The sequence below is a fragment of the Aquabacterium sp. genome, assembly GCF_030652515.1.
In the GTDB taxonomy this organism is placed as follows: domain Bacteria; phylum Pseudomonadota; class Gammaproteobacteria; order Burkholderiales; family Burkholderiaceae_C; genus Aquabacterium.
The window spans coordinates 1-55,177 of record NZ_JAUSAR010000123.1 but is presented as its reverse complement, the minus strand read 5'-3'; the positions used below and the strand labels follow the sequence as shown (position 1 = coordinate 55,177).

53 protein-coding genes and 1 tRNA gene are annotated in these 55,177 nt (G+C 62.4%); 16 read left to right on the top strand and 38 right to left on the bottom strand.

Annotation, left to right across the window (positions count from 1 at the left end; translation table 11 throughout):
• Positions 1-112 precede the first annotated feature (112 nt).
• Both Q7V20_RS15120 and Q7V20_RS15115 read left to right on the top strand, forming a co-directional pair.
• Positions 113-2,422, top strand: coding sequence for a hypothetical protein (locus Q7V20_RS15120; RefSeq protein WP_304792800.1), 2,310 nt, complete (start codon positions 113-115; stop codon positions 2,420-2,422).
• A 181-nt stretch (positions 2,423-2,603) separates the two neighbouring features.
• Positions 2,604-4,394, top strand: a complete 1,791-nt coding sequence (locus tag Q7V20_RS15115; protein ID WP_304792797.1) for an ATP-dependent endonuclease — start codon at positions 2,604-2,606, stop codon at positions 4,392-4,394.
• Positions 4,395-4,505: 111 nt separating this feature from the next.
• On the opposite strand, the gene Q7V20_RS15110 is transcribed toward Q7V20_RS15115, so the two are convergent.
• The 5 genes from Q7V20_RS15110 to urtC form a co-directional block, all read right to left on the bottom strand.
• Complete coding sequence (locus Q7V20_RS15110) at positions 4,506-4,862, bottom strand: zinc ribbon domain-containing protein (protein ID WP_304792794.1); 357 nt, start codon at positions 4,860-4,862, stop codon at positions 4,506-4,508.
• Between the two features lie 2 nt (positions 4,863-4,864).
• Positions 4,865-6,094 carry a formamidase gene (gene fmdA, locus Q7V20_RS15105; protein WP_304792791.1) on the bottom strand — a complete coding sequence of 410 codons (1,230 nt, stop codon included), beginning with the start codon at positions 6,092-6,094 and terminating at the stop codon, positions 4,865-4,867.
• Positions 6,095-6,205: 111 nt separating this feature from the next.
• Positions 6,206-6,895 carry an urea ABC transporter ATP-binding subunit UrtE gene (urtE, locus tag Q7V20_RS15100; RefSeq protein WP_304792788.1) on the bottom strand — a complete coding sequence of 230 codons (690 nt, stop codon included), beginning with the start codon at positions 6,893-6,895 and terminating at the stop codon, positions 6,206-6,208.
• A 31-nt stretch (positions 6,896-6,926) separates the two neighbouring features.
• Positions 6,927-7,670, bottom strand: coding sequence for an urea ABC transporter ATP-binding protein UrtD (gene urtD, locus Q7V20_RS15095; RefSeq protein ID WP_304792785.1), 744 nt, complete (start codon positions 7,668-7,670; stop codon positions 6,927-6,929).
• A gap of 23 nt (positions 7,671-7,693) precedes the next feature.
• Positions 7,694-8,905 carry an urea ABC transporter permease subunit UrtC gene (gene urtC, locus Q7V20_RS15090; RefSeq protein WP_304792783.1) on the bottom strand — a complete coding sequence of 404 codons (1,212 nt, stop codon included), beginning with the start codon at positions 8,903-8,905 and terminating at the stop codon, positions 7,694-7,696.
• 222 nt (positions 8,906-9,127) lie between these two features.
• On the opposite strand from urtC, the gene Q7V20_RS15085 reads away from it, so the two are divergent.
• Positions 9,128-9,787 carry a hypothetical protein gene (locus Q7V20_RS15085; protein ID WP_304792780.1) on the top strand — a complete coding sequence of 220 codons (660 nt, stop codon included), beginning with the start codon at positions 9,128-9,130 and terminating at the stop codon, positions 9,785-9,787.
• Here the strand turns inward: Q7V20_RS15085 and urtB are convergent.
• Together urtB and urtA are read right to left on the bottom strand one after the other, a co-directional pair.
• Entirely contained in the window at positions 9,714-10,628 is a 915-nt protein-coding gene (gene urtB, locus Q7V20_RS15080; protein WP_304792778.1) for an urea ABC transporter permease subunit UrtB, read from the bottom strand. The genes Q7V20_RS15085 and urtB overlap by 74 nt on opposite strands.
• Positions 10,629-10,744: 116 nt before the next feature.
• Positions 10,745-12,001, bottom strand: coding sequence for an urea ABC transporter substrate-binding protein (gene urtA / locus Q7V20_RS15075; protein WP_304792775.1), 1,257 nt, complete (start codon positions 11,999-12,001; stop codon positions 10,745-10,747).
• A gap of 200 nt (positions 12,002-12,201) precedes the next feature.
• Here urtA and Q7V20_RS15070 point away from each other — a divergent pair, with 200 nt between their 5' ends.
• From Q7V20_RS15070 to Q7V20_RS15060, 3 genes are all read left to right on the top strand, one after another.
• Positions 12,202-15,669, top strand: a complete 3,468-nt coding sequence (locus Q7V20_RS15070; protein ID WP_304792772.1) for an ATP-binding protein — start codon at positions 12,202-12,204, stop codon at positions 15,667-15,669.
• A complete protein-coding gene (locus Q7V20_RS15065; protein WP_304792768.1) occupies positions 15,653-16,261 on the top strand; it encodes a DNA-binding response regulator in 609 nt (202 codons plus the stop codon). Before Q7V20_RS15070 ends, Q7V20_RS15065 begins: the two co-directional genes overlap by 17 nt.
• An 84-nt stretch (positions 16,262-16,345) precedes the next feature.
• Complete coding sequence (locus Q7V20_RS15060; protein ID WP_304792766.1) at positions 16,346-16,963, top strand: laminin B domain-containing protein; 618 nt, start codon at positions 16,346-16,348, stop codon at positions 16,961-16,963.
• 11 nt (positions 16,964-16,974) lie between these two features.
• Here the strand turns inward: Q7V20_RS15060 and purN are convergent, their stop codons facing one another.
• Positions 16,975-17,607 (bottom strand): phosphoribosylglycinamide formyltransferase, encoded by a 633-nt coding sequence (purN, locus tag Q7V20_RS15055; RefSeq protein WP_304792848.1) that lies wholly within the window; start codon positions 17,605-17,607, stop codon positions 16,975-16,977.
• 37 nt (positions 17,608-17,644) lie between these two features.
• Between purN and Q7V20_RS15050 the strand changes: the two genes are divergently transcribed.
• From Q7V20_RS15050 to Q7V20_RS15040, 3 genes are all read left to right on the top strand, one after another.
• Complete coding sequence (locus Q7V20_RS15050) at positions 17,645-17,995, top strand: DUF2834 domain-containing protein (protein WP_304792763.1); 351 nt, start codon at positions 17,645-17,647, stop codon at positions 17,993-17,995.
• 76 nt (positions 17,996-18,071) lie between these two features.
• Positions 18,072-19,382, top strand: coding sequence for a tryptophan--tRNA ligase (locus tag Q7V20_RS15045; RefSeq protein ID WP_304792761.1), 1,311 nt, complete (start codon positions 18,072-18,074; stop codon positions 19,380-19,382).
• Between the two features lie 10 nt (positions 19,383-19,392).
• Positions 19,393-19,839, top strand: coding sequence for a DUF3717 domain-containing protein (locus Q7V20_RS15040; protein WP_304792758.1), 447 nt, complete (start codon positions 19,393-19,395; stop codon positions 19,837-19,839).
• Here the strand turns inward: Q7V20_RS15040 and Q7V20_RS15035 are convergent.
• On the bottom strand, positions 19,827-20,600 hold the full coding sequence (locus Q7V20_RS15035) for a hypothetical protein (protein WP_304792755.1): 774 nt from the start codon (positions 20,598-20,600) through the stop codon (positions 19,827-19,829). The genes Q7V20_RS15040 and Q7V20_RS15035 overlap by 13 nt on opposite strands.
• Positions 20,601-20,835: 235 nt before the next feature.
• Between Q7V20_RS15035 and Q7V20_RS15030 the strand changes: the two genes are divergently transcribed.
• From Q7V20_RS15030 to Q7V20_RS15020, 3 genes are read left to right on the top strand one after another with little or no spacing between them, the layout of a single operon-like run.
• Positions 20,836-21,318 (top strand): MarR family winged helix-turn-helix transcriptional regulator, encoded by a 483-nt coding sequence (locus Q7V20_RS15030; protein ID WP_304792752.1) that lies wholly within the window; start codon positions 20,836-20,838, stop codon positions 21,316-21,318.
• Positions 21,319-21,335: 17 nt separating this feature from the next.
• Positions 21,336-23,144 (top strand): glutamine--tRNA ligase/YqeY domain fusion protein, encoded by a 1,809-nt coding sequence (locus tag Q7V20_RS15025; RefSeq protein ID WP_304792749.1) that lies wholly within the window; start codon positions 21,336-21,338, stop codon positions 23,142-23,144.
• Between the two features lie 19 nt (positions 23,145-23,163).
• Positions 23,164-23,811 carry a cold shock and DUF1294 domain-containing protein gene (locus Q7V20_RS15020; RefSeq protein WP_304792746.1) on the top strand — a complete coding sequence of 216 codons (648 nt, stop codon included), beginning with the start codon at positions 23,164-23,166 and terminating at the stop codon, positions 23,809-23,811.
• Between the two features lie 55 nt (positions 23,812-23,866).
• On the opposite strand, the gene Q7V20_RS15015 is transcribed toward Q7V20_RS15020, so the two are convergent.
• The 3 genes from Q7V20_RS15015 to Q7V20_RS15005 form a co-directional block, all read right to left on the bottom strand.
• Positions 23,867-24,421: a fasciclin domain-containing protein gene (locus Q7V20_RS15015; protein ID WP_304792743.1), complete on the bottom strand. Its 555-nt coding sequence runs from the start codon at positions 24,419-24,421 to the stop codon at positions 23,867-23,869.
• 85 nt (positions 24,422-24,506) lie between these two features.
• Positions 24,507-25,502, bottom strand: a complete 996-nt coding sequence (locus tag Q7V20_RS15010; protein ID WP_304792740.1) for an SdiA-regulated domain-containing protein — start codon at positions 25,500-25,502, stop codon at positions 24,507-24,509.
• Between the two features lie 21 nt (positions 25,503-25,523).
• A complete protein-coding gene (locus Q7V20_RS15005) occupies positions 25,524-26,213 on the bottom strand; it encodes a lamin tail domain-containing protein (RefSeq protein WP_304792737.1) in 690 nt (229 codons plus the stop codon).
• Positions 26,214-26,341: 128 nt separating this feature from the next.
• On the opposite strand from Q7V20_RS15005, the gene Q7V20_RS15000 reads away from it, so the two are divergent.
• Positions 26,342-27,832 (top strand): NYN domain-containing protein, encoded by a 1,491-nt coding sequence (locus tag Q7V20_RS15000; protein WP_304792735.1) that lies wholly within the window; start codon positions 26,342-26,344, stop codon positions 27,830-27,832.
• A gap of 25 nt (positions 27,833-27,857) precedes the next feature.
• On the opposite strand, the gene Q7V20_RS14995 is transcribed toward Q7V20_RS15000, so the two are convergent.
• The 8 genes from Q7V20_RS14995 to Q7V20_RS14960 form a co-directional block, all read right to left on the bottom strand.
• The gene (locus Q7V20_RS14995; protein WP_304792732.1) at positions 27,858-28,106 is read right to left on the bottom strand and encodes a DUF3297 family protein; all 249 of its coding nucleotides are present in this window, start codon (positions 28,104-28,106) and stop codon (positions 27,858-27,860) included.
• Between the two features lie 70 nt (positions 28,107-28,176).
• Positions 28,177-28,914: an LrgB family protein gene (locus tag Q7V20_RS14990; protein ID WP_304792729.1), complete on the bottom strand. Its 738-nt coding sequence runs from the start codon at positions 28,912-28,914 to the stop codon at positions 28,177-28,179.
• Positions 28,911-29,273, bottom strand: a complete 363-nt coding sequence (locus tag Q7V20_RS14985; RefSeq protein ID WP_304792726.1) for a CidA/LrgA family protein — start codon at positions 29,271-29,273, stop codon at positions 28,911-28,913. Before Q7V20_RS14985 ends, Q7V20_RS14990 begins: the two co-directional genes overlap by 4 nt.
• A gap of 39 nt (positions 29,274-29,312) precedes the next feature.
• Positions 29,313-29,798, bottom strand: coding sequence for a chemotaxis protein CheD (locus Q7V20_RS14980; RefSeq protein WP_304792723.1), 486 nt, complete (start codon positions 29,796-29,798; stop codon positions 29,313-29,315).
• Positions 29,795-30,607 (bottom strand): protein-glutamate O-methyltransferase CheR, encoded by an 813-nt coding sequence (locus Q7V20_RS14975; RefSeq protein ID WP_304792720.1) that lies wholly within the window; start codon positions 30,605-30,607, stop codon positions 29,795-29,797. Before Q7V20_RS14975 ends, Q7V20_RS14980 begins: the two co-directional genes overlap by 4 nt.
• Positions 30,608-30,621: 14 nt before the next feature.
• Positions 30,622-32,748: a methyl-accepting chemotaxis protein gene (locus Q7V20_RS14970; RefSeq protein WP_304792717.1), complete on the bottom strand. Its 2,127-nt coding sequence runs from the start codon at positions 32,746-32,748 to the stop codon at positions 30,622-30,624.
• A 237-nt stretch (positions 32,749-32,985) separates the two neighbouring features.
• Positions 32,986-34,413 carry an NYN domain-containing protein gene (locus tag Q7V20_RS14965; protein WP_304792714.1) on the bottom strand — a complete coding sequence of 476 codons (1,428 nt, stop codon included), beginning with the start codon at positions 34,411-34,413 and terminating at the stop codon, positions 32,986-32,988.
• A gap of 68 nt (positions 34,414-34,481) precedes the next feature.
• Entirely contained in the window at positions 34,482-35,378 is an 897-nt protein-coding gene (locus Q7V20_RS14960) for a DUF1571 domain-containing protein (RefSeq protein WP_304792711.1), read from the bottom strand.
• A gap of 62 nt (positions 35,379-35,440) precedes the next feature.
• On the opposite strand from Q7V20_RS14960, the gene Q7V20_RS14955 reads away from it, so the two are divergent.
• The gene (locus Q7V20_RS14955) at positions 35,441-36,100 is read left to right on the top strand and encodes a TetR/AcrR family transcriptional regulator (protein ID WP_304792708.1); all 660 of its coding nucleotides are present in this window, start codon (positions 35,441-35,443) and stop codon (positions 36,098-36,100) included.
• A 12-nt stretch (positions 36,101-36,112) separates the two neighbouring features.
• Here Q7V20_RS14955 and Q7V20_RS14950 read toward each other — a convergent pair whose 3' ends face one another.
• The 4 genes from Q7V20_RS14950 to Q7V20_RS14935 form a co-directional block, all read right to left on the bottom strand.
• On the bottom strand, positions 36,113-38,068 hold the full coding sequence (locus tag Q7V20_RS14950) for a 3'-5' exonuclease (RefSeq protein ID WP_304792705.1): 1,956 nt from the start codon (positions 38,066-38,068) through the stop codon (positions 36,113-36,115).
• The gene (gene ylqF / locus Q7V20_RS14945; protein ID WP_304792702.1) at positions 38,065-39,033 is read right to left on the bottom strand and encodes a ribosome biogenesis GTPase YlqF; all 969 of its coding nucleotides are present in this window, start codon (positions 39,031-39,033) and stop codon (positions 38,065-38,067) included. The genes Q7V20_RS14950 and ylqF overlap by 4 nt, the downstream gene beginning before the upstream one ends.
• Before the next feature lie 61 nt (positions 39,034-39,094).
• On the bottom strand, positions 39,095-39,466 hold the full coding sequence (locus tag Q7V20_RS14940; RefSeq protein WP_304792699.1) for an Hsp20/alpha crystallin family protein: 372 nt from the start codon (positions 39,464-39,466) through the stop codon (positions 39,095-39,097).
• Between the two features lie 31 nt (positions 39,467-39,497).
• Positions 39,498-39,950: an Hsp20/alpha crystallin family protein gene (locus Q7V20_RS14935; RefSeq protein ID WP_304792696.1), complete on the bottom strand. Its 453-nt coding sequence runs from the start codon at positions 39,948-39,950 to the stop codon at positions 39,498-39,500.
• A gap of 151 nt (positions 39,951-40,101) precedes the next feature.
• Here Q7V20_RS14935 and Q7V20_RS14930 point away from each other — a divergent pair, with 151 nt between their 5' ends.
• On the top strand, positions 40,102-40,605 hold the full coding sequence (locus Q7V20_RS14930) for a DUF1993 family protein (RefSeq protein ID WP_304792692.1): 504 nt from the start codon (positions 40,102-40,104) through the stop codon (positions 40,603-40,605).
• A gap of 17 nt (positions 40,606-40,622) precedes the next feature.
• On the opposite strand, the gene Q7V20_RS14925 is transcribed toward Q7V20_RS14930, so the two are convergent.
• Both Q7V20_RS14925 and Q7V20_RS14920 read right to left on the bottom strand, forming a co-directional pair.
• Positions 40,623-42,347, bottom strand: coding sequence for a diguanylate cyclase (locus Q7V20_RS14925; protein ID WP_304792690.1), 1,725 nt, complete (start codon positions 42,345-42,347; stop codon positions 40,623-40,625).
• Positions 42,348-42,768: 421 nt separating this feature from the next.
• Positions 42,769-43,677: a hypothetical protein gene (locus Q7V20_RS14920; protein WP_304792687.1), complete on the bottom strand. Its 909-nt coding sequence runs from the start codon at positions 43,675-43,677 to the stop codon at positions 42,769-42,771.
• A 189-nt stretch (positions 43,678-43,866) separates the two neighbouring features.
• Here Q7V20_RS14920 and Q7V20_RS14915 point away from each other — a divergent pair, with 189 nt between their 5' ends.
• On the top strand, positions 43,867-44,013 hold the full coding sequence (locus Q7V20_RS14915) for a hypothetical protein (protein WP_304792685.1): 147 nt from the start codon (positions 43,867-43,869) through the stop codon (positions 44,011-44,013).
• A 90-nt stretch (positions 44,014-44,103) separates the two neighbouring features.
• Here Q7V20_RS14915 and Q7V20_RS14910 read toward each other — a convergent pair.
• From Q7V20_RS14910 to Q7V20_RS14855, 12 genes are all read right to left on the bottom strand, one after another.
• Positions 44,104-44,180: transfer RNA gene (locus tag Q7V20_RS14910), tRNA-Arg, on the bottom strand.
• A gap of 62 nt (positions 44,181-44,242) precedes the next feature.
• Positions 44,243-45,496, bottom strand: a complete 1,254-nt coding sequence (locus tag Q7V20_RS14905; RefSeq protein ID WP_304792682.1) for a heme biosynthesis HemY N-terminal domain-containing protein — start codon at positions 45,494-45,496, stop codon at positions 44,243-44,245.
• Between the two features lie 26 nt (positions 45,497-45,522).
• Positions 45,523-46,650: a uroporphyrinogen-III C-methyltransferase gene (locus Q7V20_RS14900; protein ID WP_304792680.1), complete on the bottom strand. Its 1,128-nt coding sequence runs from the start codon at positions 46,648-46,650 to the stop codon at positions 45,523-45,525.
• Positions 46,647-47,468 carry a uroporphyrinogen-III synthase gene (locus Q7V20_RS14895; RefSeq protein WP_304792677.1) on the bottom strand — a complete coding sequence of 274 codons (822 nt, stop codon included), beginning with the start codon at positions 47,466-47,468 and terminating at the stop codon, positions 46,647-46,649. The genes Q7V20_RS14900 and Q7V20_RS14895 overlap by 4 nt, the downstream gene beginning before the upstream one ends.
• Before the next feature lie 7 nt (positions 47,469-47,475).
• Positions 47,476-48,441, bottom strand: coding sequence for a hydroxymethylbilane synthase (gene hemC / locus Q7V20_RS14890; RefSeq protein ID WP_304792674.1), 966 nt, complete (start codon positions 48,439-48,441; stop codon positions 47,476-47,478).
• Positions 48,442-48,488: 47 nt separating this feature from the next.
• Positions 48,489-49,202 (bottom strand): flagellar brake protein, encoded by a 714-nt coding sequence (locus tag Q7V20_RS14885; protein ID WP_304792671.1) that lies wholly within the window; start codon positions 49,200-49,202, stop codon positions 48,489-48,491.
• A 12-nt stretch (positions 49,203-49,214) separates the two neighbouring features.
• Positions 49,215-49,562, bottom strand: a complete 348-nt coding sequence (locus Q7V20_RS14880; RefSeq protein ID WP_230181834.1) for a flagellar protein FliT — start codon at positions 49,560-49,562, stop codon at positions 49,215-49,217.
• Complete coding sequence (gene fliS, locus Q7V20_RS14875; protein WP_304792666.1) at positions 49,559-50,026, bottom strand: flagellar export chaperone FliS; 468 nt, start codon at positions 50,024-50,026, stop codon at positions 49,559-49,561. Before fliS ends, Q7V20_RS14880 begins: the two co-directional genes overlap by 4 nt.
• A 137-nt stretch (positions 50,027-50,163) precedes the next feature.
• The gene (gene fliD, locus Q7V20_RS14870) at positions 50,164-51,357 is read right to left on the bottom strand and encodes a flagellar filament capping protein FliD (protein WP_304792663.1); all 1,194 of its coding nucleotides are present in this window, start codon (positions 51,355-51,357) and stop codon (positions 50,164-50,166) included.
• Positions 51,358-51,483: 126 nt separating this feature from the next.
• Positions 51,484-52,950: a flagellar filament capping protein FliD gene (gene fliD, locus Q7V20_RS14865; protein ID WP_304792660.1), complete on the bottom strand. Its 1,467-nt coding sequence runs from the start codon at positions 52,948-52,950 to the stop codon at positions 51,484-51,486.
• 107 nt (positions 52,951-53,057) lie between these two features.
• Positions 53,058-53,912: a flagellin gene (locus tag Q7V20_RS14860; RefSeq protein ID WP_304792657.1), complete on the bottom strand. Its 855-nt coding sequence runs from the start codon at positions 53,910-53,912 to the stop codon at positions 53,058-53,060.
• A 226-nt stretch (positions 53,913-54,138) separates the two neighbouring features.
• Positions 54,139-54,987, bottom strand: coding sequence for a flagellin (locus tag Q7V20_RS14855; RefSeq protein WP_304792654.1), 849 nt, complete (start codon positions 54,985-54,987; stop codon positions 54,139-54,141).
• Between the last annotated feature and the right edge of the window lie 190 nt (positions 54,988-55,177).

The window sequence follows — 55,177 nt, the reverse complement described above, 5'->3', positions numbered from 1 at the left end:
ATCAAGAGGGGGCTTGTGAGCGTGGCTTGGTTGATCAACTAGCCGCATAGCAAGTGATTGATCGATCCGGTTGGGACCTTCTGTGCATCGACTGAAGATTAAGATTGTCGCCATGCAAGCAAAAATTGATAACCTGCCAACCAGTCTGGCACCGTCGCAGGCACAGGCCTACCACGTCGATTTCGCATTGCACACGCTTGGGTGGAAGGCGTTCCAAGATCTATGCGAACAGGTGCTCAAGGAGGAGTTGAAGTGCACTGTGGCCGTCTATCGGGAGGCACAGGACGGGGGCCAAGATGCGGTCTTTCAGTTATCTCGCCCGAGCGCCTTTGAAAACGTGGGCACCGCTCAATGCAAGTTCTCCAGCAAGGGCGATCAACGACTGAGAGCTTCAGACATCACAGATGAATTGGCGCACGTTGAGCAGCTGGTCGCCAAGGGGATGGCGTCTGTCTACTACTTCATCACCAGCATGGGCATCGACGCAGATGTCGCTTATCAGATTAGAACCAAGCTGTGTGCTCTCGGTGTTGTAACGCCAGTGATTGTCGGCAAGGAGTGGCTGCTTCTCAAAATCAAGGGGTCTGCTCGTTTGCGAGCCCTGGTGCCACGAGTGTATGGACTTGGCGATCTTTCTACGATCATCGATGAGCGGTGCGCTGCTCAGACGCATGCGCTACTAGGTGATCACCGTAAAGCTTTGAGCGTCTATGTGCCCACGGAGTCCCATCTTGCAGCGGTTGACATCCTTTCAAAGCATAAGATCGTCCTGCTGCTTGGTGCGCCGGCGACAGGTAAGACCACCCTCGCCGCAATCCTCGCCACAATGGCCGTAGACAAGGGCGATTTGCAAGTCTTTAAGTGCGACGGCCCGCTGGAGCTAAGGCAACACTGGAACCCTCACGAGCCCAAACGTCTGTATTGGGTAGACGACGCGTTCGGAGCGAATTTGCTAATGAGCGACTACGTTAACGCATGGATGGAATTCATGCCCAAACTCAAGGTGGCGCTTGAGCAAGGTTGCCACTTCATCTTGACCTCGCGCACGCACATCTGGAACGAGGCTCATCCACGTATTGGCTCCCGGAACCACACACTTTTGGCAACTCGCGCTGCAGTTGTGGATGTTGGAAAATTGAGTTCGTCGGAGCGCGAACAGATCCTCTACAACCACCTCAAGGCTGGAACGCAACCTCCTTTCTGGAAGGCTCTTATTAGCGATCACTTGCCTCTCCTTGCGCAGGAGGAGAGGCTTCTGCCGGAATTGGCCAGACGCCTGGCAGATAAGGACTTCACAGGGCACATTCGGAGGCTTCCAGAGGACTTGCTGCGTTTCGTTGCGCAACCCCAGAAGTTCCTAGTCCAGACGTTCGAGGAACTCAGCGACGAAAAGCGTGCCGCGCTGACCCTGGTGTTTCTGGCGAAGTCGAAACTACCTGTCCACCTCCTGCCTGTGAGCGACGCAGAGTTAGTTGCGGAAAACTACGGTGTTACCAAGGCGGCGATAACTGAAAGCCTTCGTCAGCTTGATGGCTCTTTGGTCGTTCGTAGGAAAGACGGCGACAAGGAGTACTGGGCATTTTGGCACCCAACTTTCGCAGACGCCATCAGCGAGATATTGAGTAAGCGACCTGACCTCGTCGATGTCTATGTTCGAGGTGTGCGCATTGAAACGCTTTTGTCCGAGGTGGTTTGCGAGGGGGCTTCTTACGTCCGAGACGCTGTGATGGTGCCGGTTAACGGAGCCGAAAAACTTGTCGATCGCCTTTTAGAAACGCCTGACGAACCCGAAGCTAATGAGAGGTTGTTTGCTTTCCTGAACCGGCGCGTACCCCAATCTGTACTGAAGTCTGTACTAGAACGCGATGCCAGCATAGCTGGGCGCAAAGGCGACATAGCGTCTTGGCGCCGACTTGGGCGAAGCGAAGAGATCTTGCTTCGCACCTCCGCTCACAAGCTAGCCTTGCTCAGCGAGGATGTGCGCGGGGACACCGTGTACACCTTGGCAAACGCGGCTACCTACTCAAATGATGGATCGTTCCTGATATATGACGACATCCTTGCATTGTTCAAACCATCGGAGTTGATTGATCTCGCAGGAAGACTAGTGGCGGTTCTTCACACCGAATTCTCCAGAAGAATCTCAGAATGTGCGGAGGATGCCGATCCAGACGGCGACATCGACGATCAATTCGACACCCTAAGCCAATTTCTTTCCGACACATGCCTGCTAATGGACCACAGCTTCTTTTGCGACAAACATTTAGAACTCATGGATGAGCTTGAGCGAGCTAAGGAAAGTGTTAAAGCCAGGAAGTCCGTGGAGGATGAGGAAGAGGAAAGCTTCTTCAATAGCATCCCTCGTGCTGCGAAAGTGGAAAGACGTGGAGGCCGCTCAATCTTCAGCGACGTCGCAGAGTAAGCCTCATGGAGGTATTCATCATCACGACGGCATCGCTGGCTTGCCTTGCTAGGCACGACAGGCCGTCAAGCCCAAGCATCTTCATCACAACGGTGTAGCTCGGATCTAACCAGGTTTCTGCTGCTAGCAAATGCCTAACTCTTGTTGTACGCTCCGGCAAAACCAAGTCGGGGAGGCGGAGATGGCAACGGCGAAAAAGACAGCTGCAGGGGCGGCTACTCAAATAATTTCTTTGATACCTGAAGACCCGGCTGTGCCGAGACCACGGCTGCATAAGCTGATCGTCAAGAACTTCAGGGCTATTGGCCACAAGCCTGTGGAAATTGAGCTTGATGAAATCGTGGTCCTTGTCGGGCCTAACAACGCGGGCAAAAGTAGCATCCTACGGGCATACGATGTGGCGATGAAGCAGGGCTCTTCTGAAGGCAAGCTTCAGATCGAAGACTTCCCAAATGGTCAGGTCACCCAAGACGCTCTTCCGGAAATCGAGTTGCAAACCGTAGTCTTTGACAATGCACCGGGTGAGCGGTGGCTTGCACCCACCGCTGCGGGGGAATGGTTGATCCGAGAGCAGTGGCGATGGGCAAGCCCCAACGATCAGCCAAAGCGTCGAGGATTCGACGTAGGCAAAGGGGATTGGGACGACAATGTTCCTTGGGGTGCACCAGCTATCGCTAATTCACGGCGCCCCCGTCCTCATCGCATCGAGGCGTTTTCATCCCCAGACGTGCAAACAAAAGAAATAGTCGAGTTGCTATTGACCGTGTTGAAGGACAAGCTAAAGGCGTATCGCACCAATGGTCCAGAACAACAAAAGTCCGACTATGAGAACTTGATCGACCAAATATCTGAGTTTCAGAAACGGGTCGTTGCATCAGCAGCCGAGGAGATGCAACGTATGGAAACAGAGATCTCTTCGATGCTTGAAAAAGTCTTTCCGAAGCATCGCATCAAGCTTGATGCAAAGCCGGAATCCGATGTGGAGAAGGCTTACACACCCTTCAAAGCATCTCCCGAGGTACTGATGGGGCCCGATGGTGGATACCTTGGGAAAGTTGCGCAGCAGGGAAGTGGCGCACGTCGCACATTGCTATGGGCAGCGCTGAAGTACCTGACGGAGTCAGCTGCAGCCAAAGACGGAAGCGCGCGACCTCATGTATTGCTTCTCGACGAGCCGGAGATATGCCTTCACCCGAATGCGATTCGCGAAGCCAAAGAAGTTCTCTATGCATTGCCAGAAACCAAGAACTGGCAGGTAATGATCACCACTCATTCCCCAATATTTATCGACTTGGCAAAAGACAACACAACGGTAGTCCGAGTAGAACGCGACCAAGACGAGGCCATCCGAAGTGTGACGCTGCATCGTCCGTCCAAGGTGCAGTTAGACGAGAATGATCGACAGAATTTAAAGGCACTGAACGCCTGTGATCCCTACTTGAACGAGTTTTTCTTTGGTGGGGATGTCATAGTTGTCGAGGGGGATACTGAATACACGGCATTCCAACTTCTTAAGTCTCTTAATGCCGCGAAGTATCGGAACATCCACGTGATCCGCGCTCGTGGGAAGGGCGCAATCCTTACTGTCCTCAAGATTCTCAATCAATTCTCGGCAAGGTATGCCGTGCTTCATGATTCCGACGTTCCGCTGACAAAGAAAGGAGGCGCAAGTCCCGCCTGGGGCGCCAATGCCTCCATCCGAGAGGCCATTGAGAAGGGGTCAACCCCAGGGGCAGTCATACATGTTGTTTCGGTCCCGAACTTCGAGGTTGCATTGTTCGGAGAAGAGGCATCAACAGACAAGCCTTACAACACGCTGACTCGCCTCAACGCGTCGGAGGACATGCGCAATCGGGCAGGCTCACTGCTCGATGCGCTTCTAGATGCTGCACAGCCTACGCATGCGCCATTTCGCCGTTGGACAACGTTGCAGGAGCTTGGGGCGGCATTGCCAGTCGCCGCTGGGAATTGATTTCTCTTGCGCAGGGTTTAGGCAGATGGATCACCCCGGCTAAGGCTTGAGGCGGAAACAGCATTACCTGGAAGCGTGGTCCTTTGAGGTACTCAAATTCGTGCTTTCACCTCAATGACTAATCATCCAAGGCCGCTTGCTCGGGAACATCTTGTTCCCATTCGCCCCCGTCACCGTCGCACTGCGAATCCCCTTGCTCCCCGTCGAGCAACACCCGCACCCCGACGGATGGCTCAGCCTGCCATAGCTCCCGTCCTTTGAAGAACGCGGCTCATGCCGCGCCTTCTCATTGCGGTCCATGGCCGTGCGCGTGTCACTGCTGACACACGCCAGGCTCGGCGCCGTGGCGAACACGCGGCCCGAGGCGCTGCCGCATTCTGGGCAGGCGCACGGCTCGTTCCGTTGCGAGATGCTGCGCAGGGCATCGAAGCCCCCGCAGCCGGGGCAGTCGTACTCGTAGGTCGGCATGGTCAGACGTCCTGTGACAAGGGCATGTCGATGCTGCCATCCAGCATCTTGACGGGCCCGCTGGCGTTGGGGTTGATGTCGAACTCGAAGATCTCGGTCGGTAGCCACAAGGTGGCGCAGGCGTTGGGGATGTCGACCACGCCGCTGATGTGGCCCTGCACCGGGGCCGTGCCCAGGATGGAGTAAGCCTGCGCGCCGCTGTAGCCAAACTTCTTCAGGTACTCGATGGCGTTCAGGCAGGCTTGGCGGTAGGCCACGTTCACGTCCAGGTAGTGCTGCTTGCCTTGCTCGTCCACCGAGATGCCTTCAAAGATCAGGTAATCCTTGTAGTTGGGCGTGATGGTGCTGGGCTTGAACACGGGGTTCTTGATGCCGTACTTGGCCATGCCGCCCTTGATGAGGTTGACGCGCATGTGCACCCAGCCGGCCATCTCGATGGCGCCGCAGAAGGTGATCTCGCCATCGCCCTGGCTGAAGTGCAGGTCGCCCACGCTCAGGCCGGCGCCGTCCACATACACCGGGAAGAAAACCTTGGAGCCGCGCGACAAATCCTTGATGTCGCAGTTGCCGCCGTGTTCACGTGGGGGCACGGTGCGGGCGCCTTCGGCGGCGGCTTTGTCACGGGCCGGGCCGGTCAGCTTGCCCATGTGCGCGGTGGGCGCAAAAGGGGCGTTGGCCAAAGGCGGCACGCGGTTCGGATCGGTGGCGATGAAGTCGATCTCGCGCTCGTTCCACATGTCCAGCATCTTCTGGTCGGGCAGGCAGCCGATCAAGCCGGGGTGGATCAGGCCGGCAAACTCAACGCCGGGGATGTGGCGGCTCTTGGTGAACATGCCATTGAAGTCCCAGATGGACTTCTGCGCCAGCGGGAAGTGGTCGGTCAAAAAGCCGCCGCCGTTCTTCTTGCTGAAGAAGCCGTTGAAGCCCCACAGGCTTTCAGGCTTGGCACCGATGTCCAGCAGATCCACCACCAGCAGGTCGCCTGGCTCGGCACCCTTCACGCCCACGGGGCCCGACAGGAAGTGGACGATCGACAGATCGATGTCGCGCACGTCGTCGGCGCTGTTGTCGTTCTTGATGAAGCCGCCGGTCCAGTCGTAGGTTTCCAGCACGAAGTCATCGCCGGGGTTCACCCAGCAGGCCATGGGCACATCGGGGTGCCAGCGGTTGTGGATGTTCTCGTTGGCGTAGGGGGACGAGTTCAGGTCAACTTTGATCAGGGTATCTGGCATGGCGATGCTCCTATGAGTGAAAAGCGAAGAAAGTCCGGCGCAGGGCCGCCCCAAGCCGGACGCGCCCCTCGGGGGCCGCGAAGGCGCGAAGCGACAAGCTGGGGGCTATGCCTACACGGAAAGGTATTGCTTGATGCGCGCAACGTCGGTGTCGGCGCGGTTGGTTTCATGGACCAGGCGACCGCCTTCGATCACGAAGAGGCGGTCGGCCACGTCCAGCGCGAAAGACAGCACTTGCTCGGACACCACGATGGTGATGTCGCGCATCCTTCGGATCTCGTTCAAGGCTTTGGCGATGTCCTTGATGATGGAAGGCTGGATGCCCTCGGTGGGCTCATCCAGCAGCAGCACCTTGGGGTTGGTGACCAGCGCGCGGGCGATGGCCAGTTGCTGTTGCTGCCCGCCCGACAGGTTGCCGCCCTTGCGCGCGCGCATGTCGAACAGCACGGGGAAGAGCGAGTAGATCTCATCAGGGATGCGCTTGTGCTTGGCGTTCTCCAGGCCGGTCTGGATGTTCTCTTCCACCGTCAGGGTGGGGAAGATCATGCGGCCTTGCGGCACGTAGGCGATGCCCTTGGCCACGCGCCGATAGCTCTCGTCCTTGGTCACATCAAGACCACCCACTTCGACCTTGCCCGACTTGGTGGGCAGCACGCCCATCAGGCTCTTGAACAGCGTGGTCTTGCCCATGCCGTTGCGGCCCATGATGGCGATGGTTTCCTTGGATTTGGCCTCGAACGAGATGCCGTGCAGCGCCTCGCTCTGGCCATAGGCAACAAACAGATCGTTGACTGACAACATGGTGTGTGCTTCCTTGCTCAGTGGCTTGGGCTCAATGGCCCAGATAGACGTCAATGACCTTGGGATCGTTCTGGACCTTGTCCATCGACCCTTCCGCCAGGATCTTTCCCTGGTGCATCACGGTGACTTTGTCGGCGATGCGCTTGACGAAGTCCATGTCGTGCTCGATCACGATGAGCGAGCGGTTCTTGGCGATGCGTTGCAGCAGCTCGGCGGTGAGTTCGCGCTCGCGCACGCTCATGCCGGCGATGGGCTCGTCCAGCATCAGCAGTTCCGGGTCTTGCATCAGCAGCATGCCGATCTCCAGCCACTGCTTCTGGCCGTGCGACAGCAAGCCTGACTCGGTGTGCAACTGATCCTTCAGGCCGATCTCTTCCACGACCGACTGGATGCGGGCCTTGACCTCGTCGGTGCAGCTGAAGGACAGGGCGCCGAACACGCTGCGGCCACGGGGAAAGGACACTTCCAGGTTCTTGAAGACGCTGAGGTTTTCGTAGATGGAGGGCGTCTGGAACTTGCGGCCGATGCCAGCGCGCACGATCTTGTGCTCTTGCATCTTGGTCATCTCTTTGTTCTTGAACTTGATGCTGCCGCCAGACGCTTTCGTCTTGCCGCAGATCAGGTCCAGCAAGGTGGTCTTGCCCGCGCCGTTGGGGCCGATGATGACGCGCAGCTCGCCACGGTCCACGTACAAGGTCAGGGCATCGATGGCCTTGAAGCCATCGAAGGACACGGTGAGGTCTTCCACCGCGAGGACGAAGTCAGTGTTGCTCATGATTCAGTCGTTCCTTGTGGCGATCAGGCTTGCTGGTTGCTCATGCCGTTGGGCATTTGCGGGGTGGGCGGCGTGGCCTGTGCCACGGCGGCCACGGGCTTGCCGTCCTCGGCTTCACGGGCCTTGCGGCGTGCCTTCTCGGCGGCCAGGTCCACGCGGCGCTTGGCGGCCCAGGGCTTGATCTTTTCTTCGTACAAACCGGCCAGGCCGTTGGGGAAGGCCATCACCACACCGATGAACAGCGCGGCCATCAGGAAGAGCCACATGTCAGGGGCGGTTTCCGAGAAGTAGGTCTTGCCCGCGTTCACCAGCAAGGTGCCGTACACCGCACCGACCAGGCTCATGCGGCCACCGACCGCCGCAAAGATCACCATCTCGATCGAAGGCACGATGCCGACGAAGGAGGGCGACATGAAGCCCACTTGCAAGGCAAACATGGCGCCGCCAATGCCCGAGATGCCCGCCGCCAGGCAGAAGGTGAAGACCTTGAACATCGACACGTCGTAGCCCGAGAAGCGCACGCGGTCTTCCTTGTCGCGCATGGCCAGCAGCAGGGTGCCCAGCTTGCTGGTCTGAACCCATTTGCACAGCAGGATGCAGCCCAGCAGCAGGCCAGCGTTCACGAAGTACAGGATCAGCTTGGCGCTGTCGGTGCGCGTGTCCCAGCCCAACACGGTCTTCAGGTCGGTCATGCCGTTGACGCCGCCGGTGTAGCCCTGCTGGCCAATGATCAGCACCGTCAGGATCAAGGCCACGGCCTGCGTGATGATGGCGAAGTACACGCCACCCACGCGCCGTTTGAACATGGCGTAGCTGATGATGAAGGCCAACAAGGTGGGCACCAGGATCACGGCGATCAAGGTGAGTGGCAGGCTTCGGAAGGGCTCCCAGAACAGGGGCAACTCCGTGATCTGGTTCCAATCCATGAAGTCGGGGATGCCGGGGGTGGACTGGATCTTGGTGGTCTCCGGGTCAGAGGCTTCCAGCTTGAGGAACATGGCCATGCAATAGCCCCCCAGGCCGAAGAACACGCCCTGGCCCAGACTCAAGGTGCCGCTCCAGCCCCACAGCATCACCAGGCCGATGGCCACGAAGCCATAAGTCAGGTACTTGCCCACCAGGTTCAGGCGGAAGATGTCCATGGACAGCGGGAACACCACCAGGATTACCAGGGCCAGCAAAAGTATGCTGCCAAGACCGGATGATCGAAGGGAATTGAGAAGTGATTTGGACATCGTAGGTCTCGAACGTAGTGCGATGAGATGCGTTTCAGCGTAAGGGTCTTATGGTCCGCTCCCAATACGTTGAATGACGTATTCATACGGCGGCCTGTCAAAAACCAGGTTGGCACAGTGGAGATGTTCAATGGCGCCGACAGGCGCGCATACTCCGACGCGCACCAGGCCGGTGATCTGTATCCCAGGTCGGCAGGCCGTCATTTAAATCAGGGGATCAGCATGTTTAAATTTCTTGTCGCTGTTGCGGGCTTGGTTGCCTGCTTCTCAGTTCAGGCCAAGGAGTACACGTTTTCTGCCGTTGAGGCCAATGGCTCGCCGATGACCTTCAGAATCGACTTCGGCCTCCGGTTCCTCCCATGGCCGGAGGATTCACCATTTTTGCCAGAGGTCAGTACGCTGGCCGATGGAACCATCGTTCACCGTTTCGATAGTGATCTCAAACCATGGGCTATTCAGTCCTATTGGGAGGTGGACAGGATGAACATCGACACCAGCTTCGGTGGGGCCTCTGAATACGACCACGTGGTCGTGGACAGCATGCTGCGTCCGGATAACACCACGGCCTTGCGTATTCGAAATGACTACGAGGCATACATTGGACACACTTTTGCCGCGTGGACCCTGGATGTCGAGTTCAGCTGCGAATGCAGTGATCTTTATGTTTCGGAACTGTCTCCGGATCTCCTTGATCACGCTCACTTGCGTGCCGGCACCGCGCAACTAAATACCTGGACTAGCAAAAGTGCCGTGTTCACTGCAGTGCCCGAGCCAGACGCGCTTGCACTTGTTTTGGCTGGCCTGGTCGTCAGCGGCGTACTTTGGAAGCGAACAAGCCTTGTGGCCGCACCATCAGGATCAGCACGATCAGCGAAAGCGTGAGCACCTTGGCCATCGAGCCGGTGATGAAGAACTCGGCAATCGACTGCGTCTGTGCGATGCCGAAGGCCGAGGCCACGGTGCCCAGCAGGCTGGCCGCACCACCGAAGGTCACCACCAGGAAGGCGTCCACGATGTAGAGCGAGCCGGAGGTGGGGCCGGTGGAGCCGATGGTGGTGAAGGCCGCACCGGCGATACCCGCGATGCCGCAGCCGATGGCGAAGGTGAGGCGATCGGTGCGGCTGGTGTTGATGCCGATGGCGTTGGCCATCATGCGGTTGGAGACCGAGGCGCGAACACGCAGACCCCAGCGTGATTTGTACAGCGCGAGCATCACGCCAGCGGTGACCAAGGCCGTCAAGCCCATCACGAACATGCCGTTGATGGGGATGTCCAGGCCCTCTTTCGGTGCCCACGAACCCATCAGCCATTCGGGCAGGGTGGGGCTCACTTCTTTGGGGCCGATGAAGGTGCGGAAGCATTGCTGCATGCCCAGGCTCAAGCCCCAGGTGGCGAGCAGGGTGTCCAGCGGGCGCTTGTACAGGTGGCGAATCAAGGCCCATTCGGCGAGGTAGCCCACCGCAAAGGCGAAGATGAAGGCCAGCACGATGGCGCAGGGGAAGTAATAGGGCATGAAGTTGGGGTACTTGACCTCAACATAGCTGGACACCATGTAGATGGTGTAGGCGCCGATGGTCATGAACTCGCCGTGCGCGAGGTTGATCACGCCCATCTGGCCGAAGATGATGGCCAGGCCGAGGCCCATGAGCAGCAACACAGAAAACAGGCTGAGGCCTGCGAATCCCTGCATCACGCTGATGTTGAGTATTTCTGAAAGAGTCATGAGGATCCTCGTCGCACGCCACGGTCATATATCAAGCGCACACCGCGGATCCGGCTCAGCCGGTCCGCTGGTGTGGCCCCCTTGAGGGGGACGGCCGGAAGGCCGTCGGGGGTGGGCTATTGATATCCCTTGGGGAAAGGATTGGGTTCGATCAAGTCCTTGGATTCGGCCACGACCTTGAAGGTGCCATCAGGCATGCCTTGCGCGATGCGGGCCTTGCTCCACAAGTGGTGGTTCTCGTGCAGCTTCACGTACCCTTCTGGTGCGATCTTCAGCTCGATGCCTGGGGATGCGGCCACGACCTTGTCCACGTCGAAGCTGCCCGCCTTTTCAACAGCGGCTTTCCACAGCCAGGGGCCGAGGTAACCGGCTTGGGTCACGTCGCCGATCACCGATTTGGGGCCGTACTTGGCCTTGAACGCGGCAACAAACTTCTTGTTGTTCTCGTTGTCCAGGCTTTGGAAGTACTTCATCGACGAGTAGAAGCCCGCGAAGTTTTCGCCACCCACGCCGAGCATTTCGTCTTCCGTCACCGACAGGGTCAGCAGGAACTGCTTGGCGCCGGTGATGCCAGCGGCCTTGAGCTGCTTGTAGAAGGCCACGTTCGAGCCACCCACCACGGCCGCAAAGATGCAATCGGGCTTGGCCACCTTGATCTTGTTGATCAGGGAGTTGAAGTTGGTGTTGCCCAGTGGGTAGTACTCTTCACCCACGACCTTGCCCAGCTTGCCCACCGTCTCGATGTGCTTGCGCGCGATCTTCATCGAGGTGCGGGGCCAGATGTAGTCGGAGCCGACCAGGAAGTAGGTCTTGGCCTTCTTCTCTTTCGAAGCCCAGTCCAGGCCCCAGATGATCTGCTGCGTGGCTTCTTGGCCGGTGTAGATCACGTTCTTGGATTGCTCCAGGCCTTCGTAGAAGGTGGGGTAGTACAGCAGGCCGTTTTCTTTCTCGAAGACGGGCAGCACGGCCTTGCGCGAGGCCGATGTCCAGCAACCGAACACGGCAGCGACGTGGTCGTTGACGAGCAGCTTCTTGGACTTCTCGGCAAACGTGGGCCAATCAGAGGCGCCGTCTTCCTTGATGACTTTGATCTTGCGGCCCAGGATGCCGCCCATCGCGTTGATCTGGTCAATGGCCAGTTGCTCGGCCTGGATGGAGCCGGTTTCCGAGATCGCCATGGTGCCGGTTGCGGAGTGCAACTGGCCCACGGTGACTTCGGTGTCGGTGATGGCCAGCTTCGTCGTGTTGATCGCTGAAGTGGCGGGGGCGGCTCCGTGGCTCAGCCCCGTCATGCCCACGAGGGGAAGGGCACCAATGCCCTGCAACAGGCGGCGGCGGTTTTGCTGATTGGAATCGTCACGGTCATTCGACATGGAAAAGCTCCTTGCACACAAAAAGGGACTACGGATGCCACGCCTTGGTGCATGCATGATTTCGTGCATGCACTGTCGGTGTGACCATGGCCTTCACAGTAAGCAAGAGTCGGTCTTCCTTGAATACGTCATTCAACGTAGTCGGCGCGGTGGATCGCTTCTTGCAATTGCCATAGAGTCTTCACTCCACGGGGCCAGTTGTGTCCGTTGCTCGGCAGAAGATCTTTCGCATTCGACGTGACTACAACTCCTGGGTGGCCAACGAGACCCTGGAGGACTACGCCCTTCGCTACACGCCACGCACCTTTCGCAAGTGGTCGGAGTTCCGCGTGGCCAACACGGCTTTTGGCGCTGTGTCCTTTCTCGCGCTGGAGGCCATTGGCGGCGCCATCGCGCTGAACTACGGCTTCTCGAACATGCTGTGGGCCACGCTGGTGGTGGGCCTGATCATCTTCATGACGGGCCTGCCCATCAGCTATTACGCGGCCAAGTACGGGGTTGACCTTGATCTGCTGACGCGCGGTGCGGGTTTTGGCTACTTGGGCTCCACGCTCACCTCGCTGATCTACGCCAGCTTCACCTTCATCTTCTTCGCGCTGGAGGCGGCCATCATGGCGCTCGCCTTGCAGATGGTGTTCGATTGGTCATTGCCGGTGTGTTACCTGGTGTCCTCGCTGGTGATCGTGCCACTGGTCACGCACGGCATCACCCTGATCTCACGATTGCAGTTGTGGACGCAGCCGCTGTGGGCACTGATGTTCGTGTGCCCCTTTGTGATCGTGGCCATCAAGCGGCCCGAGGCCTATGTGGAGTTCACCGGCATGGTGGGCCGCAGCTCAGGCAGCAGTGATTTCAACCTGATGGCCTTTGGCATGGCGGCCACGGTGGTGTTCTCGCTGATCGTGCAGGTGGGCGAGCAGGTTGATTTCCTGCGCTTTTTGCCCGAGAAAACCAAAGAGAACCGGGTGCGTTGGTGGGCCGCCGTGCTGGTGGCCGGGCCCGGCTGGGTGGTGCCCGGCATGCTCAAGATGATCGGCGGCGGCTTCCTGGCCTTCCTGGCTTTGCAGCACCATGTGCCCGCCCACAAGGCCATGGAGCCCACGCAGATGTACCTGGCCGCGTTCAGCGAGGTCTTCACCTCGCCCACCTGGGCGCTGGGCAGCATGGTGCTCTTCGTCATCGTCTCGCAGGTCAAGATCAACGTCACCAATGCCTATGCTGGTTCGCTGGCCTGGTCCAACTTCTTCGCGCGGCTCACGCACAGCCACCCGGGCCGCGTGGTGTGGCTGGTGTTCAACGTGCTGATCGCGGTCATGCTGATGACGCTGGGCGTGTTCGGGGCGCTGGAGCGGGTGCTGGGCTTGTACGGCAACGTGGCCATCGGCTGGGTGGGTGCCCTGGTGGCCGACCTGGTGATCAACAAGCCCCTGGGCTGGAGCCCCAAGCACATCGAGTTCAAGCGCGCTTATCTGTATGACCTGAACCCCGTGGGCCTGGGCGCCACCTTGCTGGCCACCTTGATGGCCTTCGCGGCGCACGCGGGCATGTTTGGCGAGCTGGCCCAGGCAGGATCGCCTTTCATCGCCTTGATCACGGCCCTGATCGCCTCGCCCTTGCTGGCCTGGACCACCAAGGGGCGCTATTACCTGGCCCGGCCCAACAAGACACCCTGGGCGCCCGGCCAGATGGTGGCCTGCTCGGTGTGCGAGAACCAGTTCGAGTCCGAAGACATGGCCACCTGCCCGGCCTACGATGCGCCCATCTGCTCGCTGTGCTGCACGCTGGAGTCGCGTTGCCACGATCGGTGCAAGAGCCGATCAAGCGCGGCCGAGCAGGTGTCTGATGCGCTGACGGCGGTGCTGCCGCTGCAGCTGTCCAGCCGCATCAACTTCCGGGTGGGGCATTACCTGGTGGTGTTCTCTTCGCTGGCGGCCGTGCTGGCGATGGTGCTGGGCGTGGTCTATTACCAGGAGGGCGTGGTGAACCACGTGGTGGATGCCGTGAACAGCCCCACCGTGGCCATGCTGGAAGGCCCCTTCATCAAGGTGTATGCGCTGTTGCTGCTGGCCGCGGCGGTGTGCTCGTGGTGGGTGGTGCTGGCCTCGGAAAGCAGGCACCTGGCGCAAGACGAAAGCAACCGGCACAACCAGTTGCTGCAGTTGGAAATCGACGCCCACCGCCGCACCGATGCCGCCTTGCAAGCCGCCAAAGACCTGGCCGAGGCCGCCAACCAGGCCAAGACGCGCTACGTGGCCGGCATGACGCACGAGCTGCGCACGCCGCTCAACAGCATCATGGGTTATGCGCAGATCCTGCTCAAGGACGAGCAGCGGCAAGGTTCTGGCCGCGAGGCTTTGAACACCATCCAGCGCAGCGGCGAACACCTCATGGGCCTGATCGATGGCCTGCTGGACCTGGCCCGCATCGAAGCTGGCCGCCTGCGGCTGGACCCCGTGCCATTGCCCCTGCGCGAGTTCCTGGACGATGTGGTGCGCATGGTGCAAACGCAGACCGAGGCCAAGGGCCTGGACTTCGCGCTGGAAACCCGTGGCCGCGTGCCCGCCTGGGTCTACGCCGATGCCAAGCGCCTGCGCCAGATCCTGCTCAACCTGCTGAGCAACGCCGCGCGCTTCACCTACAAGGGCCGCATCACGCTGATGGTCGATGCGCGCCGCGAGGTGCTGCGCTTCGAGGTGATCGACACCGGCATCGGCATCGCGCCTCAGGATCTGGACCGCATCTTCCTGCCTTTCGAGCGTGGCAGCGCGGGCCGCCGCAGCAGCGAACCCGGCACAGGACTGGGCCTGACCATCACCCACCTGTTGACCGAGTTGATGGGCGGCGAGCTCAGCGTGAAGAGCGAGCTGGGGCAGGGCAGCACCTTCACCGTGCGCATGTACCTGCGCGAGATCGCCGAGCCCGCGATGCCGCCGCAATCGGCCCTGGCCGCGCGCCCGCGTCACTTGCCCATCACGGGCTACAGCGGCGAGCGCCGCACCTTGTTGGTGGTGGACGATCAGCCCATCCAGCGCCAGATGCTGGCCGGCATGTTGCTGCCTTTGGGCTTCATCCTGCGCGAAGCGGCCAGTGGCCAGGAGTGCCTTGAAAGCGTGCGCGAAGCCTGCCCCGACGCGGTGCTGCTCGACATCACCATGGACGATGTCGATGGCTGGCAAGTGGCCCGGCAGATCCGCGCGGCCGGTTTCACCGATGTGCCCATCATCATGGTCTCGGCCAACGTGTTCGAGAACCGGCCCGAGAACCTGCAGGCTTCGCAATGCCAGGCTTTCATCGCCAAACCCGTGATCGAATCCGAACTGCTGGACACCCTGGGCGAGCACCTGAACATCGAGTGGAGCACCGAGTCTGCCGCCTTGCCGCTTCACTTGCTGACCCAGCGCAGCAACGATGCCGAGGCCATCGGCGCACCCCGCCTGACCGCCAGCGACTTGCCCGCCGACGTGGTGGCCGAGCTCTGCCGCCTGGCCCGCATCGGGCATTTGCGCGCCTTGCGCCAGAAGCTGACACAACTGTCTGAGCGCTATCCGCAATGGCAAAGCGAGTGGGTCAACCTGTCCCACCTGGCCGACCAATTCGAGTTCGACACCCTGATCGATCGTTTGAACCCCGTGATCTCTGAGGATGCTTTGGATGAGCCCCAAGCCTGAACCCCACCTGGGCACCGTGCTGGTGGTGGACGACGCCGTCGACACCCTGCGCATGCTGTGCGATGCCTTGGCCAACGAGGGCTACACCGTGCTGGTGGCCCGCGATGGCCAGCAGGCGCTGGAGCGTCTGTCCCTGATCCTGCCCGATGCCATCCTGCTGGACGCGGTGATGCCCGGCCTGTCGGGCTTTGAGACTTGCAAGCAGATCAAGGCCCACGAGGTGTGGTGCAAGATCCCGGTGATCTTCATGACCGGCCTGTCTGAAACCGCCGACGTGGTGGCCGGTTTTGACGCGGGTGGCGTGGACTACGTGGTCAAGCCCGTGCGCATTGAAGAGGTGCTGGCGCGCCTGGCCACGCACCTGCGCAACGCCTGGGGCACGCGGCCCCGGCTGGACCTGGCCGCGCTCACCCCGCGCGAAACGGAGGTGTTGTCCTGGTTGGCCAAGGGCAAGACCAACCGCGACATCGCCGAGATCCTGGGCCTGAGCCACCGCACGGTGAACAAGCACCTGGAGCACATCTTTGAGAAGCTGGGGGTGGAGACGCGCGCGGCGGCGGCGGCCTTGGCCAGTCGGGCGGTGCTGGCCTGATCACCCCGAGGTGCGCCCCTCTGGCTTCCACGGGCTCAAATGGCTAGACTGCCCAGCGTTCAACACAAATTCGGGAGTCACATCATGAGCCGTTTGCAAACTTTGCTGTCTGTCGCGCTGCTGGCGGGCGTCGCCACCCACGCCAACGCGGACCTGGCCTACACCTTTGACAGCGATGCCCAGGGGTTCACCGTCAACGTGCCTGCGGGCGAGTTGAGCCACGAAGCGGGTGGCTACCTGCGCATCAAGGACCTGACGGGCGACACCAATGTGTCCCTCATCCTGCCGGGATCGGCGGTGGCGGGCGGCTGGCTGTCCTACGTGGGGGGCACCTTGTCGTTCGATGCCCGGATGGAGTCGCCCATCGATTCCTACTGGCCAGAATTTGGCACCATCACCTTGTCTTCAACGGTCGGCTCACTCGCCGTGGATGTGGCCGTGGGTGACGCGCCTGGTCTGGGGTGGGCCACCTACTCTGTGGTGCTGGATGCCGCCAACTGGTCCACCTCGCCCGAGGTGCTGGCCAGTGTGCTGGCCAATTTGCAGCAGGTTGACATCAGCATGGAAGCTGGCAATGGCCCGATCGAATTGCTGCACATCGACAATGTGACCTTGAGCACGGCCGTGCCTGAGCCTGGCACCTGGGCGATGTCCCTCATGGGCTTGATGGCTCTGGGATGGGCGGTTCGTCGCCGCGCTTGACCGCAGCAAGCTCAGTTGGCCACCACCAGCTGAGCTTCGCCCTCGGTCTGCACCACCTGGTGGCCATCGACCTTCAAGCTGCCTTCCACGAACCAGCGCACGGCGCGCGGGTAGACAGCGTGCTCCTGCTTGAGCACCCGCGCCGACAAGCTCTCGGGCGTGTCGCCCGCCAACACCGGCACGGCCGCCTGCGCCACGATGGGGCCATGGTCCAGCTCCGGCGTCACGAAATGCACCGTGGCTCCAGCCAGCTTGCAACCCGCCTCGATGGCGCGCTGGTGTGTGTGCAGGCCGGGAAACGCGGGCAACAGCGAGGGGTGGATGTTCAGCATGCGGCCCTCGAAGTGCCGCACAAAGCCCTCGGTCAGGATGCGCATGAAACCGGCCAGCACCACCAGGTCGGGCGCGAAGCCATCAATGGTGCGTGCCAGCTCGGCGTCAAAGGCCTCGCGGGTGTCGAACTGGCGGTGGTCCACCGACGCCGTGGCAATGCCCCGGTCGGCCGCGAAGCGCAGGCCCGTGGCCTCGGCCTTGTTGCTGATGACGGCGGCAATGCGCGCCGGCCAGTGTTCCGAGGCACACGCCTCGACAATGGCTTCCATGTTGGAGCCGCGTCCGGAAATCAGGATGACGATGTTTTTCATGCGGCGTAGAGTGTAGTGGCACCCTGTGGAGTCCTTCATGAACCTGTCCCGATCCGGCAAAGCGCTGTGCGCCCTGTATGTCGCCCTGGCCGTGGTGGCCCTGGTGGCCACCTGGTCCTTCAACCTGCAGTTTTTTGCGCTGCCCGACAACGGTGGCCTCGTCGGCTTTGTCCGTGGGGGCTATGCCAACCCCGCTGCGGCCTCGCTCACCAATGACCTGTTCCTGCTGGGCGCGGCCTGCACGGTCTTCATGTTCACCGAATCCCGGCGCCTGGGCATCCGTTTTGTGTGGGTCTACGTGATTTTGTCGTTCGTGATTGCCGTCAGCGTGATGTTCCCGCTGTTCATGGTGGCCCGCCAGCTCCGCCTGGAAGCAGCCCGACCCTGATCGCCCCGAGGCAAGGGGGCTGCGCCTACAATCCGCATCCTCCCCCCTTTGATCAGAAAACGCGCCAGATCCTGCCATGACCCAACGAGTTCTCACAGGCATCACCACCACCGGCACCCCGCACCTTGGCAACTATGTCGGTGCCATCCGGCCCGCCATCGCGGCCAGTCGTGAGCCCGGCGTCGAAAGCTTCTTCTTTCTGGCCGATTTCCACGCGCTGATCAAGTGCGACGACCCGGCCCGCATCGAGCGCTCGCGCATCGAGATCGCGGCCAGCTGGATCGCGGCGGGCCTGGACCCGGAGCGCGTCACCTTCTACCGCCAGAGCGACATCCCCGAAACCCCCGAGCTGACCTGGCTGCTGACCTGCGTGACCGCCAAGGGCCAGATGAACCGCGCCCACGCCTACAAGGCGTCTGTGGATGCCAACGAGGCGGCGGGTGAAGAGCCCGACGCGGGCATCACCATGGGCCTGTTCAGCTACCCCATCCTGATGGCGGCCGACATTTTGCTGTTCAACGCCCACCGCGTGCCCGTGGGCCGCGACCAGGTGCAGCACATCGAGATGGCCCGCGACGTGGCCCAACGCTTCAACCACGTCTTTGGCGCGGGCAAGGAGCTGTTCGTGCTGCCCCAGGCCGAGATTGAAGAGGCCTTGGCCACCTTGCCCGGCCTGGATGGCCGCAAGATGTCCAAGAGCTACGACAACACCGTGCCGCTGTTCCAGGGCGGTGCCAAGGCCTTGAAGGATGCCATCGCGCGCATCGTCACCGATTCGAAGCTGCCGGGCGAGCCCAAAGACCCTGAAGGCGCGCACCTGGTCACCATCCACGACGCTTTCGCCAGTGCTGAACAACGCGCCAGCTTCCACGCCGATCTGCGTGCTGGCCTGGCCTGGGGCGAGGCCAAGCAGCGTGTGGTCGATCTGATCGAGGCCCACGTGGGCCCGATGCGCGAAAGGTATGAGCACCTGATGGCCCACCCGGAGCAGATCGAAGAGATCCTGCTGCTGGGCGCCCGCAAGGCGCGCGCGGTGGCCACGCCCTTCCTGGCCGAGTTGCGCGATGCCGTGGGCTTGCGCAAGATGGTGGCCGTGGCCGCGCCCAAGGCCGACCAGGCCGCGCAGGCCGTCAAGTCGTCCGTGCCGGTGTTCAAGCAATACCGCGAGGCCGATGGCCAGTTCTATTTCAAGCTGACCACGGCTGATGGCGGGCCGCTGCTGCAAAGCCAGGCCTTTGCTGAAGGCCGCGAGGCGGGCACCTGGGTCAAACGCTTCAAACAGGAAGGTGCTCAGGCGCTGGCGGGCGCCCCGGTCGAGTTGGCTTCGGGCGTGACCCAAGCCGATGTTGAAGCCGCCTTGAGCGCGCTCGTTGCAGCGCAGGACTGAAAACGCCACCATGGCCGGCATCCACATCACGGACATCGAATCGGCCATCAACTGGTGGCGCGAGCGCAGCCCGTCGGTGGACGGCATCCAGTCGTGTCCCCAGGTGGGCGCGCTGGCCGAGGTGTACGCCCTCATGGTCTATTACCGCGAGCCCTCGTGTGACGAGGCCACCATGCCGCCCAAGGCCAAACAAGCCTGGCTGGATTGGTATGGCACCACGCCCGACACGCCCTGCATCGCGATCTGCTCTACCAGCCAGGGCGACGACATCTGCAAGGGCTGTGGCCGCACCTTTGACGAGGTCCAGCTTTGGCCCGAGATGACCCCGGGTGAAAAACGCGGCACCTGGCGCCGCATCACCATGGAGTCCAGCGCCTGGCGCTTCAACCGCTATTCAGAGCGGGCCCGCGAAGGCGTGGCCGCGCCTGCGCCCGATGACGGCGATCAAACGACCTGATTGACACCGGCTGCGGTGGCGGCGGCTTTCTTCCTGGCTGGCTTGAACACGGCCTTCCACAAGAATGGCCAGATCGCCCAGGCGAACATCGCCAGATCGGCGCGGCCAATGCAAGGCAATTCGGTGCCGCGCTGCCAGGTCGGGTTGCGCTGTTCAAAGTAGGCCACGTCGGGCTCGCGCGCTTTCAGCTCATCGTCAATGCCAGCCACGTCCTGCTTCAGGCAATTGGCGTTGTCGCCAAAATCCAGCGTCATCAAGGCGTGGTCCAGCTTGCCGGGGAACAGGGCCTCGCAGTAGTTGATCACCAATGCCTTCAGGTGCGGGTTGTCGTCTTGTCCGCGCTTGGGGTAGTGCTCGGGGAAATTTTTGGTCAGCAGCAGGTAGGTCTTGTAGCCCTTGGAGATCAGCAGCCAGTATTGGCGTGAGAAGGGGCGCTTGAGGGCCTCGGTGAACAGCTTGAGCGCAAAGGCCGTTTGCAAGCTGCGCGAACCCCAGTAGGCCTTCTCGATGATGGTGTCGCCGCTGAACAGGCCGCGCACCGTGCGCCCCTGGTGCTGGAACTCGTGGATGCCCAGCGTTGAAAACCCCACGATCTCGTCCGTCGATTTCTTGCGGACCAGGAACACGCCGTCCTTTTTGCTCAGGTCGCTCATGAAGGTGTCCATGGGGCCATTGGCATAGTTGGCCGAGAAGATGGCGTGCATGCGCATGATGTCGAACACGCTGAGCGATCGGACTTTTTGGTAGTGGGTGCTGAGCATGGGGGGGCCGGTCTCGGGCAACTTTGTGTGATGTATTTCGCGTCTCGGCCTATTCTCGAAGTGCGCTGTGGATCGCCTTCGAGGGCGAACCCTTGTCTTCGCCGGTCACCCCCTTGCTTGAGGGGGGGTGTTTGAAACATGATTAATTTCTCTCTAAGTGTTTGTATGAATGGTGTTTGAAAATGGCGATTCTGTGCAGCGACTAGAATCCGCCGCACACGTCACCAGGCCCCCCATGAACAAGAACGAAGTCTCCACTGATGCGCTTTTCAATCCCCATGTGCCGGGCATCGACTACGGCGTGCTGGACTCCCTGGTGGGCTACGGTGTTCGGCGTGCGCAACTGGCCCTGAACGACCTGTTCATCCAGTCTCTGGCCCCCTGGAACATCACCCCGCCCCGGTTTTCGGCGCTCGTCATCGTTTCGCGCAACCCCGGCCTCAAGCTCACCCAATTGGCCAAAGTGCTGGGCATTGCCCGCTCCGGCGCCGTGATGCTGGTCGATGCGCTGGAAGACCTGGGTTACGTTGAGCGCCTGGACGTGCCCGAAGACCGCCGCGCCTTTGGCCTGGCCCTGACCGCCAAGGGGCAGACCGACCTGGTCGCCATCACCCAGGCCGTGGTTCAGCAGGACCAATTGGCCGCGCGGCCATTGGGCTCGGCCGGTTCCGAGCAATTGCTGGCCATGCTCCAGCAGTTGGCCAACCCGAACCGGTGAGTGAATAGAATCGGGGGATGAACGCTCCCCTTGATGATTCGACCCCTCACAAACCCAGCAACTTCCTGCGCGGCATCATTGACCGCGATCTGGAGCAGGGCACTTATGCCAGCCGCCACTGGGCAGGCACGCCCGGCGATGCAGCCCACCAGCAGGCCGGCCAGCCTGACCCCGCCAAGATCCGCACCCGTTTCCCGCCCGAGCCCAACGGCTACCTGCACGTGGGCCACGCCAAGAGCATCTGCCTGAACTTCGGCCTGGCGCGCGACTACGGCGGCGTCTGCCACATGCGCTTTGACGACACCAACCCTGAAAAAGAAGAACAGGAATACGTCGACAGCATCCTGGATTCGGTGAAATGGCTGGGCTTTGGCTGGCAATCCAACTTCAACAGCGCCCCACAGGATCACCTGTACTACGCCAGCAACTACTTCGACTTCATGTACCGCGCGGCCGAAGCCCTGATCGGCGCCGGCCTGGCCTACGTGGACGAGCAAACGCCCGAAGAGATGCGCGCCAACCGCGGTGACTTCACCACGCCGGGCAAGGACAGCCCATTCCGCTCGCGCACGCCTGAGCAGAACCTGGCCCGCTTCCGCGAAATGCGCGATGGCCAGCACGCCGACGGCAGCATGGTGCTGCGCGCCCAGATCGACATGGCCGCGCCCAACATCAACCTGCGCGACCCGGCCATCTACCGCATCCGCCGCGCCACCCACCACAACACGGGCGAAAAATGGTGCATCTACCCGATGTACACCTTCGCGCACCCGATCGAAGACGCGCTGGAGCAGATCACGCATTCGATCTGCACGCTGGAGTTTGAAGACCAGCGCCCCTTCTACGATTGGCTGCTGGACCGCCTGGCTGAACTGGGCCTGCTGCAGCAACCCACGCCCAAGCAATACGAGTTCGCCCGCCTGAACCTCACCTACGTCATCACCAGCAAGCGCAAGCTCAAGCAGTTGGTGGACGAGGGCACGGTGGAGGGCTGGGACGACCCGCGCATGCCCACCATCGTGGGCCTGCGCCGCCGTGGCTACACGCCCGAAGCCATCCAGCTGTTCTGCGAACGCATTGGCGTGACCAAGGCCGACAGCTGGATCGACTACAGCACCCTGGACATCGCCCTGCGCGAAGACCTGGAGAACAAGGCCCACCGGGGCATGGCCGTGCTGGATCCCGTCAAGCTGGTGCTCACCAACTGGGACGAGATCATGGGCGCTGGTCACCGCGAGCCCTGCACGGCCCCGGCTTTGCCGCACCCGCCCGAAGGCACACCCGAGCCCGCACCGCGCCAGTTCACGCTGGGCCGCGAGGTGTGGATCGAACGTGAAGACTTTGAAGAAGTGCCGCCCAAGGGCTACCGCCGCCTGTTCCCGGGCAACAAGGCGCGCCTGAAGGCGGGCTACGTCATCGAATGCACGGGTTGCACCAAAGATGCCGATGGCCGCGTGGTGGAGGTGCAGGCCGTGGTCGTGCCCGACACCAAGAGTGGCACGCCGGGCGCCGACAGCGTCAAGGTCAAGGGCGTGATCACCTGGGTGAGCGTGCACGAAGGCGTGGCAGCCGAGGTGCGCCTGTACGACCGACTTTTCACCGAGGCGCAGCCCGATGCCGGTGGCAAGGACTTTTTGGCCAGCCTGAACCCGGACAGCAAGAAAGTGGTCACGGCTTTTGTGGAGCCTTCATTGGCGGCGGCGGTGGCCGACCAGAAGTTCCAGTTCGAGCGGCATGGCTACTTTGTGGCCGATCGGAAGGACCATGCTGCAGGCAAGCCGGTGTTCAACCGGGTCACGGGCTTGAAGGACAGCTGGGCCAAGTGAGCGAGGAAGACCAGGGCTGATGCACAAGCAAGGCAAGGTGGTCCGTTGGGAGGCGGACCGGGGCTTCGGTTTCATCCGCAGTTCCGATACCACGGCGGATGTGTTCTTCCACATCCGCGATTTTCGTGGGCCTGGCGTGCCAAGCGAAGGCCTGGTAGTTTCTTATGAAGAGATCCATGTGGGCGGCAAAGGTCCCCGTGCGATGGCGGTGCAGGGTGTGGGCGCTCGGAAGGGGCCTTCAACGCCAGCGAGAAGGTCTGCACCTGTTCGCCGGTCACTACAGCCTGGCAGGCGTGACCCGATGATGCCTTTGGTGTTGCTGCTGGCCATGGCCTGTGTCGCTTTGCTCATCTGGGCCGTCTACATGCGGCGTCTACCCGTGCCGATTTTATTGGCCGGGCCAGTGGTCAATGCCCTGACTTTCTGGTTCTACTGGCGGGACAAGTACGCGGCGCAAAAGGGCGCGTGGCGCACGTCTGAAAATTCGCTTCATGTGCTGAGCCTGTTGGGCGGGTGGCCCGCCGCCCGCATGGCGCAACAGGTGCTGCGGCACAAATCGGCCAAAGCCAGCTTTCAAGAGATTTATTGGTTCACGGTCGTGGTGAACATCGCAGTGTTGCTGGCGATGACCTGGCCCACCAATTGGCACATGCCTTCTCTGTGGTGAGCCATGCCTTATCCCTTGAGTCCCTGGCCTGGCGCGCGATGGCGCCGCCCTTGACTCACTTGGGCATCAACACCGTGTCCACCACATTGATCACCCCGTTGCTCTGGTACACATCGTAGACGCTGATGTTGGCCATGTGGCCGCCTTCATCCTTGATTTGGATGTTGCTGGGGCCGTTGTGCATGAACCAGAGTTTGCCGCCGCTGGCGGTCTTCAACTCGGCCGTGCCGCCGCCCATCTTGATGGCGGCGCTCAAAGCCTTCATGTCGTACTTGCCAGGCACCACGTGGTAGGTCAACACCTTGGTGAGGGTGGCTTTGTTCTCGGGCTTGAGCAGGCTGTCTACGGTGCCGGCGGGCAGGACCGCGAAAGCTGCGTTGGTGGGGGCGAAGACCGTGAAAGGGCCCTTGCCCTTGAGGGTGTCGACCAAGCCTGCTGCCTTGACTGCGGCCACCAGCGTGGTGTGGTCGGCCGAGTTCACGGCGTTGTCAATGATGTCCTTGCTGGGCAGCATGGACTGGCCACCGACCATGACCGTGCTTTGTGCCCAGACATTGCCGGTCGCGAGGGCCATGGATACCAACAGGGAAGAAGTGATGCGTGTTTTCATGAGTAACTCCTGAAGTTGTGGAAACAGACAGGAAACTCATACGCCGGGCACGGCAAACTGGATGCAGCCGTGCCCTTCTTTCTCATCAGCCCTTCAACAAGGGCCGCTTCTTGCGACGGGCCAGCCAACCCAGCAAGCCAAAGCCCGTCAACGCCATCGCCCATGATTCGGGCTCGGGCACCGGCGTCGCCGACAACACGATCAGCTGCGACATGGGGTTCGCGGGGCCCGAGCCGTCCTGGATCTGCTCGGCGACCAGGTAGATGGTGCCGTGCTCATCCACCGTCACACCCTCGATGCCGTTGTTGGGCAGGATGTTCGACAAGTCGAAGGTGCTCAAGGTCTGGCCCAGGCGGTTCACCTCGATCAGTTGGCGCGAGCCCAGGCTCAGGATCAGCAGGTTGTCGGCCGCCGCGGTGCCCGCGAGCGCGTCCACCGGGGACAGTGTCTGGATGTCAGACAAGGTGGACAAGCCCATCAGCGTGGGGTTGAACAGGGTCGATGTCGTGGCCACGCCACCCAGGTTGGCGGCAAAGCTGAGCGAGCCCGAACGGAGGTCCTGTGGCGCGTCCTGCTTGACCATCACGAAGCTGCCGTTGCGCGGGTCGTGGCTGATACCTTCCAGGCCTTCGTTGCCGACCGTGGCGTTGCTGATGGACACCGAGCTGCTGGCCAGGTTGGCGCTACCACCGGCCACATAGTTGAAGCGGTAGGCGTCGTACAGGCGCTCTTCGGTCACCACCAGCACGCCATTGCCCAGGTAGGCCAAGCCTTCGGTGTCGTGCTTGCTGCTGCCGGTGTTGGCCCAGTTGAAGGCCATGGTGCCGAGGGTCTGGCCCGTGAGCGAGATCTCGACCACGCCGGTGCCTTCATCGCCCACGTAAAACAGGGTGCCGCGATCACGCGCATACGTGACGGCCGAGGCCTCCAGGCCCGACACGCCGGTGCTGGTGTTGCCCAGTGTGCTGAGCCCATAGGTGCCCGTCACCTGGTAGTTGCTCAAGTTGATGGAGTTGGCCGCTTGTGCGCAGAAGCAGGCGGCTGAAGCTGCCAGGGCGAGGGTCAGTTGTTGGATGTTCATGGTGAATGCCTTGCCGCTCGATCAGCGTTGTTGGCGCTTGCGTGCGATGATGCCGAACAGGCCCAGCGCGGCCAGCGCCAGGACGTAGCTTTCGGGTTCAGGCACCGCCGTGATCGTGCCGGGCGAACCGATCTCGATCGAGTGGTTGGCTGCGGCAAAAGCGCCATTGACACCCACGACGCTCAGTTGCGAGATGACGGCGTTGTTCAGGCCAGCCGCGTTGTCGAAGGTTTGGTAAGGCGAGGTGCTGTCCGAGGCGCCAAAGCTGACCTTGGCCTGCAAGGCGCCGCTGGCGTCAAACACATTGACCGCATCGCCCGATTGGCTCAAGCCCACGCCAGCGCCGGTGTAGGTGCCGATCTGCAGGCCGCCGGGAATCGAGCTGCCAAACCAGGTGCTCAGGAAGCTGGCCGAGGCGGCGTTTTCGGTGAAGATCACCGACTCGCCGGCTGCGATGGTGGTGATGCCCACCAAGGCCACCTTTGCGCTGCCATTGGAGCTGTCGTCCATCTTCCAGCCAGTGATGTTCAGGGCCGAGGCGCCGGTGTTGGTCAGCTCGAACCAGTCGGTGGCATAGGGGATGGCGGGGTTGTTGCCACTGCTGCCCCAAGGTGCCACTTCCGTGATCTTGACGGCGGCCTGAGCCAGGCTGGTGCCCAGCGTCAGTGCCAAGGCCACCGAGGCCAGCATGGTTTTCTTGAACGATGTCATCTTGTACTACTCCGAGTTGAACGAGCGTGCCAAGGCCGGCGCCGCAGACAGTGAAGTCCGGCAGCTTGCGTGCTTCGTGTGACGGCGTTGTGACGGTATGCTGCGGATTGACCCGCTCTCGCCTCTCCATGAAATCTGCCCTTTTCGTCGACTTCGACAATGTGTACTCCGGTTTGCGGCGCCTGGACGTGGCTTATGCCGAGCGCTTCGCCAGCGACCCCATGCGCTGGATGGACTGGATCACCACACGCTTGCGCATGCCCCTTGATCCGGAGGCCGCCGTCAAGCGGCGCATCCTGGTGCGCCGCTGCTACCTCAACCCCGTGATGTACCAGCGCTTTCGTTTTGGCTTCAGCAAGGCTGGTTTCGAGATCGTGGATTGCCCGCCCATGACCGCCGCGGGCAAAACCAGCACCGACATCCACATGGTGCTCGACATCGTGGACGTCTTGCAAAGCGACACCCGCTACGACGAGTTCATCGTGTTCTCGGCCGATGCCGACTTCACCCCGGTCTTGCGCAAGCTGCGCCGTGATGACCGCCGCACCACGATCTTTGCCGCAGGCGCCACGTCGGCGTCCTACGATGCGTCGTCCGACCTGATCATCGACCCCGAGGCTTTCATCAGCGACGCGCTGGGCTTTGGCGATGACGAACCCACCGGTGAACCTGCCCCCGACTTTGAAGGCATGCTCGCGCAAGCCGAGGCCCTGACCTGGGAGACGGTGGACAAGGCCTCGGCCCCGGTGATGTTGCCCGCGCTGACCAAGATCCTGGCCACGCAGGTGCCGGGCCTGGCCATCAGCAACTGGGCCGGCCGCGGCACCTTCACCGCGCTGTTGCGAGAGATCAAGCTCAGCCCCTTGCGCATCGACCGCGAGAACAACTGGCTGCTGGACCCGCGCCGCCTGAAGGCCGATCCGGTCGAGGCACCCAAACCCAAGCCCGCGCTGGACATCCGCCAGCAGCTTGAAAAGATCCTGATCGACGAAGTGGCGGCCTCGGCCAGGCCAGTGGCCGTGGCGCGCCTGGCGCACCAGGTTCGGCAAAGCTGCCCCGGCATCGATGCCGACTGGAACGGCTGCGGCACGTTCAAGAAGTTGCTGGACACGGTGCACCCGGCCGGTGTGCAGATATCGTGGTCGCATCTGGGGGGCTATGCCTTTGACCCGGATCGGCATTCGCTGGATTTCATCTCGCAGTCTGCTGCCACGGCGAATGACCAGCCCGGACAAGACCAGCGCTGGCCCCGGGTCGCGCCCATCCTGCAGGTGGCCAATTTCCCATCGATGTCGGGCTATCAATACCGTGCCTTCCTGGAGGCGCTGTCGCAGGCCTTGGCCGAAGGCCCTTATGCGCTGGCCGCCACCAGCAAACGCGTGCGCGACATCTGCCTGGACCGCAGCGTGCCCATGGCCCGGGCCGACATCAACGCCTTGCTGCGCGCCTTGCTGTTCAATGGCTTTGACCCGGCCACGGCGGGCTCATCCTTTGATGATCTGGTGGCCACCACTTGTGGCGTGGCCCTGGCGGCCTGCGAGCGCGAAGGCATGAGCCTGGTGGAGGCCGACCGCGAGGCGCTCTTGAGCTGGGTCTTGAGTGCCGTCCCTGAGGTGTGACGTTAAGGTCAAATCACACAGGGGCTCACTTGTAAAACGCCTCGACCTTGCCCTTCAGTGTGAGCAGCAGTGGCTTGCCTTTGCGGTCGACCTTCTTGCCTGCGGGCACCTTGATCCAGCCTTCGCTGACGCAGTATTCCTCCACATCAAAGCGCTCTTTCTCATTGAAGCGGATGCCGATGTCGTGTTCGAACACGGCCGCGTTGTAGTGGGCGCTGCTTGGATCGATGGACAGGCGGTCGGGCAGGGTCGGGGTTTGGGGGGCTTCGCTCATGGGTGTTTTCTGGTTCGGTTGATGCGGACAGACTGCCGCGATTCTCCCGGATTTCCACGGCTTGGGGCCATCAGCGGTTCAACAGGCGCTCTACCCAGGGCAGGACCCATGGCAGCGACAGGGCGGTCAGCAGCCCGTTCAGGCCCATGGCCAGCGCGGCAAAGGCCCCGGCCTGCTCGCTGACCTGCAGGGCCCGCGCGGTCCCGATGCCGTGCGAGGCGATGCCAATGGCGAAGCCGCGCACGGCGTGGTCTTCGATGCGCAGCCAGTTGAACAGGTAACGCGCGCTGGCCGCCCCCAGGATGCCGGTGGCGATCACCAGCACGGCGGTCAGCGAGGGCAGGCCACCCAGGCGTTCGGCCACCGCCATCGCAATCGGGGTGATCACGCTTTTGGGTGCCAGGGACATCAGCGATTCGTGGCTGGCGCCCTTCAACGAGCCAATCGTGTAGGCCGACATGGCGGCGGTCAGCGAGCCGGTCACCAGGGCAATCAGCAACGGCCCGGCCATGGCCTTCAGGCGGGGCCACTGTGCGTACAGCGGGATGGCCAGGGCCACGGTGGCCGGACCCAGCAAAAAGTGCACAAACTGAGCGCCCTCGAAGTAGCGTTGGTAAGGCGTCCCTGTGAGCAGCAGCACGGCCACCAGCATGGCCACGGCCAGCATCACCGGGTTGGCCAGCGGGTGGAAACCGGCGCGGCGGTGCAGCCAATAGGCGGCCTGGTAGGCCACCAGCGTCAGGGTCAGGCCCAGCAGGGGCGAGGCCGACAGGTAGACCCAGATCTCGTTGAGCCGGGGGGCGATCATGTGGGGCCTTGCCCGGTTTGGGTGCGACGGCGCAGCAAACGCTGCAGCACCCAGGCTGTGACGACGATGGTGATGGCGGTGCTGCCCACAACGGTGATGAGCAAGGGTTGCCATTCGGCGGCCAGCCGGTCGCCATAGAGCACGATGCCGGTGCCAGCGGGCACGAACAGCAGCGACAGGTGTTGCAGCAGGGTGGTGGAGGTGTGGCGCAGGTCTTCACCGGGGCCGCCGCGCATCACCAGCATGGCGAACATCAGCGCCATGCCGATCACCGGGCCAGGCACGGGCCAGGCCAGTGCCCGGGCGATGACTTCACCCAGGAGTTGGAAGACGAGCAGCGTGGTCAGGGCGGCGAGCATGGGAGATGCTTAGCAATTCCCACGCCGGTGTTCCTGGTGTCAGGCCACTTTCACGGCTTCCACTTTCGGGGCCTGGGCGCCGATGGTCCAAGCCACGCGGCGGTAGGTAAATCCGCCCAGATCGTGGTGAATCACTTCCACGCCATCGTGCTGCAAGGCCTGAAGCACCCAGCGGGCGTTGGCGTCGCCCACATGGCTTTGCTGCTGACGCGACAAAGGCAAGGCCGGGAACATGTTGCCGCCGCCGTAAACGTAGGCTTTGCACAGGCGTGGCGCCAGGCCTTCGTTCGTGATCAGGCGGTACAGGGTGGCCAGGGCGGTGCTGGCGTGGCAGGTGGACTGCCGGGCCGTTGTGGTCGCCTTGTTCGCGTGCACGATGTGGCACATGGCGCCCACCGTGCGGTGCGGGTCGGTCAGGAGGATGGCCACGCACGAGCCCAGCAAGGTTTCAAGCCGATCGCCCCGGTGGGCACACACGACATCGCCCGGGTGCAGGAAGGTGTGCACGCATGGATCGGCGATCATGCGGCCACCTTGCGGAAGACGCCGGTGGCGATGGGTTTCAAGGGCGTGCCGCAGGCCACGCGGCCTTCGGCCGAACCGATGAAGAACAGGCCGCCGGGCTTCAACTGCGTCAGCACACGATCAACCACCTCGCGCTTGGTGGGCACGTCGAAATAGATCAACACATTGCGCAGAAAGATGACGTCGAAAGGCCCGAGGTCTTCGATCGGCCGGCACAGGTTCAGCTGGCCAAAGCGCACGTGCTCACGCAGCTTGGGCTGGATCTGCACCAGGCCTTCGGCATCGCCGTCGCCACGCAGGCAGTACTGCTTGAGGCGCCGGGGCGCCACGTGCCGCAGGCGCTCCTCGGGGTAGATGGCCTGGCTGGCGCTGCGCAGCACGCGGTCGCTGATGTCGGTGCCCAGGATGGACCAGGTCGGGCTGATGCGGCCTTTTTGTTGCAGGTCGGCCAGCAGCATGGCGATGCTGAAGGCTTCATCACCGAACGAGCTGGCGGCACTCCAGATCGAAGGCGCTTTGAGGTGTTGGGCTTCAATCTCCTTTTCCAGCCAGGCGAAGTGCTCGGGCTCGCGGAAAAAGTAGGTCTCGTTGGTCGTCAACAGGTCCACCGCGACCTGGAATTCACCTTCGTCGTGATCGCTGGAGATCAAGGCCACGTAGTCTTCGAAACCACCCATGCCCAGTCGTTGAATGCGAGGCCCCAGGCGCGATGACACCAGGGGCTTCTTGCTGTCGCCAAGCGACAAGCCCATGGTCTGGTACATCAGGCCTGTGATCTGGCGGTACGTGTCGTCACGCAGCTCAACCATGATCCGCTCCTCGCTCAGTACGGACGGAAGTTGCCGCTGACGGCGCGCGGTGCGCCCTGGTTGGGCGAGGAACTCACGGCGCGCATCACCGAAGCCCCATGGGCGCGGCGTTTGCCGTTGTCAGCCTCGGGTTTGGCTTTCCTGGCCGGGGCGGCTTGTTCGCCCAGGTGGAAGAAGGCCACCGATTGTTGCAACTGCTCGGCCTGACCCGACAGCTCTTCGGACGTGGCGGCCAGCTCTTCCGAGGCCGACGCGTTTTGCTGCGTGGCCTTGCTCAACTGAGACATGGCCGCACTGATCTGCGACACCGACTGGCTTTGCTCGGAAGAGGCCGCGGCGATCTCCTGCACCAGGCCGCTGGTCTTCTGGATGGAGGGCACGATCTCGCCCAGCAGCTTGCCCGCGCGCTCGGCGGTGGACACGCTGTGGCTGGCCAGGTCACCAATCTCCTTGGCAGCCTCCTGGCTGCGTTCGGCCAGTTTGCGCACCTCGGCGGCCACCACGGCAAAGCCCTTGCCGTGCTCGCCAGCGCGGGCGGCTTCAATGGCGGCGTTCAGGGCCAGCAGGTTGGTCTGGTAAGCGATGTCGTCCACGATGCTGATCTTCTGGGCGATCTGCTTCATGGCCTGCACGGTTTGCGTGACGGCCTCGCCGCCTTCACCGGCTTCGGTGCTGGCTTTGGTGGCCATGCTGTCGGTGATGTTGGCGTTGTCGCTGTTCTGGGTGATGGACATCGACATCATGTCGATGGAGGCGGTGGTTTCTTCCACCGACGAGGCCTGCTCGCTGGCCGCTTGCGACAGCGATTGGGCGGTGGCGCTCACCTGGGTGGCGGCACCTGACAAGGCATCGGCTGCGCCGCGCACTTCGTCGATGATGCTGGCCAGTTTTTCGCAGGTGGCGTTGGCGTCGTTCTTGACCTGATCGAAGGTGCCTTCGGCATCGCGCGTGATGCGCTGGCCCAGGTCGCCCGTGGCCATGGCGCCGAGCACGCGGCCCACATCCTCGATGATGCTGGACAGTTTCTCGCTGGTGGCGTTGGCGTCGTCCTTGACCTGGCCGAAAACGCCGGAGTAATCGCGGGTGATGCGCTGCGTCAGGTCGCCAGCCGACAAGGCGCTCAGCGCGCGGCCCATGTCGTCGAAGATGACGCTGGTGGTTTCCAGCAGGGCGTTGACGCCACTGCACAGCACCTCGATCGGGCCGCTCTTGCCTGCCATGGGGATGCGCTGGCTCAAGTCACCGCTCTGGGCGGCCGAGGTGACGCTTTGCGCCTGCTCGACGGCCTGTGACAGCATGTGGGCCGCGTTGACCTGGGCCGTGACATTAGTGGCGTACTTCACGACCTTGAAGGGCTTGCCGTTCATGTCCATGATGGGGTTGTACGAGGCCTGGATCCAGACCTCTTTGCCGCCCTTGCCAATGCGCTTGTACTGGCCGGCATCGAACTCGCCACGGCCCAGCTTTTCCCAGAACAGCCGGTACTCCAGGGTGGCGCGGTGATCGGGTTCCACGAACATGCCGTGGTGCTGGCCCTTGATCTCGGCCAGTGTGTAGCCCAGCGTGTGCAGGAAGTTGTCGTTGGCGTGCAGGACCTTGCCATCCAGCGAAAACTCAATGACGGCCTGGGCCTTGTTGATCGCCGCCAGTTGGCCCGAGAAGTCGGCGGCCTGCAGCTTGGCGGCCGTGATGTCGGTGGCGTATTTCACCACTTTGAAAGGCTTGCCATGGATGTCCATGATCGGGTTGTAGGTGGCCTGGATCCAGATCTCCTTGCCACCTTTGCCGATGCGCTGGTACTCGCCGGCATCGAACTCGCCACGGCCCAGTTTTTCCCAGAACAGGCGGTACTCCAGGGTGGCCCGGTAGGCCGGGTCCACGAACATGCCGTGGTGCTGGCCCTGGATCTCGGCCAGCGAGTAGCCGAGCGTGGTCAGGAAGTTCTCGTTGGCATGCAGGATCTTGCCATCCAGTGAGAACTCGATGACCGCCTGGGCTTTGTTGATGGCGCTGAGCTGGCCCTTCATGTCGGCCAGTGCGAGGTCCGCGTCCAGCCTGGCTTGCTTCGCCACGGCCAGTTGCTGGCGGTACTTGGCGTTGTCGAAGAGGCGGGTGAACCACGAATGCGTCGCTGAGCTCATGCTGGGTGTCCTTCACTGATTGAATGTGGAGCGACGGCCAGCAGCGTCAAGGGTCCGGTTTTTTTCTGAGATGTCTTCAAGCTCGACGAGTCGGTAAGAAACCGACCGACTCGTGCTGGTCAAGCAGGGCAAGCCTTGTATATCGGCTTGCCACCCCCAAGCATGCAGACAACCCCGGGTGAACGCGTGTGAAATGCGGCACGCAATGGCGCTATTTCGCCCAGCGTGCCAGGCGGGTCACGCCGCGTCGTCGGCCGCTTTGCGTGGGCGGCGAGCGCGCGGGGCGGCCTTGCGAGCGGCGGGCGCATCGCTGGCTGGTGTTGGCGCGCCAACAGGGGCCGCAGGGATGCCCTTGTTGTCGGCATTGGCTTTGCTGGCCGCGCTCTTGCGAGCAGGCGCCTTTTTGGCGGCTGTCCGCGGGGCTTTTTTGGCGGCGGGTGGGGCCGCTTCGGCTTGCGCTTGGTGTGGCGCGGCGGGGGGGGCGCTTGCCTGAGGCGGTGCGGCCATGACAGGCGCGGCCGGTGTTGGCGGTGTCATGGGGGCGGGGCGATCCGGGTAGAAGGGCGAACGCTCGGCTGGAGGGCCCTCGCGACCATCGCGGTTCCGACCGGGCTCTGGCTCATTGTGTGGGCGGCGTGCTTCGCCACGCTCTCCTTGTTGTCCGCCACGACCGGAGGCCGAACGGCCGCCACGGCCTCGGCGGCGGCCCTCGCCACGATCTTCGCGGGCGGCGGGCTCGCTTTGCGGTGCCTCGGTGTCGGTGTGGGGAATCGGAACGCGGGTTTGCTCTGCGGCGCTGGCATCAGTGGCACTGGTGTCTTCGGTGCGCGGCGCCGCTCCACTGCTGCGGTACACATAGGCGCTGGATTTCTCGTCACGGCCAAACTCAAGCAGGCCACGTGCACGCGCTTCTTCCAGCAGGTTGCCGAAGGTGCGAAAGCCATAGTAGTTTTCGTTGAAACCCGGGTTGCGGCGCTTGATGGCCTCTTTCAGCACCGAGGCCCAGATGCGGCCGCCTTCGTCGCGGTCGGTGACCAACGCTTCGTAGGTCTCGGCGGCCATTTCCACCGCCTTGGTGCGGTGGGCATGCAGCTCTTCGCGGCGGCGCGCTTCTTCTTCGGGCGTGCGGCGGGCCTGTTGCGGCTCCCGGTTGTCACGCGTGTCGCGGCGGGCGGCCTGGCGCTGGCTTTCGCGCACCAGGTCGTCGTAGAAGATGAATTCGTCGCAATTGGCGATCAGCAGGTCGGAGGTCGATTGCTTGACGCCCACGCCGATCACGTACTTGGCGTTCTCGCGCAACTTGGACACCAAGGGTGAGAAATCGGAATCACCCGAGATGATGACGAAGGTGTTGACGTGCGACTTGGTGTAGCAAAGGTCGAGCGCATCGACCACCAGGCGGATGTCGGCCGAGTTCTTGCCCGATTGCCGCACGTGCGGGATCTCGATCAGCTCGAAGTTGGCCTCGTGCATGGTGGCCTTGAAGCCTTTGTAACGCTCCCAGTCGCAATAGGCTTTCTTGAGGACGATGCTGCCTTTGAGCAACAGCCGTTCCAGTACGCGCTTGATGTCGAACTTGTCGTACTGCGCATCGCGCACGCCGAGGGCGACATTTTCGAAGTCGCAGAACAGCGCCATGCTGATGTGGTCTTGGGGTGTGGCCATGTTGTTCTCATTGGTCTCAGTGGCCCGAATCATCACATGGCCAGAGCCCAACTCACAACCATCGGCGCTTAAAACCCATAGCTGCTGTTCTTCGGGTCGAAATCGGCGTCGGTGAAGGTGGCGGGAAGCACCTTGTCGAAGCTGATGCGCTCGCTCATCTTGCCGCGTTCGTCCCAGGACTCGATCATGCGCACCCAGGGCTGTGACAGGTTCACATAGACCTTGGATTTGGCGGCGTAGCCGCCCGTCATGCCGGGGGGGGTGACCCAGGTCAAAGCGATGGTGCGCTCGCCATCGATCTTCGCGATCTCGATCTGATTGGGGGCAATGGGCAGTCCCTCCTTGAGGCGTCGGCGATTGCTGTCAACCACGATGGAGACCACCGACTGCATGCCCAGATCGCGCACGGTGTGGTTGGAATTGCCTTTGGCCATGGCGCCATCGATGGATGTCCATATCGAGGTCACGTTGAAAAAGCCGCCGAGGTGTCCATAGCTGGCGTCTTTGCGCTTGGTTTCGTCGTAGATGATTTCCTGGCCGGACTTGGGGCTGTCCTTGAGCCACTTCACGTAGACCTGACGAGGCTTGTGGCGGTATTTGATGTAGGTGATGAAGGGCTGCTTCGTCCAACCACTGGACAGGTGCTCCTGGCGCTTCATCCAGATTTCGCACTCGTTGAGCGATTTCAGACCCAGTTCCAGATAGTTGGGGATGGCCTGGGGATCGAGCTGGTTGAATGTTTTGAGCAATTGCTCGTCACTCATCGCCAGCAGCGCGCCGGATTTGATTTTTTGGACCAAGGCCTCGGCTTCCGCTGAGGCGCTGATGTCCTGGGCAGCCTCTGGTGCATGGGCGGCGGGTGCACTGGCAGGTGACGCTTGGGCGCACTGAGGTGCGGACAGCAAAATGCCCCATGCCATGGCCAGGCTGCTCAGGGTGCGAGAGGGAAAAGGGCTGAGTTTCATGAGTGCTCCTGCAAATTGTTCGCAATGTTAATATAAGGAAAGAAATATTTCCTGAATTGACCATGATCAAGTCAACCCCGCCCGCCCGCCGACGTGGTTATGCCGGGCGCAGTGCGCAAGAGTTGCTGCAGGAGCGCCGTCAGCGCCTGCTGGAAGCCGGTTTGACGCTGTTTTGCACCCTGGGCTATCAACACACCCGCATTGATGCCATTTGTGCCGAGGCCAAGGTCACCCCCCGGCACTTCTACGAGCAGTTCGACACGCGCGAGGCCCTGCTGCTGGCCAACTACGAGCAGGTGGTGGCCAATGCACGCACCGAGGTGCAGGCGGCTTTGCAAATCCCGGGCTTGGCCCCTGACGAGTTGATCAAGGGGGGCATCCGGGCCTTTGTGCGTGCCTACACGTCGGATCCCCGGCGTGCCCGTCTGGCCTGCATCGAGGTGGTGGGCGTGAGCGCGGACATGGCCCGTCGGCGCCGCGCGGTGATCCACGAATTCGCCAGCCTGATCGAGGCCTACGCCAATGGCATGGTCCAGGCCGAGATGCTGCCCCAACGCGAATACCGCCTGTCCTGCGTGGCCATGGTGGGGGCGGTCAATGAGCTCCTTTGCGAATGGCTCACCAGCGACAGGCCGCCTTCCGTGATCGAGCTGACCGACGAGTTGCAGGCCATGTTCGCAGCATTGGTCTTGGGTGCCAGAGCGCTGTTGCCCAGGGGCTGATGGGGTGGCTGCTCAAATCAGCCCGGCATCAACGAGGTATTTGCTCGGCCTGGCGCCGTCGTAAAGGATGGTCAGCCGGTGCTTGGCGCGGGTCATGCCAACGTACAGCAGATTGCGGTTGTCGGCGGTGTTGCCACCCACGGCGAATTCACCCTTGTTCAGGCCCGGCATGATCACGTGTTCGAACTCGAGGCCCTTGGCGGCCTCGATGCTGGACAGCACCACGCATTGTTTGCTGCGCATGGCTTTTTGCCGCACTTCGCGCGCGTTCATGGCGCGGAAGAACGATTCGACGTTGTCAAACGTGGCGGCCGACTGGATCAGGCCCTGGATGTTGGCGCTCACCTGCGCGATGTCATCGGTGCGCACCATCACACGCGCGGCCAGTTGCTGGGGCATCAAAGCCTGCACGAAGCGCTCGATCAGGATGTCGGTGGCGTTGGCACGAAGCACGTCCAGCGCGGCATAAACCAGGCCGCGGATGTGGGGCGGTGCGTTGCGCAGCACCTGGTTCTGCACGAACAGCGGCGCCCCTTCCGGGCGGCTGGCCACGTCTTTGAGGGCGGCCTTTTCGGCCTGTTGCTGCTTGCCCGGGTCGGTCTCTTCGGTTTCCACGAAAGAGCCGCAGAACAGCAGCAGCGCCTGGAGGATGCTCACGCGCGTGTCCAGGTCTTCGATGGCCGCGAAGTCTTCGCGCGCATGGGCGATCAGGCCACGCACGAAGAGCACCTCGGGCCGCATCAGGTAGGGCAGGAAGCCGGTGGTGCGGTAGTCCACGCCTTTGTCCAGCAGGTGGTTCTCAAGCTCGACCGACTGGTGGGGCTGCCGCAGCAACACCGCGATCTCTGACAAATGCGATTTGGGCCCCAGTCCTTCGCGTTCGGTGATGACCTTGGCGATGTGCCAGTGCGCTTCCTTGAGGTGCTCGTAGCGCACGATGCTGACGGGCGTGTCGTGCAAGCTTTGGGACAGGTAGTCCTTGACCGCCAGCCTGCCCACGTGGCGCGCCAAGGTCCGACCAAAGCGGTAGGAGCTGGTCAGCGGCAGGCGTTGCGCCACGCCGATCTCGCGGTCAAAGCCGCTGCCCATGAAACTGGCATCGGCGCCTGCCATGGCGTGGATCACCTGGTCGCGGTCACCAAAGCCGATGAAGGCGGCGGGGTTTTCAGCCAGCAGGTGCTGAAGCACGGTGAACATGGCCCGGTTGGTGTCGTGCATTTCGTCCAGCAGGATCAGGTGCAGGCCCAGTGCCAGGGGGTGCTCGCCTTCCAGCAGGGCATCCTCGGTCATCAGCAGCTTGGCCAGGTCGTGCGTGGCGTCATCGGGCGCCCTGAAGGCGTGGCGATCAGGGTGGCCGCCACGGCGCAGGTGTTCGTAGGCCCAGAAGGTGCGCAGGGTCAGGTAGTCGTGGCCCAGTTCATCGGCCAGGGCCGGCGTCAGTGGGCGGTCCGCCGCTTCCAGGGTCAACTGCATCGTGCCCTTGAGGCGGGCGAACGAGGCCAGCAGGCCTTCCACCGCGCCTTCGCCAGAGCCTTCGATGGCGAACTCGTCGCGGTGGCGTTCATCTTCGTTGGACAAGACGCGGTCGATGGCCTGCAGCAAGTGGGGCTTGAGCTGTTCGGGCGCGTTGTAGCGCGTCACGCCGGGCCCTTCAATGCTGGCCAGGCGTTCGGCGCAGAACTGGTCGAAGGTCTGGATGCGCAGGCGGTTGCGCACGGCGGCCGGGATGCCGATGCGGTCGAGCGCCAGGCGCAGTGAGGCCACGGCGGCGTCGGTGTAGGTCAGGGTCTGGATGTGGTCCAGGTTGGCGCCGCGCGCCAGGGCCTGGGCCAGGCGCAGGGCCAGGGTGGTGGTCTTGGCCGCGCCCGCATTGGCCTCGACGACGACGTGCCGGTGGCGCTCAAGCTGGATCGTGCGCTGCTCAGCGGTGGGCGTGAGGCCCTTGGGTTGAAAGACGGCGTCCGTCATTCATCGCCCGAATCGCCGTGGTCTGCGGCCTCGGCGGCTTCAGCATCGGCCTCGCGAGTGCCCTTCTTGCTCTTGTTTTTCTTTTTGGCCTTCTCGGCCTCCACCGCCAGGCCAGCCGCCCACCAGGCCTGGAACTCGTCCACGGTTTCCAGGGTGATGCGGCCCATGGTGGCCGCCCGGAAATCGGTCAGCACCAGCTCACCGGCCTTTTGCAGGTTGATGCGCCCGCCCCCCAGCACCGCGCCACGCTTGCGGCCGATCTCGGTCAGCAGTTCTTCGTCTTGCAGGCCCGCGGTGTTCTCCAGTTTGAAGCGCGCTTCCACCAATGGCGCGTAGTGCAGCCGCAGGTAGTTCAGCAACTCCAGCGCCACTTCTTCTTCGTCATAGGCATTGCGGCCGACCGCGCCGCTGGCGGCCAGGTTGTAGCCGCTCTTGTCCACGATGATCTTGGGCCAGAGCATGCCCGGCGTGTCGAACAAATAGAAGTCGTTGGCCAACGCGATGCGCTGCTCCATCTTGGTGATGCCGGCCTCGTCGCCTGTCTTGGTGGCTTTCTTGCCAGTGAGGGTGTTGATCAGCGTGGATTTGCCCACGTTGGGGATGCCGCAGATCAGCACGCGCATGGGCTTGGCCATGCCGCCACGCAAGGGGGCCAGGGCGCGGCAGGCCTGGATGAGGCGCTGCGCTGGGGCGGTCACCGAGGCGTCCAGGCCCAGGGCGCGGGTGTCGGGCTGGCTGTTGTAATGCGCCAGCCATTCCTCGGTGCGCGCCGGGTCGGCCAGGTCCTGCTTGTTCAGCAGCTTCAGCTTGGGCTTGTGCCCCGTGAGTTGGTGCAGGAGGGGGTTGGCGCTGGAGCCCGGCAGGCGGGCGTCCAGAAGCTCGATCACGACGTCAATTTCCTTGATGCGTTCGCCGATGGCTTTTTTGGTCAGGTGCATGTGACCGGGAAACCACTGGATGGGCATCTTGCAAACTTTCAGGGCTGGGGTGGACGAGACCCCGCCATTGTCCCACTCCCGCCGGGCCTCAGTTCACCTGCACCTGGATGCGCCGTGGCTGGGCGTGCTGCTGCTTGGGAATGCGCAGGTTCAGCACGCCGTTCTTCAGGTTGGCCTCGATGCGCGAGGTGTCCAGCTCGCGGCTCAGGGTGAAGGCGCGGCGGTACAAAGGCAGGCGCACCTCGGCGTAGGTGGGCTCCAGGCCCTCCTGGGTCAGTGCGCCCACGGTGCCTTCAATCAGCAGCGTGTCGCCGTCCACCTTCAACTCAAGTTGCTCCTTGGACACGCCGGGCAGGTCGGCCAGCAGGGTGATGCCAGTCTGGTCTTCCAGCACATCCACGCGCGGCACCATGGCGCGGGCGGGGCGGGATGGGGTCGTGGTTTGTGATTGGTTGCTCATGGTCTCAGCTCCTGTGTGCGGTGTCGGTCATTCACTGAATGGTGATGCGCTTGGGTTGCGCGGCTTCACGCCTGCCAATGCTGATGTGCAGCACGCCGTCCTGGTAGCGGGCTTGCACGCGCTCCGGGTCCACGTCGTCGGGCAGGCTCACGGCGCGTTTGAAGCGGCCACTGAGGCGTTCGCGGGCGTACACGCTGACCTTGTCGTTGCCATCAGGTGCGGTGGGTGGGCGTTCGCCCGCCAGGGTCAGCACGCCGCGGTCGAGCGTGACCTCCACCTTGTCGGGATCGATGCCCGGCGCGAAGGCGTAGACCTCGACGCTGGCGGGGGTGTGGCCCACATTGAGGGCGGGGAAGGCGCCGGGGCCGGCCGAGCGGATGCTGGTGGGCGAGGTGCCCAGGCCGAAGACATCGTCCAGTTCGCGGCGCAGGCGTTCAAAATCGCCGAAGACGCCGCTGGCATGGCTTTGCAGGGAAGGGTACATGGCAGATCTCCTGTCGCAATGAAGGGTGACGCACCGTGCGTCTGTTGCAGGAGATAGTGGCCGTCAAAATGATTTCAAGAGCAGGCCGTGTTGTGCAGGTTTTTTCTGCTTGGGGTGTAATGCGGCTCCCCACCCCCTCAGAAAGCAAAACATGTCCATCTCCATGTACTCGGCCAGCGTGCCCGTGGCCATCCGCATCCTGAACAACCTGTCGACCATCCTGGGCAAGTCCGCCGCGCATTGCGAGGCCCGCAAGATCGACGAAGCGGCGCTGCTGAACTCGCGCATCTTCCCCGACATGTTCCCCCTGACCCGCCAGGTGCAGATCGCCTGCGACATGATCAAGGGCGGTGCTTCGCGCCTGGCTGGCGTGGAGATCCCGCGCTTCGAAGACACCGAAGCCAGCTTTGCCGAACTGCAGGCGCGCATCGCCAAGACGGTGGATTACCTGTCCACCTTCAAGCCTGAGCAAATCGATGGCAGCGAGGCGCGCGACATCTCGATCAAGATGCGTGACCGCGTGGTCGAATCAAAAGGCCAGCAGTACCTGATGGAAGCCGTGCTGCCCAACTTCTTCTTCCACGTCACCACGGCCTACAACCTGTTGCGCCATGGCGGTGTGGAAATCGGCAAGCGCGATTACCTGGGCAACTGAGCGCCCACGGTGTTTGATCAGGCCATCATCGATGCCATGGCGCTGGCATCGTGCACGACGGCCTGGTTGCGGCCAGAGCGTTTGGCCACGTACAGCGCCTCGTCGGCGCCTTTGAGCATCTCGGCCAGGTCTTCCAGCTTCATGTCCAGTTGCGACACGCCCGCGCTGATGGTGACCTTGCCAGCCACCGGGGCCTGGCGCGAGCCCACGACCTTGACCAGCTCTTCCGCCAGGATCTGCGCGCCCTTGGCGTCGGTGTCCGGCAGCATCACGATGAATTCTTCGCCGCCCATGCGGGCCACGATGTCGGAGTCGCGCACGCGCTGGCGCATGGTGTCTGACAGGTGCCGGATCACCTGATCGCCCACATCATGTCCGTGGGTGTCGTTGACCTGTTTGAAATGGTCCAGGTCCACCATGATGACGCTGATCGGGCTGTTGCGCCGCTTGGCAGAAGACAGGGCAATCTTGAGCTGGGCTTCGAAGCCGCGGCGGTTCAGCACGCCTGTCAGGTGATCGCTGCGCGACTGGCGGTCCAGCTCGCGGTTGGCCGCTTCCAGCTCTTGCGTGCGCAGCTTGACCTTGTCTTCCATTTGCTCGTTGAGCGTGATCAGGCGCCGGGTCATGCGGTTCAAGGCGGTGGCCAGTGACAGCACCTCGGTGCTGCTTTCCAGCAAGGGAATCGAGGCGCCGGGCAGGCCCGACTCCACCTCATGGGCTGCCGTGGCAATCGTGGACAAATGCCCGCTGATGCGTCCGGCGGCCAACCAGGCCAGCAAGCTGGCAAAGACGGCGGCCAGCAGACCGATGCCCATGGCTTTCACCATCGCGGCTTGGCTGTCGGCAAAGGCGATTTCGACCGGCTCGCGAACCACGATGGTCCAGCCCAGATCGCTGGCCACGCTGAGGGCCTTGAGCTTGGCGGCGGCCGTCAGGTAGTCCTTGCCGTCTTGCCACTGGATGACCGAGGCCGCCTGGGCATCGTTGTCGTTGTCTGAAGATGCTTGGGTGTCCACCGGCAGGCGCATGCCTGCGGCAACGTGGTCGGCGGTCTTGCCATCGGGGGCGTAAATGACCGTGCCCGAGCGGTCGAAGATGAAGACCTCCATGCGCAAGGCTTTGGCGTTGGCCGGGTGCAGTGACTCCACCACCTCGCGTGTCCAATCCCAACTGCCATGGATGCCCAGCACCCCGACGACCTTGCCGCCCACTCTGATAGGCGCTGAGAAATCCACGAAACGCAAAGGTTCATTGGTGCTTGGGCGCGGCAGCAGCGAGGCCAACAATTTGGCCGGGTGAACGTCGCCCACAAAGTTGCGTTGGATGCCGGCGGTGAACCAGGGGCGGGTTTTCACGTTCTGGCCGAGCAGCAGTCCGCCCGTGGCCGAGCGGACCACGCCTTCGGTGTCGGCCACGCCGATCCACAGGCTGTTGGGGCGCATGGCTTGGCTGCGTGCGAGGTTCTGGGCCACTTCGGGCGAGTCCAGTCCTTGCGCCCACACGGCAGCCGATTCAGTCAGCACCTGCACTTCGCGGCTGCGGTCAAACAGACCGTCGGCCAGCATCTTGGACGCGTTGTTGGCCACCACGTTCAGGGAGCCGCCCTTGTCACGCTGGATCTGGGAGGTCAACATTTTGCCCAGGGCGAAAGTGAGCGCGCCAGCCAGCACGATGACCAGCCCGCCGAAAACCACCGCGATGTGCGTTCTGAAGCTCAGAAGCGGAAAAAGTTTGGACCTCATGTGCGCCGTCGTCTGCATGACTTGATGCATCGTTATCGGTACATGGGGGTGGCACTTTAATGCGGACCGGAAATGACAAAAGGGTCAGCAAGTTAACTTGCTGACCCTCGTCATTTTTGGTGCGGCTGGCAGGATTCGAACCACGCCCCCTTGGTTCGTAGCCCGATCCAGCCATTTTAATCAACGGTAAATCAACGACTTAGCGGCGCCCACACTCCGCTTCACGCAGATGTCTTGTCATGAGCCGCCGCATGGGATTGCAGTATTGCCCAGCCTTGTCGATGTCGTTCTCATGAGGCATCGGAGCTCCAAAATTGACTAGGAGCGGCCGCCAGTACACGGCTTGGATTCCCTTCGGCCTGGCGTTGTCGTGATCACGTTTTGGGAGCCTAACTATCGTGGCAAGCCGGAACGTTGAGCCCTACCACGCGGATTTCCCGTTCTTTTCAGCATCCAGAATTAAGTCGTGCAATCTGCTGGCTGCTTGATCCATCGGGAAATACAACGGCTCAGCGCCGTCTTGCCAAGCGAGGCCTATCAATTCAAGACTTAATAGAGTCTTGATCATTTCAGGAATGTGTGCGATGAAATTTGGCAAAAGCTGATTCAGTTCCTTTTCGGAAAATCTTTGCTTTTGAACCGCGTATTTGATGGCGTGAAAGTATTCCCGAGGGGCTCCAATGGTCTCAAAATAGTCCACCAATAACTTTGAAATCATTGGCCCCTCGATCATGCCGCTTAACTTAATCTGAGCGGCCCCACCAAAATCAGGTTTAACTGTTTTTGTTTCGAGTATTCTCCCAAAATCCCTTGCTGATGCTTTGATATGCGCAACCGCAACTTCATGGGCTCTGTCTACAGCATCACTCATGGCCTTTTGTGAAGTTGCGCTTCTGAGTCTTTCGGCATTCATCTCAATTTTCTGCCGTGTGAGCTCTTCATGCAGACGGATCGCCTCTTCTTTGGTACAAAGCTTCGCTTTAGAAGCCTTTGCCACTCGGTCATGTTGCAATACTTCCATCCATTTTTGGAACATCATTACCAATGTCGTCCCAAAAGGCACGATAAGCAATTGGATGAGTGCCGTTCCGGCTGGCCATAAAATGCCCCGCAAAAACCATTCGTTGTTTTTATATAATTCTTCGTCTATATATGCAATCTTTCCCCTATATGGGCCGTCGCCCAGCACTACTAAAATTAATCGATAGTTCCAGATTGCCCAGGACAAGATAAATGCCCAAACTAGAGGGTCAGACAAACGGCTGACAAATATGCCAACCAAATTGGTAAGGCTATTCTTATCTTTATTCTCCTTGTCTTCTTCTTTCACAGTTCGCTCCCTAGAAATCAGTGGATTTTGGCACGAGGCGAAGCGGAAGGAAACCCGATCTAGCCATTTTGATCAGCGGATCCCACGCTCCGCTTTGATCACTAGTGCTCGGGGAGAGCTGGCCAATTTCATGCATAAGTCAACTTAATGGCTTTTCATTGACCACTGTATGGGAGTACAGTTCTTGCCATGCTTGTCGACGTCATTCTCATGAGGCACAAGGGCTCCAAGATTGGCCGGGAGTTGCTGGCCACAATTGCGCGCCTGGTGGAGATGGCCAACAAGGTCCAGGAAACGCGAGATCGGATGACCCTGCTGCGTGTGGTGAACGGGTGAGAGCCCGGGAATGTCACGCAAAAGGTCACGCAGAAAGAACAATGCCTCAGAGGCGGTAACCTCTAAGGCATTGATTTGCTAGGCAAATTTTGGTGCGGCTGGCAGGATTCGAACCCACGACCCCTTGGTTCGTAGCCAAGTACTCTATCCAACTGAGCTACAGCCGCCAAGACCAATAATGTAGCATTGATTTCAGCACCTTGTAAAGCCAGGTGCGAAATATTTGCAATCAACTGGCGTCGGCCAAGGCCGCCAGGCGGTAGAAACGCGCGGCTTCATCAGCGCGGTGCTCTTGTTCTGCCAACTGGGCCAGGCGGGTCCAGGCCCGACGGCGGCGGTGGCTGTCCAGCTGCAGGTCATTGGCGGCCGACAGGAGCAGGCTGCGGGCCTTGCCCCACAGTTGCCGCTCAGCCAGCGCCAGGCCCACGGCCAGGGCCAGGCCAGCACTGCGCAAGGCCACGGGCGTGGCGGCGTCCAGGCGTGGCAGCCATTCGGCTTCCAGTCCCAGCAGGCTGTGGGACAAGGCCTGGGCCAGGGCTTCGCTGGCTTCAGGCGCCTGGCGGCCGATCTGGTCCCACAAAGGGGCCAACCATTGGCGGGCCTCCTTGGGTGCTCCCAACTCGGACATGCGCGTAGCGCCTCGGGCCACCACGATGGGATCGCGCCGGTCGGCGGGATCGAGTTGCTGCCAGATTTTGCGCAGTTGTTCGGCGTCGCGGGCAGTCTCCAGCGTTTCGGTCGCCAGGGTGCGCAACAGGCCTTCCGCCGCGTCTTCGGTGAAGCCCTGGTGCTTGGCCAGCAGCCGCGCGGTTTTAAGCGCTTCCAGGGGCTGGCGCGCCAGGCGGGCGGCCTGCAACTTCAAGCGCAGGGCTTGCGTGCGGCGGGCCACGCCCGGGGCCAGTTCGCGCAGGTCGCGCAGGGCGCGGGTGGCATCGCGGTCGTCAATGGCGCATTCGGCGGCCAGCAGGCGGGCACCTTCCTCGGTGGCGCGTGGGCGCTTGGTCAGCAGTGACAGGTCGAGTGCGCGCTGCAGGTGCTCGTCCCGTTGCTTGCGGTCTTGCAGGCGGTGCAGACTACCGGCGGACAACAGGTGCGACAAAGCGGTGAATTCGGCGTCCAGGGCCAGGTCGGGGGTGTCGGCCTGGATGGCAATGGCGCGCTGGGCTTCGCGGTGGGCGCGGGTGTAGCGGGCCGCCAGGTACAGGGCCAGGGCTTCACGCAGGGCGGTTTGGGCGGCGCGGTCACGCTGCATCAGGCGCCAGCGCTTGGCACGTTGCGGCAGGCCGATCAGGGAGTCCAGGCCACGGATGGTGGAGTAGATGGCCAGGAACAGCAGCACCATGCTGATCACGAACAGGTTGAAGGACAGGTCGGTGCGCCAGCCCAGCCAGTAGATGCTGACCAGGCCGTCGTTGCCGCCCAGGCCGGAGGCGGCGACAACCGCCACGACCGCGAGCAACAGGAGCCAGACGATGGTGCGCATGGAGGGCGGTGTCTTTCAGCGGCGGTTCAGCGTCCGCCCGCGATGGCGGCCAGGCTGGCCAGCGTGTCGTCCGGGCGGGGCACCAGGGTCTGCTGGCTTTGCGTGGCCACGTCGGTCAGCAAGCTTTGCAGCAACTGGGTCTTGCGCGATTGGGTGTCGAAGTATTTGGTCAGGGCGGCCTGGGCCACGTTCACATCGGCCACGGCAGAGGCCGATTGCCGACTCAGCAGGGCCAGGCGGGCGTTCAGCAGGCGCAGCTTGAGATTCTCGCGCAGGAAGAACGATTGCTCGGGCGTGATCAGGATGGCCTCGGGCTGGCGGATGCGGGTGATGCGGACCAGGGCCTGAGCCTCTTGCCAGGCCGTGCGCGCGGTGCTTTGGCCCCATTGCATCAACTGGTCCCCCAAAGGGGCCGCCGATGCGGCCGTTTCGACGCTGGAGGCGGCGCTGGCAGCGGGCCTGGCACGTTGCGCGGCCTTGCCCTTGGGCACCGGTGCGGTGGGCCGTGCCAGCGCGCGGCCTGATTCGTCCACGGGTTGGCTGATCAGCGGCAGCTCATCGACCAGGCGGATGGCCTCGTCCAGCCGGATGGTGAGGGACGATAAATCTGCCACGCGGGTGGATTTGAGGCGGTCCAGGTCTTTGGCCAGTGAGCGGCGCACGCTGTCCAGGCGAGGCTGGCGGGCGCGGCTCAAGCGATCTTCCGCCGATTTCATGGCGGCGATCAGGGGCTCGGCGCTGCCGGTCAAGGCCGACTGCTGCACGGCCACGCGCAGCGCGGCTTCGATGTCCACCACCAGGTTTTCGTCGCGCGACAGGGACATCGATTTGATGAGGTCTTCGACCTGGCTGCGCTGCAAGGTGACTTCGGCCAACCGGGTTTCGAGCAAGGTGGTGCGGGCGGCGGCTTCGCGTGAGATTTCCTGGGCCTGCCGGGCCAGCAGGCGCGCTTCGGTGGCCTGGCCCTGGCTGTCTTGCTGGCGGCGCACCAGCTCCTGCTCGAGCGTGTCGACCTTTTTCTGGGTGGTCCAGGCCAGCCAGGCCCCGCCCACGCAGACCGCGCTGAGGACCAGGACGGCCCAGCGCATCCAGTCCGAGGTGGCCACGGGTTGGTAGTCGGGTTCAGGCGGAAGGATGACGTCGGGTTCGCTCACGATGGATTCATTGTATCGACGTGCACGAGGCCGGATTTGGCGGGTCGTAGTGCGGCCACCACTGCCTCGGGGGTGGGGCGCGTGGCGATCACCTGGCCAAACCCGGCCAGCCTGGCCCGCTCGGCGATTCGGGGATGGGTGGCCAGGGCTGTGGCGTTCTGCCAGGTTTGGCCCGGCATCAGTGTGTCGGTGAGGTGGTCGATGGCTTCAGAGCTGCTGAACAGCCAGCAGTGATCTGGCGGGTTCTGAGTGGCGGCGAGGGCGAGGGCCTGTTGTTCGGGCGACCAGTGCGCTGCGCTGCGCTGATAGGTCAGCAACGACGTGACCTGGGCGCCGCGCGAGCGCAATTGCTGGCTGAGCCAGGCGCGGCCTTTGGCATCCTGGCGATCACCGCCGCTGATGGTCCAGGCGGCCTGGCCCTGCCAATCGAGCGCTTGTAGCAGAGGCCACAAGGTTTCGGAATCGAACTGGGCGGCATCCTCACCGGGGCAGATGACCTGCGGCAAGGCCAGGCCGGCATCCAGCGCGGTTTGCGCCAAGGCTCGGGCCGTGCCGGGGCCGGGGGCTGCCGCCAGGGTTTGTGCTGGCCAAAGGCAGTCTGCCGGGCGCAGGCGGAAGAACCATTCGACGGCGCTGGGGCTGACGAACATCAACAGGCGGGCCTGGTGCAAATGGCGCCACAAGGCGTGCACGGGCGCCGGGTCGTTGGGCCCCTGAATGTCGATCAGGGGCAGCGCCTGGGCATCCAGGCCCAGGGTTCGCAGTTGCTCAACCCAGGCGCTGGCCTGGGGTTCGGGCCGGGTGACCAGCAGGCGCATGCCGGGCTCAGGCCACCAGCGCGGCCAGCCACTCGGGGCCGGCTTGGGCCTGGAGTTGCTGCGCCACTTGCCGACCCAAGGCTTCGGCCTCGGCCGGGGTGGTGGGTGAGCCTTGCATCTGGGCGCGCACCAGTGTGTTCTGGGCGGGGTGGCCCAGCAGGGCGCGCAGGGTCATGGCGGCGGGCGTCTTGGCGTTGGCGGATGACCATTGGGCGTAGGCGGCCAAGGGCATGGAGCAACTGCCGCCCAGGCCGCGTGACACCGCACGTTCGGCCAGCGTGGCCAGCCAGGTGGGCGTGTGCGTGAGCGTGGCCAGCGAGGGCAGCAGGTCGGGGTGGTCCAGTCGCACCTCGATGCCCAGGGCGCCTTGTCCGGCGGCGGGCAACATCACCTCGGTGTCGATGACCTGGCGGATGCGCTCGGCCAGGCCCAGGCGTTTGAGGCCAGCGGCGGCCAGGATGATGGCCGCGTAGTGGCCTTCGTCCAGCTTGCGCAGGCGGGTGTCCAGGTTGCCGCGCAGGGGCTCGATCCGCAGGTCGGGCCTCAGGGCGCGCAACTGCGTCAGGCGGCGCAGGCTGGAGGTGCCCACCACGGCGCCTTGGGGCAGGGCGTCCAGGCTGGCGAAATCATTGGAGACGAACGCGTCGCGGGGGTCTTCGCGCTCCATCACGCAGGCCAGCACGAAGCCTTCGGGCAGCTCCATGGGCACGTCTTTGAGCGAATGCACGGCCAGGTCGGCGCGGCCTTCTTCCAGGGCCACTTCAAGCTCCTTGACGAACAGGCCTTTGCCGCCCACTTTGGACAAGGAGCGGTCCAGGATCTGGTCGCCTCGGGTGGTCATGCCCAGCAGGGTGACGGGGCGCTTGAATCGGGTGTGGAGCAGGTCGCGAACGTGTTCGGCCTGCCAGAGGGCCAGGCGGCTTTCGCGGGTGGCGATCACCCACGCCGAGGGGGTCGTGTCAGGAGCAGTCATCCGGCGATGCTATCAGCGCTGGGTGCGCCAAGTGCAGTCCGCTGGGCTCAATCCTGGCTCATGGCCAGTGCCAGGCGCCTTTTTTCAGTCTGGTTGACGTACTGTTGCAGGGCACGTTCGGTCGCCCCGTTCATGTTGACCAGCTCGCAGCCCAGGCGAGCGCCTTGGGATTCGGGGTTGATCACGCTGACGTGGTGAATGATCAGGCCGATCTCCAGGCGCGTGTCTGAATCCAGGTCCAGGAAGCACTGGCCGATCTTGACGCCGGGCGACACCATGGGCACGTTGTGTGGCAAAAACAGCGCCACACCGCCCAGGCTGATGTCCAGCACGCGCAGATCGAGTTTCATGTCGGGCACGGCGGGGTGGCGCAAGTGGGCCACCGGGGTGCTGCTGACCAGGGGTTTGACCCGGAAGCTGGAGCGCCGTTGAAAGCGGTACAGCGTGCGCGGGTACTGCGCGTTGAGCGCCACGGTGCCGTTGCCATGCACCTGCACCACGCCGTCCAGGTCGAACTGGAGCTTGATGCTGTCCAGGTAGCCCACGGCCACCACCTCTTCGGTTTCCAGCAGGGCCTGCAAACGGGTGTCGCCCGTCTCGGCGCTGAAGCACACGATGCCGCGCGTGGAATCAACCGCCCACAGCATGGTGGTGTAGCTGGTCCCGCCGGGGCCGCTCAAGGTCATCAAGGCATTGGCATTGAGCAAGCGCTTGAGGAAGTCATCGACTTCAACCGGCGAGGTGATTCGGTAGTCGTCCATGGGCCGTCGTGGTCAATGCATTTGAGAAGGGTCCGACTTGCTGCCCATCATCTTGCTCAGGTCATTGATCCAGGGTTCGGCCAGGTGGCGGATCTCGGCGTCGTTGACCAGGATGCGCTGCATGATGCGGCTCTTGAGGGCGCGTTCGTCGGCGCCCAGTGGGTACTGGTCGGCGGCGTGCTTGAGCTGAGAGATCAGCACGGCGCAAGCGCCTTCCAGGCGGACAACGGTGTCCCAATCGCCCGTGCGGGCGGCTTCCAGCATGTCGTGGCTGGCAGTTTCGATGGCTTCGTAGTAACTCAAAAGGCTTCCTGCTTGGATGTCTTCGTCAGGGGCGGTGATCAGTTCTGGGGCGTTCATGGTTGAACCCCTTCAAGGTAGGTGGTGCGCGCTTGTTCAACGTTGCCAGAGCCAATGCTGCTCCAGGCATCGCGCAAGGGGCTGAGGAGGTTGGCGCATTCCTCCAGGGCCGCGTCATCCGAATGCAGGTTGGCCTGCGTCAAACGGGTGGTCACGTAGGCGTACAGGTCATTCAGGTTGGCGGCCAGTTGGCCACCGGTCTTCAAATCCAGGCTGGCCTTCAGGCCCTCATCGACGATGCTCACGGCCTTGCTGATGGCCTTGCACTTGGCTTCGACCTGCTTGGCTTTGATGGCGCCGCGGGCTTGTGCAATGGCTTCGAGTGCGCCATTGAGCAGCATGCCGATCAGTTGATGCGGCGACGCGCCGCTGACCCCGGTTTCAAGGCCGACCTGGCGGTACATGTTGCCTGAGGTCCGGGGACCAAAGACGTTGGCAGAGGAGGCTGTGATGGTGGCGTACATCTGAAATGACTCTCGGAAGATGCTGCAATCAGCGTTGAGCTATTTATCGACACTTCCCTGATCAGCTTGAACCTCAAACGCCATCCTGATTGCGCGAAATGGAGGGTGTTTTGGCCTCTGTTTCCCAACACGAGAAATCAATGCGCCGCAGTTTCGCTGGCCTCGAGGGACTTGTACTGGTCCAGCAGCTTTTGGGCGTAGGAGGCCGCAGGCTGGTCGGCGTCACGCGTTGCACGCTTGTCGTCGGCCTTGGCTGCAGAAGCCTCGTCCCGGGCTTCGGCAAACACGTCCTGCACCTTCTCCGGCTGGGTGGCCAGGGCTTTGTCCAGCCGGGCGCTGTCGATCTTCAAGGTGCCATCGGTGTCCTTGGCGATCCCGATGTCGGCCAGACGTTGGCTGGGCACCTGGGGGGGCTGCCCCTGGGCGTTCAGTTCGTTGTACGACTGGGTGAACTCGTTGATGGATTTTTTCAAAGCATCCTGGTCTTGGCCGACCGACACGTTGACGGGGCCATCGGTGACCTTGCCCAGCTTGAAGCTCACGCCTGGCACGGCGTCGGACAAGGTGTTGGTGGGCGATTGAACGTCCACGCCATTGACCTTGGCTTTGGCGTCGCTTGCTGCTTGCGTTTGCTGGGTGCTTTGCTGAGCGAGCATGGGGTCGAAGCCCAGGGCCGCCAGGTCGGGGCTGGGGGGCTTGCCCTCCTCACCCGAGGCCGACACCTTGAAGCCGTTGTCGGCGCCAGTGCTGGTCGAGCGCAACACCAGGCGCGAGCCCGTGGCATCGCTGATGACCGAGGCCACGACGCCCACACCTGCGGCGTTGATCTTGTCGCGGATCTTTTCCAGCGAGTTGTCGTGTGGGCCCAGGCGCACATCCGACTTGGGCCAGTTGGGGTTGGTGGCAAAAGCCGTTTGCGAGCTGTTGATGCTGCCCAGTTCAATGTGCAGGGTGCCCAGGCCGATGACGGTGCCCACGCCAGAGAACGATGCGGACGTGGTGGCCTGAGCCGTGGCCAATGAGTTCACTTCGACGCTGTAGTTGCCGGCGGCGGCGGTGCTGTCGCTGGAGGCCGACACGGCCGTTGGCTGGCTGGAGCTGGCGACGGTGTTGGCCCAGCTCATGTCGTCGGCCAGCTTTTGGGCGGCATTCACATAGGTTGATTGCGCGCTTTGCAACTTGCCCTGGGGGGACAGATTGGTCTGGGCAGGTTCGGCCTGGAGCGCTCGTGGTGGGTCAGCCGACGGTCTCTCAACCGACAGTTGCTGCTGTGTGACGAACGAACTGACATCAATGCCACTGCCCGTCCCCGCGATGGAGATTGAAGCCATGATATTGCTCCCGGTACTGCTGAAAACCTGCACAAAAAACCCATTCACCATGGGTTTCGGCAGGCTTTGCTCAGTCTTGAGTGCAATCGTCGGTCACTCGTGAATTCCTGCCGTGGCAGGCCCCGATCAATTGCTGTTGTTGTTCAGCGAATTGATCATCTGGGTCACGTAGTTGCCCTGGCTGTTCAGCCCAGCCATGATGGTGTCGAGCGCGGTGTACTGCGCCTTCAGACGCTTTTCATACAGGTCGACACGGTTCTGCAAGGACTCTTGACGAGCCTGGTTGTCGGTGATGGTTTGTTTGAGGCCGCTGGTGCGCACAGTCAAGATGCCGTCGGTGCTCAACAGGTTGTCGCTCAAGACCCGCAGGCGGGTCATGATGCCGTCCTTGTTGGCATCCACCGAATCCGAGTTCGAGAACAGCTTTTTCACTTCTGCCAGATTGCCCAGCGAGCTGGTCAGCTTGCTGCTGTTGACCTTGACGGTGCCATCGGTCTGGATTTCAAGCCCGATCGACGACAGGGTGCCAAAGGTGGTGGACGCGTCGGAGCTGCTGCCCAGGATGGCGCGGAACTGGTTCTGAACGCTCAGGGCGCCACTGTCGCCTTGCAAGTTGCCGGCGGTCTTGGTGCTCTCGTCGTACTTGGTGTTGGTCTTCAGCAAGGTCGCCATTGACGAGTACGCCGTGGCGAAGTCGGTGATCGCTTTGGTGATGGCGGCCGTGTCCTGGCTGACGGTGATGTTGATCGGGCCGGTGGTGATGCCCGGGCCGGTGGTGACCTTGCTCAGGGTCATGGTCAGGCCGGAGATCACCTCACTCAAGGTGTTGGTGGCCGATTTGATGGGGACGTTGTTGATCGTCGCTTGCGCGTCGGTCGCGGCCTGGCTCAAGTTTGTGCCGGCCGTGGTGCTGCCGGGGTCATAGGCCAGGGCAGACAGTCCAGCATCGTCAATGTTGTTGCCATCGCCTGCATCAGCGGCGGTGATGCGAAAGCCATTGGCCTCGCCGGTGGCGGCCGATTGCATGACCAGTCGCGAACCTGATGAGTCCGTGATGATCGAGGCCTTGACGCCCGAGTTGCTGCCGTTGATCTTGTCGCGGATGTTGGCCAGGGTGTCGGTGGCCTCCACGGTGACGACCACGGGCGTGGTACCCGATTTGGCCGCAAAGCTGTTGCCGGTCCAGGTGCCCAGGTCGATGGTCAAGGTGCCCGAACCCAGGGTGCTGGCCCCGGAAGCCAGTGAGGTTTTGGTCACCACCGATTGCGTCTTGGCCAGGACGGTCACGTCCACGGCGTAGGTGCCCACCTGGGCGCCCGCGGAGGTGGTGGCGTTCACGGCGGTGGCATCGGCGGAGGCGGCGGCGGTGGCGCCCCACAGGTCGGCCGATGTCAGTTTTCGCGCGACGTCGCGCACGCTCGACACGGCGGACTGGACCTGCCCGTAGGCCGAGATCTTGGTCTGCAGCTTGTCGGACGCGGTTTGCAGGTTGACGATAGGCTGGCTTTCCAGCGCGACCAGCTTGGTCACAATCTCGTTTGCCTGCAGCCCGCTGCCGATGCCCAGGGAACTGATGCTACTGGTGGTGGCCATGTGTTGCTCCTTCAGCCCGCCAAACGTCTCAGCTCGTCACACGACGTGGCTCGACACAGGGTGTATCGGCACAACTGGCCGGGAACTTGAGCCCTGAGCCTCAACCATCAGCCTTGCAGCAGCTTGAGCACCTGCTGGGGCAGAGAGTTCGCCTGGGCGACCATGGCATTGCCGGCCTGTTGCAGGATCTGGGCGCGGGACATGGCGGCGGTTTCTGCTGCAAAGTCAGCGTCCATGATCCGGCTGCGGGCGGCGGTCTGGTTCTCGGCAGACACCTGCAGGTTCGAGATGATCGCGTCGAAACGGCTCTGGGTGGCACCGTAGACAGCACGTTCGCTGTTGATGCGGTCCAGGGCGCCGTCGATCGCGTTGATCACGTCGCCCAGGGTGGTAGTGGTGGACGTGCTGTCGATCACGACCGGAGTACCCCCCGCTCCAGTGACCGCCGTGATGCTGGGATCAGCCGTCATGTCCGTGGTGGTGATCGTGATGATGTCGTTGGCCGTGGTGTTGGCGCCGATCTGGAAATCTTGCGCTGCGCCGGTGGCCAGGATGGGCTTGCCGTTGAAGGTGGTGCCGGCGGTCACGCGGATGATTTCCGCGGACAACTGCTGGAATTCCTTGTTCAGGGAGTCGCGGTCGCTGTCGCTGTTCGAGGCATTGCGCGCCTGAACTGTCAACTCCCGCATGCGTTGCAGGGCATCACTGACCTTGCCCAGGGCGCCTTCAGCCGTCTGCGCCAGGGAAATGCCGTCGTTCGCATTTCGCGCTGCGACATTCATGCCCTTGATCTGGGAGTTCATCCGCTCGGCGATGGCCAGACCGGCGGCATCGTCCTTGGCGGAGTTGACGCGCAAGCCCGAAGACAAACGCTGCATCGACACAGACAGGGAAGTCTGCGACATGTTCAGATTCCGCTGAGCGTTCAGCGAATTCAGATTGGTGTTGATCGTTTGGGCCATGGGGCACTCCTGAGAAATCCTGTGACTTCCGGCGCGCACGCCGGCCTGCTAGAAAGCTGGCCAAAGGGACTGTTTGAAAGCTTTGACCTGTGCCCCAATTGTTTGAGACTTCTGCGAGGCGCAATCGTTGGATGTGAGGAGTGAAAACCGGCCAAATCAAAAGAAAAAGCCACCCGAAGGTGGCTCCTGAAGAAACCGGGGCGGTGAGGCCCCGGACCCTGGTTGATCAGCGCAGCAGCGACAGCACTTGCTGAGGCAACTGGTTGGCCTGCGCAATCATTGCGTTGCCAGCCTGCTGCAGGATCTGGGCACGAGACAAGTTGGCCGTTTCCGAGGCGAAGTCGGCGTCCATGATCCGGCTCTTGGCGGCAGTCTGGTTCTCAACCGAGACTTGCAAGTTGGAGATCACCGAGTCAAAGCGGTTTTGCGTGGCACCGAAGACAGCGCGCTCCGTATTGACGCGGTCAATGGCAGCGTCGATGTTGTCGATCACGTCGCCCAACTCCCCGCTGTCGGTCGTGCTGTCGATGATGTTGGTGGCGTCGGTGGTGACAAGGGCGATGCTGGCATCGGCCGTCATGTCGGTGGTGGTCACCGTGATGATGTCGTTTTCGGTGGTGTTGGCACCGATCTGGAAGTCTTGTGCGCCGGCACTGGCGCCGATGATGGCCTTGCCGTTGAAGGTGGTACCACCCAGAACGCGTTGAATTTCCTTCGACAGTTGCTGGTATTCCTTGTCCAGCGAATCCTTGTCGCCGTCGCTGTTGGTGGCGTTACGGGCTTGAACAGCCAGTTCACGCATGCGTTGCAGCGATTCGCCCACTTTGCCCAGCGCGCCTTCAGCCGTTTGAGCCAGCGAGATGCCGTCATTGGCATTGCGCACGGCCACGTTCATGCCCTTGACCTGGGCATTCATGCGCTCGGCGATGGCCAGACCGGCGGCATCGTCCTTGGCGGAGTTGACACGCAGACCGGACGACAAGCGCTGCATGGACGTTGCCAGCGACATTTGCGACGACGAAGTGTTGCGCTGAGCGTTCAGCGAGTTCAAGTTGGTGTTGATGATGGAAGCCATGGTGTACTCCTAATGGTAAAAAAAGACGGCGGAAAGCGCCTAACAAGATTGGTGCAGCGATACAGCTACTGCAGCTCGCCTGCCCGACGCTAGTCAACCGCATTGCCCAAGTGGCTTGGCCACCAGAACCATCGGCCGGCTAACCGGACCACGTGCCCACTTACTTAATGATGTGAAGGCCGTTGGTTTA

What these genes read in the sequence shown, in the direction of transcription:
- Q7V20_RS15120 (WP_304792800.1), top strand. Translation starts at nt 113, where the DNA reads ATGCAAGCAAAAATTGATAACCTGCCAACCAGTCTGGCACCGTCGCAG.
- Q7V20_RS15115 (WP_304792797.1), top strand. Translation starts at nt 2,604, where the DNA reads ATGGCAACGGCGAAAAAGACAGCTGCAGGGGCGGCTACTCAAATAATT.
- Q7V20_RS15110 (WP_304792794.1), bottom strand. Translation starts at nt 4,862, where the DNA reads ATGCCGACCTACGAGTACGACTGCCCCGGCTGCGGGGGCTTCGATGCC.
- fmdA (WP_304792791.1), bottom strand. Translation starts at nt 6,094, where the DNA reads ATGCCAGATACCCTGATCAAAGTTGACCTGAACTCGTCCCCCTACGCC.
- urtE (WP_304792788.1), bottom strand. Translation starts at nt 6,895, where the DNA reads ATGTTGTCAGTCAACGATCTGTTTGTTGCCTATGGCCAGAGCGAGGCG.
- urtD (WP_304792785.1), bottom strand. Translation starts at nt 7,670, where the DNA reads ATGAGCAACACTGACTTCGTCCTCGCGGTGGAAGACCTCACCGTGTCC.
- urtC (WP_304792783.1), bottom strand. Translation starts at nt 8,905, where the DNA reads ATGTCCAAATCACTTCTCAATTCCCTTCGATCATCCGGTCTTGGCAGC.
- Q7V20_RS15085 (WP_304792780.1), top strand. Translation starts at nt 9,128, where the DNA reads ATGTTTAAATTTCTTGTCGCTGTTGCGGGCTTGGTTGCCTGCTTCTCA.
- urtB (WP_304792778.1), bottom strand. Translation starts at nt 10,628, where the DNA reads ATGACTCTTTCAGAAATACTCAACATCAGCGTGATGCAGGGATTCGCA.
- urtA (WP_304792775.1), bottom strand. Translation starts at nt 12,001, where the DNA reads ATGTCGAATGACCGTGACGATTCCAATCAGCAAAACCGCCGCCGCCTG.
- Q7V20_RS15065 (WP_304792768.1), top strand. Translation starts at nt 15,653, where the DNA reads ATGAGCCCCAAGCCTGAACCCCACCTGGGCACCGTGCTGGTGGTGGAC.
- Q7V20_RS15060 (WP_304792766.1), top strand. Translation starts at nt 16,346, where the DNA reads ATGAGCCGTTTGCAAACTTTGCTGTCTGTCGCGCTGCTGGCGGGCGTC.
- purN (WP_304792848.1), bottom strand. Translation starts at nt 17,607, where the DNA reads ATGAAAAACATCGTCATCCTGATTTCCGGACGCGGCTCCAACATGGAA.
- Q7V20_RS15050 (WP_304792763.1), top strand. Translation starts at nt 17,645, where the DNA reads ATGAACCTGTCCCGATCCGGCAAAGCGCTGTGCGCCCTGTATGTCGCC.
- Q7V20_RS15045 (WP_304792761.1), top strand. Translation starts at nt 18,072, where the DNA reads ATGACCCAACGAGTTCTCACAGGCATCACCACCACCGGCACCCCGCAC.
- Q7V20_RS15040 (WP_304792758.1), top strand. Translation starts at nt 19,393, where the DNA reads ATGGCCGGCATCCACATCACGGACATCGAATCGGCCATCAACTGGTGG.
- Q7V20_RS15035 (WP_304792755.1), bottom strand. Translation starts at nt 20,600, where the DNA reads ATGCTCAGCACCCACTACCAAAAAGTCCGATCGCTCAGCGTGTTCGAC.
- Q7V20_RS15030 (WP_304792752.1), top strand. Translation starts at nt 20,836, where the DNA reads ATGAACAAGAACGAAGTCTCCACTGATGCGCTTTTCAATCCCCATGTG.
- Q7V20_RS15025 (WP_304792749.1), top strand. Translation starts at nt 21,336, where the DNA reads ATGAACGCTCCCCTTGATGATTCGACCCCTCACAAACCCAGCAACTTC.
- Q7V20_RS15020 (WP_304792746.1), top strand. Translation starts at nt 23,164, where the DNA reads ATGCACAAGCAAGGCAAGGTGGTCCGTTGGGAGGCGGACCGGGGCTTC.
- Q7V20_RS15015 (WP_304792743.1), bottom strand. Translation starts at nt 24,421, where the DNA reads ATGAAAACACGCATCACTTCTTCCCTGTTGGTATCCATGGCCCTCGCG.
- Q7V20_RS15010 (WP_304792740.1), bottom strand. Translation starts at nt 25,502, where the DNA reads ATGAACATCCAACAACTGACCCTCGCCCTGGCAGCTTCAGCCGCCTGC.
- Q7V20_RS15005 (WP_304792737.1), bottom strand. Translation starts at nt 26,213, where the DNA reads ATGACATCGTTCAAGAAAACCATGCTGGCCTCGGTGGCCTTGGCACTG.
- Q7V20_RS15000 (WP_304792735.1), top strand. Translation starts at nt 26,342, where the DNA reads ATGAAATCTGCCCTTTTCGTCGACTTCGACAATGTGTACTCCGGTTTG.
- Q7V20_RS14995 (WP_304792732.1), bottom strand. Translation starts at nt 28,106, where the DNA reads ATGAGCGAAGCCCCCCAAACCCCGACCCTGCCCGACCGCCTGTCCATC.
- Q7V20_RS14990 (WP_304792729.1), bottom strand. Translation starts at nt 28,914, where the DNA reads ATGATCGCCCCCCGGCTCAACGAGATCTGGGTCTACCTGTCGGCCTCG.
- Q7V20_RS14985 (WP_304792726.1), bottom strand. Translation starts at nt 29,273, where the DNA reads ATGCTCGCCGCCCTGACCACGCTGCTCGTCTTCCAACTCCTGGGTGAA.
- Q7V20_RS14980 (WP_304792723.1), bottom strand. Translation starts at nt 29,798, where the DNA reads ATGATCGCCGATCCATGCGTGCACACCTTCCTGCACCCGGGCGATGTC.
- Q7V20_RS14975 (WP_304792720.1), bottom strand. Translation starts at nt 30,607, where the DNA reads ATGGTTGAGCTGCGTGACGACACGTACCGCCAGATCACAGGCCTGATG.
- Q7V20_RS14970 (WP_304792717.1), bottom strand. Translation starts at nt 32,748, where the DNA reads ATGAGCTCAGCGACGCATTCGTGGTTCACCCGCCTCTTCGACAACGCC.
- Q7V20_RS14965 (WP_304792714.1), bottom strand. Translation starts at nt 34,413, where the DNA reads ATGGCCACACCCCAAGACCACATCAGCATGGCGCTGTTCTGCGACTTC.
- Q7V20_RS14960 (WP_304792711.1), bottom strand. Translation starts at nt 35,378, where the DNA reads ATGAAACTCAGCCCTTTTCCCTCTCGCACCCTGAGCAGCCTGGCCATG.
- Q7V20_RS14955 (WP_304792708.1), top strand. Translation starts at nt 35,441, where the DNA reads ATGATCAAGTCAACCCCGCCCGCCCGCCGACGTGGTTATGCCGGGCGC.
- Q7V20_RS14950 (WP_304792705.1), bottom strand. Translation starts at nt 38,068, where the DNA reads ATGACGGACGCCGTCTTTCAACCCAAGGGCCTCACGCCCACCGCTGAG.
- ylqF (WP_304792702.1), bottom strand. Translation starts at nt 39,033, where the DNA reads ATGCCCATCCAGTGGTTTCCCGGTCACATGCACCTGACCAAAAAAGCC.
- Q7V20_RS14940 (WP_304792699.1), bottom strand. Translation starts at nt 39,466, where the DNA reads ATGAGCAACCAATCACAAACCACGACCCCATCCCGCCCCGCCCGCGCC.
- Q7V20_RS14935 (WP_304792696.1), bottom strand. Translation starts at nt 39,950, where the DNA reads ATGTACCCTTCCCTGCAAAGCCATGCCAGCGGCGTCTTCGGCGATTTT.
- Q7V20_RS14930 (WP_304792692.1), top strand. Translation starts at nt 40,102, where the DNA reads ATGTCCATCTCCATGTACTCGGCCAGCGTGCCCGTGGCCATCCGCATC.
- Q7V20_RS14925 (WP_304792690.1), bottom strand. Translation starts at nt 42,347, where the DNA reads ATGAGGTCCAAACTTTTTCCGCTTCTGAGCTTCAGAACGCACATCGCG.
- Q7V20_RS14915 (WP_304792685.1), top strand. Translation starts at nt 43,867, where the DNA reads ATGCTTGTCGACGTCATTCTCATGAGGCACAAGGGCTCCAAGATTGGC.
- Q7V20_RS14905 (WP_304792682.1), bottom strand. Translation starts at nt 45,496, where the DNA reads ATGCGCACCATCGTCTGGCTCCTGTTGCTCGCGGTCGTGGCGGTTGTC.
- Q7V20_RS14895 (WP_304792677.1), bottom strand. Translation starts at nt 47,468, where the DNA reads ATGCGCCTGCTGGTCACCCGGCCCGAACCCCAGGCCAGCGCCTGGGTT.
- hemC (WP_304792674.1), bottom strand. Translation starts at nt 48,441, where the DNA reads ATGACTGCTCCTGACACGACCCCCTCGGCGTGGGTGATCGCCACCCGC.
- Q7V20_RS14885 (WP_304792671.1), bottom strand. Translation starts at nt 49,202, where the DNA reads ATGGACGACTACCGAATCACCTCGCCGGTTGAAGTCGATGACTTCCTC.
- Q7V20_RS14880 (WP_230181834.1), bottom strand. Translation starts at nt 49,562, where the DNA reads ATGAACGCCCCAGAACTGATCACCGCCCCTGACGAAGACATCCAAGCA.
- fliS (WP_304792666.1), bottom strand. Translation starts at nt 50,026, where the DNA reads ATGTACGCCACCATCACAGCCTCCTCTGCCAACGTCTTTGGTCCCCGG.
- fliD (WP_304792663.1), bottom strand. Translation starts at nt 51,357, where the DNA reads ATGGCTTCAATCTCCATCGCGGGGACGGGCAGTGGCATTGATGTCAGT.
- fliD (WP_304792660.1), bottom strand. Translation starts at nt 52,950, where the DNA reads ATGGCCACCACCAGTAGCATCAGTTCCCTGGGCATCGGCAGCGGGCTG.
- Q7V20_RS14860 (WP_304792657.1), bottom strand. Translation starts at nt 53,912, where the DNA reads ATGGCCCAAACGATCAACACCAATCTGAATTCGCTGAACGCTCAGCGG.
- Q7V20_RS14855 (WP_304792654.1), bottom strand. Translation starts at nt 54,987, where the DNA reads ATGGCTTCCATCATCAACACCAACTTGAACTCGCTGAACGCTCAGCGC.